The 57,671-nt window shown below is 34.5% G+C and carries 47 protein-coding genes; 22 read left to right on the forward strand and 25 right to left on the reverse strand.

The genetic code is table 11. The annotated features are described in order from the left end of the window. Window positions 1-359: 359 nt before the first annotated feature. Together K5R64_RS17160 and K5R64_RS06405 are read left to right on the forward strand one after the other, a co-directional pair. On the forward strand, window positions 360-662 hold the full coding sequence (locus K5R64_RS17160; protein ID WP_255580314.1) for a hypothetical protein: 303 nt from the start codon (window positions 360-362) through the stop codon (window positions 660-662). A gap of 2 nt (window positions 663-664) precedes the next feature. Then, complete coding sequence (locus K5R64_RS06405; RefSeq protein ID WP_255580315.1) at window positions 665-2,047, forward strand: glycoside hydrolase family 28 protein; 1,383 nt, start codon at window positions 665-667, stop codon at window positions 2,045-2,047. Between the two features lie 73 nt (window positions 2,048-2,120). On the opposite strand, the gene murF is transcribed toward K5R64_RS06405, so the two are convergent. Beyond that, complete coding sequence (murF, locus tag K5R64_RS06410; RefSeq protein WP_220761988.1) at window positions 2,121-3,404, reverse strand: UDP-N-acetylmuramoyl-tripeptide--D-alanyl-D-alanine ligase; 1,284 nt, start codon at window positions 3,402-3,404, stop codon at window positions 2,121-2,123. 73 nt (window positions 3,405-3,477) lie between these two features. Further along, entirely contained in the window at window positions 3,478-5,142 is a 1,665-nt protein-coding gene (gldJ, locus tag K5R64_RS06415) for a gliding motility lipoprotein GldJ (protein ID WP_220761990.1), read from the reverse strand. Between the two features lie 210 nt (window positions 5,143-5,352). On the opposite strand from gldJ, the gene porU reads away from it, so the two are divergent. The 5 genes from porU (at window position 5,353) to K5R64_RS06440 (ending at window position 13,759) form a co-directional block, all read left to right on the forward strand. Further along, window positions 5,353-9,195 (forward strand): type IX secretion system sortase PorU, encoded by a 3,843-nt coding sequence (porU, locus tag K5R64_RS06420; protein ID WP_220761992.1) that lies wholly within the window; start codon window positions 5,353-5,355, stop codon window positions 9,193-9,195. A gap of 40 nt (window positions 9,196-9,235) precedes the next feature. Further along, window positions 9,236-10,411 (forward strand): type IX secretion system outer membrane channel protein PorV, encoded by a 1,176-nt coding sequence (porV, locus tag K5R64_RS06425; protein WP_220761994.1) that lies wholly within the window; start codon window positions 9,236-9,238, stop codon window positions 10,409-10,411. Between the two features lie 74 nt (window positions 10,412-10,485). After that, on the forward strand, window positions 10,486-10,968 hold the full coding sequence (gene cdd / locus K5R64_RS06430) for a cytidine deaminase (protein ID WP_220761996.1): 483 nt from the start codon (window positions 10,486-10,488) through the stop codon (window positions 10,966-10,968). A 143-nt stretch (window positions 10,969-11,111) separates the two neighbouring features. Continuing rightward, window positions 11,112-12,110, forward strand: coding sequence for a pyruvate dehydrogenase (acetyl-transferring) E1 component subunit alpha (gene pdhA / locus K5R64_RS06435; RefSeq protein ID WP_220761998.1), 999 nt, complete (start codon window positions 11,112-11,114; stop codon window positions 12,108-12,110). A gap of 8 nt (window positions 12,111-12,118) precedes the next feature. After that, window positions 12,119-13,759 (forward strand): pyruvate dehydrogenase complex dihydrolipoamide acetyltransferase, encoded by a 1,641-nt coding sequence (locus K5R64_RS06440; protein WP_220762000.1) that lies wholly within the window; start codon window positions 12,119-12,121, stop codon window positions 13,757-13,759. A 123-nt stretch (window positions 13,760-13,882) separates the two neighbouring features. On the opposite strand, the gene K5R64_RS06445 is transcribed toward K5R64_RS06440, so the two are convergent. The 13 genes from K5R64_RS06445 to htpG form a co-directional block, all read right to left on the reverse strand. Beyond that, window positions 13,883-14,647 carry an META domain-containing protein gene (locus K5R64_RS06445; RefSeq protein WP_220762002.1) on the reverse strand — a complete coding sequence of 255 codons (765 nt, stop codon included), beginning with the start codon at window positions 14,645-14,647 and terminating at the stop codon, window positions 13,883-13,885. Next, window positions 14,647-15,075 carry an META domain-containing protein gene (locus tag K5R64_RS06450; RefSeq protein ID WP_220762003.1) on the reverse strand — a complete coding sequence of 143 codons (429 nt, stop codon included), beginning with the start codon at window positions 15,073-15,075 and terminating at the stop codon, window positions 14,647-14,649. The genes K5R64_RS06445 and K5R64_RS06450 overlap by 1 nt, the downstream gene beginning before the upstream one ends. Before the next feature lie 104 nt (window positions 15,076-15,179). After that, the gene (locus tag K5R64_RS06455) at window positions 15,180-15,896 is read right to left on the reverse strand and encodes a DUF4369 domain-containing protein (protein ID WP_220762004.1); all 717 of its coding nucleotides are present in this window, start codon (window positions 15,894-15,896) and stop codon (window positions 15,180-15,182) included. Between the two features lie 32 nt (window positions 15,897-15,928). Further along, window positions 15,929-17,785 (reverse strand): peptidase M61, encoded by a 1,857-nt coding sequence (locus K5R64_RS06460; RefSeq protein ID WP_220762005.1) that lies wholly within the window; start codon window positions 17,783-17,785, stop codon window positions 15,929-15,931. Window positions 17,786-17,880: 95 nt separating this feature from the next. Then, window positions 17,881-18,159, reverse strand: a complete 279-nt coding sequence (locus K5R64_RS06465; RefSeq protein ID WP_220762068.1) for a DUF2805 domain-containing protein — start codon at window positions 18,157-18,159, stop codon at window positions 17,881-17,883. A 179-nt stretch (window positions 18,160-18,338) separates the two neighbouring features. Continuing rightward, the gene (locus K5R64_RS06470) at window positions 18,339-19,226 is read right to left on the reverse strand and encodes a DMT family transporter (protein ID WP_220762006.1); all 888 of its coding nucleotides are present in this window, start codon (window positions 19,224-19,226) and stop codon (window positions 18,339-18,341) included. 61 nt (window positions 19,227-19,287) lie between these two features. Beyond that, entirely contained in the window at window positions 19,288-20,454 is a 1,167-nt protein-coding gene (locus K5R64_RS06475; protein WP_220762007.1) for a DUF1501 domain-containing protein, read from the reverse strand. Window positions 20,455-20,466: 12 nt separating this feature from the next. Continuing rightward, a complete protein-coding gene (locus K5R64_RS06480; RefSeq protein ID WP_220762008.1) occupies window positions 20,467-21,852 on the reverse strand; it encodes a DUF1800 domain-containing protein in 1,386 nt (461 codons plus the stop codon). A gap of 121 nt (window positions 21,853-21,973) precedes the next feature. After that, window positions 21,974-22,372: a DUF2721 domain-containing protein gene (locus K5R64_RS06485; protein WP_220762009.1), complete on the reverse strand. Its 399-nt coding sequence runs from the start codon at window positions 22,370-22,372 to the stop codon at window positions 21,974-21,976. 177 nt (window positions 22,373-22,549) lie between these two features. Further along, window positions 22,550-23,080, reverse strand: coding sequence for a MepB family protein (locus K5R64_RS06490; protein WP_220762010.1), 531 nt, complete (start codon window positions 23,078-23,080; stop codon window positions 22,550-22,552). 248 nt (window positions 23,081-23,328) lie between these two features. Next, complete coding sequence (locus K5R64_RS06495; RefSeq protein ID WP_220762011.1) at window positions 23,329-23,619, reverse strand: helix-turn-helix domain-containing protein; 291 nt, start codon at window positions 23,617-23,619, stop codon at window positions 23,329-23,331. Between the two features lie 2 nt (window positions 23,620-23,621). Then, window positions 23,622-23,963, reverse strand: coding sequence for a type II toxin-antitoxin system RelE/ParE family toxin (locus K5R64_RS06500; RefSeq protein ID WP_220762012.1), 342 nt, complete (start codon window positions 23,961-23,963; stop codon window positions 23,622-23,624). Window positions 23,964-24,471: 508 nt separating this feature from the next. Continuing rightward, window positions 24,472-26,358: a molecular chaperone HtpG gene (gene htpG, locus K5R64_RS06505; RefSeq protein WP_220762013.1), complete on the reverse strand. Its 1,887-nt coding sequence runs from the start codon at window positions 26,356-26,358 to the stop codon at window positions 24,472-24,474. A gap of 182 nt (window positions 26,359-26,540) precedes the next feature. On the opposite strand from htpG, the gene K5R64_RS06510 reads away from it, so the two are divergent. From K5R64_RS06510 to K5R64_RS06525, 4 genes are all read left to right on the forward strand, one after another. Continuing rightward, complete coding sequence (locus K5R64_RS06510; RefSeq protein WP_220762014.1) at window positions 26,541-27,017, forward strand: lipocalin family protein; 477 nt, start codon at window positions 26,541-26,543, stop codon at window positions 27,015-27,017. Window positions 27,018-27,033: 16 nt separating this feature from the next. Beyond that, complete coding sequence (locus tag K5R64_RS06515; protein WP_220762015.1) at window positions 27,034-27,732, forward strand: OmpA family protein; 699 nt, start codon at window positions 27,034-27,036, stop codon at window positions 27,730-27,732. 172 nt (window positions 27,733-27,904) lie between these two features. Then, entirely contained in the window at window positions 27,905-28,849 is a 945-nt protein-coding gene (locus K5R64_RS06520) for an ABC transporter ATP-binding protein (RefSeq protein ID WP_220762017.1), read from the forward strand. 291 nt (window positions 28,850-29,140) lie between these two features. Further along, window positions 29,141-30,148: a 3-oxoacyl-ACP synthase III family protein gene (locus tag K5R64_RS06525; RefSeq protein WP_220762019.1), complete on the forward strand. Its 1,008-nt coding sequence runs from the start codon at window positions 29,141-29,143 to the stop codon at window positions 30,146-30,148. 390 nt (window positions 30,149-30,538) lie between these two features. On the opposite strand, the gene K5R64_RS06530 is transcribed toward K5R64_RS06525, so the two are convergent. Next, window positions 30,539-31,093 carry a hypothetical protein gene (locus K5R64_RS06530; RefSeq protein WP_220762021.1) on the reverse strand — a complete coding sequence of 185 codons (555 nt, stop codon included), beginning with the start codon at window positions 31,091-31,093 and terminating at the stop codon, window positions 30,539-30,541. A 286-nt stretch (window positions 31,094-31,379) separates the two neighbouring features. Next, on the reverse strand, window positions 31,380-32,432 hold the full coding sequence (locus K5R64_RS06535; RefSeq protein ID WP_220762023.1) for a restriction endonuclease: 1,053 nt from the start codon (window positions 32,430-32,432) through the stop codon (window positions 31,380-31,382). A 439-nt stretch (window positions 32,433-32,871) separates the two neighbouring features. Here K5R64_RS06535 and argS point away from each other — a divergent pair, with 439 nt between their 5' ends. The 8 genes from argS (at window position 32,872) to K5R64_RS06575 (ending at window position 43,549) form a co-directional block, all read left to right on the forward strand. After that, a complete protein-coding gene (gene argS, locus K5R64_RS06540; RefSeq protein WP_220762025.1) occupies window positions 32,872-34,650 on the forward strand; it encodes an arginine--tRNA ligase in 1,779 nt (592 codons plus the stop codon). Window positions 34,651-34,892: 242 nt separating this feature from the next. After that, window positions 34,893-36,779: a mechanosensitive ion channel family protein gene (locus tag K5R64_RS06545; RefSeq protein WP_220762027.1), complete on the forward strand. Its 1,887-nt coding sequence runs from the start codon at window positions 34,893-34,895 to the stop codon at window positions 36,777-36,779. Window positions 36,780-36,781: 2 nt separating this feature from the next. Beyond that, the gene (locus K5R64_RS06550) at window positions 36,782-37,681 is read left to right on the forward strand and encodes a mechanosensitive ion channel family protein (protein WP_220762030.1); all 900 of its coding nucleotides are present in this window, start codon (window positions 36,782-36,784) and stop codon (window positions 37,679-37,681) included. A 137-nt stretch (window positions 37,682-37,818) separates the two neighbouring features. Continuing rightward, window positions 37,819-39,180, forward strand: coding sequence for a signal recognition particle protein (gene ffh, locus K5R64_RS06555; protein ID WP_220762031.1), 1,362 nt, complete (start codon window positions 37,819-37,821; stop codon window positions 39,178-39,180). Window positions 39,181-39,325: 145 nt separating this feature from the next. Next, a complete protein-coding gene (locus tag K5R64_RS06560; RefSeq protein WP_220762032.1) occupies window positions 39,326-40,213 on the forward strand; it encodes a bifunctional 5,10-methylenetetrahydrofolate dehydrogenase/5,10-methenyltetrahydrofolate cyclohydrolase in 888 nt (295 codons plus the stop codon). 271 nt (window positions 40,214-40,484) lie between these two features. After that, window positions 40,485-40,871: a hypothetical protein gene (locus K5R64_RS06565; protein ID WP_220762033.1), complete on the forward strand. Its 387-nt coding sequence runs from the start codon at window positions 40,485-40,487 to the stop codon at window positions 40,869-40,871. A 184-nt stretch (window positions 40,872-41,055) separates the two neighbouring features. Beyond that, window positions 41,056-42,690: a tetratricopeptide repeat-containing sensor histidine kinase gene (locus tag K5R64_RS06570; RefSeq protein WP_255580317.1), complete on the forward strand. Its 1,635-nt coding sequence runs from the start codon at window positions 41,056-41,058 to the stop codon at window positions 42,688-42,690. 112 nt (window positions 42,691-42,802) lie between these two features. Then, a complete protein-coding gene (locus K5R64_RS06575) occupies window positions 42,803-43,549 on the forward strand; it encodes a LytTR family DNA-binding domain-containing protein (RefSeq protein ID WP_220762035.1) in 747 nt (248 codons plus the stop codon). A 432-nt stretch (window positions 43,550-43,981) separates the two neighbouring features. On the opposite strand, the gene K5R64_RS06580 is transcribed toward K5R64_RS06575, so the two are convergent. The 5 genes from K5R64_RS06580 to K5R64_RS06600 form a co-directional block, all read right to left on the reverse strand. Further along, window positions 43,982-46,216, reverse strand: a complete 2,235-nt coding sequence (locus K5R64_RS06580) for a response regulator (protein ID WP_220762036.1) — start codon at window positions 46,214-46,216, stop codon at window positions 43,982-43,984. Window positions 46,217-46,386: 170 nt separating this feature from the next. Next, window positions 46,387-47,199 carry a 23S rRNA pseudouridine(2604) synthase RluF gene (gene rluF / locus K5R64_RS06585; RefSeq protein ID WP_220762038.1) on the reverse strand — a complete coding sequence of 271 codons (813 nt, stop codon included), beginning with the start codon at window positions 47,197-47,199 and terminating at the stop codon, window positions 46,387-46,389. Window positions 47,200-47,281: 82 nt separating this feature from the next. Then, window positions 47,282-48,130 (reverse strand): alpha/beta hydrolase, encoded by an 849-nt coding sequence (locus tag K5R64_RS06590; protein WP_220762040.1) that lies wholly within the window; start codon window positions 48,128-48,130, stop codon window positions 47,282-47,284. Between the two features lie 39 nt (window positions 48,131-48,169). Further along, window positions 48,170-48,949 (reverse strand): zinc ribbon domain-containing protein, encoded by a 780-nt coding sequence (locus K5R64_RS06595; RefSeq protein ID WP_220762041.1) that lies wholly within the window; start codon window positions 48,947-48,949, stop codon window positions 48,170-48,172. Window positions 48,950-48,952: 3 nt separating this feature from the next. Next, a complete protein-coding gene (locus tag K5R64_RS06600) occupies window positions 48,953-50,047 on the reverse strand; it encodes a Nif3-like dinuclear metal center hexameric protein (protein ID WP_220762043.1) in 1,095 nt (364 codons plus the stop codon). Between the two features lie 83 nt (window positions 50,048-50,130). On the opposite strand from K5R64_RS06600, the gene lpxK reads away from it, so the two are divergent. Further along, window positions 50,131-51,156, forward strand: coding sequence for a tetraacyldisaccharide 4'-kinase (gene lpxK / locus K5R64_RS06605; protein WP_220762046.1), 1,026 nt, complete (start codon window positions 50,131-50,133; stop codon window positions 51,154-51,156). 160 nt (window positions 51,157-51,316) lie between these two features. Here the strand turns inward: lpxK and K5R64_RS06610 are convergent, their stop codons facing one another. Further along, entirely contained in the window at window positions 51,317-51,832 is a 516-nt protein-coding gene (locus tag K5R64_RS06610) for a hypothetical protein (RefSeq protein ID WP_374758129.1), read from the reverse strand. A gap of 230 nt (window positions 51,833-52,062) precedes the next feature. Here K5R64_RS06610 and K5R64_RS06615 point away from each other — a divergent pair, with 230 nt between their 5' ends. Together K5R64_RS06615 and K5R64_RS06620 are read left to right on the forward strand one after the other, a co-directional pair. Further along, window positions 52,063-53,457 carry an MATE family efflux transporter gene (locus K5R64_RS06615; protein WP_220762048.1) on the forward strand — a complete coding sequence of 465 codons (1,395 nt, stop codon included), beginning with the start codon at window positions 52,063-52,065 and terminating at the stop codon, window positions 53,455-53,457. Window positions 53,458-53,509: 52 nt separating this feature from the next. Beyond that, a complete protein-coding gene (locus K5R64_RS06620) occupies window positions 53,510-53,740 on the forward strand; it encodes a hypothetical protein (RefSeq protein ID WP_220762050.1) in 231 nt (76 codons plus the stop codon). Between the two features lie 517 nt (window positions 53,741-54,257). Here the strand turns inward: K5R64_RS06620 and lpdA are convergent. Then, window positions 54,258-55,646, reverse strand: a complete 1,389-nt coding sequence (gene lpdA, locus K5R64_RS06625; RefSeq protein WP_220762052.1) for a dihydrolipoyl dehydrogenase — start codon at window positions 55,644-55,646, stop codon at window positions 54,258-54,260. Window positions 55,647-55,889: 243 nt separating this feature from the next. Then, entirely contained in the window at window positions 55,890-57,644 is a 1,755-nt protein-coding gene (locus tag K5R64_RS06630; RefSeq protein WP_220762054.1) for an ABC transporter ATP-binding protein, read from the reverse strand. Between the last annotated feature and the right edge of the window lie 27 nt (window positions 57,645-57,671).

Genomic DNA, 57,671 nt, shown 5'->3' on the forward strand with positions numbered 1-57,671 from the left:
TTTTAATAATTCCAGATAGGATTCCACGCTAATTTGTTTTTAGCAAATATCTATATTTTTATTAAATCCTCCCCAAGTTTTGTTCCTGATCCAAAAAGATTGGATAATCTAAATAGGAAAAAATCAATTTTTCTAACTCCTTTAAATCGCGCTCTAAAAGTTTTGATTATTATATTAAAAACTCCGCTGAAACATTCGTACTTCTATTATTAAAGTAGTTTAGTATTGATTGGTAATAACAGTAGTTTTTTACATATTTTTATTTTGTATTAATTTATTATTGCTATATTTATGTAATCGATTGCATTATTTTGTTGTGTTTAGAATATTCGTTGTTTTTAATTGAATTTAATAGTAAAATGAAAAGAAATAGAAAATACCAATTAATAATTCTTGTATTTATTTTTATGAGTTGCTCAAAACTGATAGTAGATAAATCCAATATTTCATTTATTCAAAATAATAGTAATATTGAATTCAATATGCCTTTGATTAAAGAACCAAGTATTCCAAATAATGTTGTTAAAATAACTGATTTTGGTGCTAAAAATGGTGGGTTTGAGTTAAATACTAAAGCATTTGAAAACGCTATAGCTGCCCTTGAAAAAAAGGTGGAGGTAAAGTTATTATCCCGCCAGGAATATGGCTTACGGGGCCTATAGTATTGAAAAGCAATATTGAATTGCATGCACAAACAGGAGCTTTGATTAAATTTTCAACTGATAAATCATTATACCCCATTATTGAAACAAGTTTTGAAGGTTTGAATACTTGGAGATGTATTTCGCCAATTTATGGTAAAGATTTAGAAAATGTAGCATTTACAGGCAATGGAATATGGGATGGTTCTGGTGAAGCATGGCGATTAGTAAAAAAAGAAAAATTGACAAACACGCAATGGAAAAAGTTTATTGAATCTGGAGGGGTATTGAATGAAAAAAAAGATACATGGTATCCTTCTGAGCAGTATAGACAAGGTAATTTAAATGCTGATCAAAATGTTCGTCACGATTTAAAGACTAAAGAAGAATTTGAAGCTATTCGTGATTTTCTTAGACCTGTTCTGGTAAGCATTCAAAATAGTAAACGAGTTATGTTTGATGGGCCTGTATTTCAAAATTCGCCCGCTTGGTGTTTACATCCTTTCTTGGTTGAAGATTTAATAATTAGAAATATAACAGTTAGAAATCCGTGGTTTTCACAAAATGGAGATGGTTTGGATGTTGAGTCTTGTAAAAATGTATTGGTCGAAAATTCAAGTTTTGATGTGGGAGACGATGCTATTTGTGTAAAATCGGGTAAAGATAAAGATGGTCGAGAACGGGGTGTTCCTGCTGAAAATATTATTATTAGGAATAATGTTGTTTATCATGGGCATGGTGGTGTAACTGTCGGTAGTGAAATGTCAGGAGGTATTAAAAATATGCATGTCTCAAATTGTACTTTTATAGGGACTGATGTTGGATTGCGTTTTAAAAGTACTCGTGGCAGGGGAGGAATTGTTGAGAATATCTTTATTTCGGATATTTGGATGATTGATATTCCTTCACAAGCAATTTCATTTGATTTGTACTATGGAGGGAAATCAATTGCTGAGAAACTGGCAGCAGGAGGAAACACAATTAGCACGGAGCTAGTACCTGTAAATGTTGAAACTCCTCAATTCAAAAATATCTTTTTAAAGAATATTACGATTAATGGTGCACAACAAGCTGTATTTCTACAAGGTTTACCTGAAATGAATCTTCAAAATATAAAAATGTCAAATTTGAAAGCTCGAGCCGACAAGGGATTTTCGATTATTGATGCAGATGGTCTTGAATTAAATAATATTAATTTGGACGTTAAAAGCGCAACTGTTTTTGAAATTTATAATAGCAGGAACTTATTTTTTAAGAATGTGTTTTTTAACTCGAACGCATCAAATGCTGTTGATATAAATGGTAAATTTTGTCAAAATATTAAATTAGGTTCTTCGGAATCATTTGATTATTTTAAGAGAACAATTATAGATAAATCCGTACCAGATGGCGCAGTGAAGCTATAATTAGTATGAGATTTAAAATAAAACAAGCCAATTCAAAATAAGAATTGGCTTGTTTTTTACAATATTTGTTTGGTTATAGTAAGGGTAAAGTTCGCTCTAATGCCATTCCTCTTGAACCTTTAATTAAAATCAAATGATTTTCTATTTGTGAATTTTTTAAAACATTCGAAAAGTCCTCGAATGTTGCAAAAAACTTGAAATTTTCTTGTGCTTTCCTATTTTGGTAAAAGGCGTTACCAATAAAATAACAAGAGATATTTTTATCAATTAATGATGATTCAATAATATTTTTGTGTTCCTGTGAGCTTTCTTCGCCAAGTTCAAACATATCACCAAGAATCATTATTTTGTTTTTCCCTTCAAGTTGTGTAAAATTCTGAATTGCAACTAACATACTACTAGGGTTTGCATTATAAGCGTCTAAAATAATCTGATTGCTTCCTTGGTTGAGTAATTGAGAGCGGTTGTTTTCAGGAATATAGCTTTCTAAAGCTTTTTTTATTGTAGAAGTTGGTACTTCAAAATAGTTACCTATAGTTAATGCGGCATTGAGATTGCTGCCATTGTATAATCCAATTAAATGCGATTTAATAGTGCTACCATTAAATTGTATTTCCACAAATGGATTGGCATTGACTGATTGGATATTGATGTCGGCTAATGGATTATCTATGCCAAAAGTATAATTTCGTAAAGCTTTTGATTTTTCAAGTTGTATAGGGTCGTCTATATTGATAAAAGCGAGTCCGTCTGATTGTTGTAAATAATCATACATTTCGCTTTTTCCCTTAATAACACCTGCTACACCTCCAAAACCTTCAAGATGTGCTTTGCCAAAATTAGTGATATATCCAAAATTTGGCGTTGCAAGATCGCACAAGAAAGCAATTTCTTTTTGATGATTGGCACCCATTTCTACAATTCCAATTTCGGTTTCAGTATTAAAACTCAAGATTGTCAATGGAACCCCAATATGATTATTTAAATTTCCAACTGTAGCTTTGGTCTTGTATTTTTGAGCGAGGACAACTTGAATTAATTCTTTAGTTGTTGTTTTTCCGTTGCTGCCAGTTAGGGCGATAATGGGTAATTTTAAATAATTTCGATGAAATTGTGCTAATTTTTGTAATGTACTTAAGCTGTCTTTTACAACTATTGTTCTGTTGTCAATAAAATAAGAGTCATTGTCAATAATAACATAAGAAGCGCCCTTGTCTAAAGCTTCTTTTGCAAAAGTATTAGCATCAAAACGTTCTCCTTTTATGGCGACAAATAATGAGCCTTTTTCAATTTTTCGAGTATCGATTGAAATCGTACTGCATTTTAAAAATAAACTATGAATTTCACTAATATTCATTTTAAACAGATTTTAAAAGATAAAAGAAAAGCCCTAATCAAAGGGCTTTTTAGTATAAGAGAATTATTTGTAATTAATTTCTAGCTGATTTCCTTTTTTCAGACTTAGGTCCTACTTTAGACATAGCGCATCTAAATCCGATGTAATCTGTGGCCATATCTTGAGGGAAATACCTTCTTTGAGCAGGATCTAACCAGTATGCTCTATCTCTCCAAGATCCACCTTTGTAAACTCTAACATCATCATTGATTAAGGTAGTTCGTTTACTTGATTTATCATACTTTCTTACCATTCTTCCAAGACTATCAGTTGTGACATTGTGTTTAGGAGAATTGTACATGTTTTTTTCGTCTTTTTTATCTGTGTTTGCTTCTGATGAGCCAAAATTATAATAGATAGATGATTGTTTGTCTCCATCTCTATAATTGATGTTGTTGCTCTTGTCAAAATTTTGTCTTAGATACGTTTCTTGTTCATCAACTGGCACTTGTACGATTTGACCTGGAAAATTTCTTGATATAATTTTTCCATTACTCAAGGTGTCATATTTAATATTGTCAGTAGTAACAATGTCAATTTTTCCATCTTTACCAATTTTGTTTTTGGTGTACATGTTACCTCTGAAATAATTAAAATCATTGGCTTCGTTGTCAATAATTGGTCTATAGACGTCGGCTACCCATTCGGCTACATTACCTGCCATATCGTACAAGCCAAAATCATTTGCAGGATATTTTTTTACTTCATTAGTAATGTCAGCACCATCATCAGACCAACCTGCGATTCCGCCATAATCTCCGTTACCTTGTTTAAAGTTTGCTAATTGATCTCCTTTTGTTTGTCTTTTTCCAGAACGGGTATAACTTCCCGACCAAGGATATTTTTTTTGTCCTTTGTAGATGTTGTATTCTCTTTGGCCTACATCTGCGGCTGCTGCATATTCCCACTCAGCTTCAGTCGGTAAACGGTATTCAGGGAGTACAATGCCCGAGGTACGTTGTGCATATACATTTTTTTGCTCGGTTCCTTTAGTTTGTCTTCCTTGAGGTCTTTTAAGTACGATTGCTTCGTTTTTACCTCCATAAGCTGATGTTGGACTGTTGATATAGGTTTCTGTATCAAAAATACTTTCCGCATCTACTTCATCAGTTTTGGCATTCTTTTTAAGATAGCCATTTTTTTCTAAGATAGCTTCGTTTACACGATTCGTTCTCCATTTGCTAAACTCAACTGCTTGAATCCAATTTACCCCTACGACAGGATAATTAGCATAAGCAGGGTGTCTTAAGTAGTTGTTAGTCATGGTTTCATTATAGCCTAATCTATTTCTCCATACCAAAGTATCAGGAGATGCTCCAGCATAAATATATTTGTATTTTTCTTCAGTAGGAGGAAAAACTTTTTTCATCCAATCTAAATACTCAAGATACATAAAGTTAGTTACTTCCGTTTCGTCCATATAAAAGGATTGCACGTGTTGTTGAGTAGGGGTGTTGTTCCAATCATGCATAACATCATCTTGAACTTTACCCATTGTAAAAGTTCCTCCTTCAACAAAGACCAATCCTGGTCCTGCCGTTTGCACTTTATTACTAGCGACTTTTTTACCACTTACATCCCAGCCAGTAGCTCTTGAAGCACTACTTGAGCTTGATTTTTTACTACAACTAGAAAAACTTACAATTGCAATCGTCATCGACAACATAAATTGCAATATTGTATTTTTATTTACTTTCATACTCTTTTAAAGGTAATAATTTAAAGTGATGCAATATAATAATTAACGCTTAACCTACAACATCCTTAAAAAAAATAATTGCGGGACATAATCCACAAGGAACCATGCTTTTCAAACGCAAAAATATACTATTTATTATTTATTTTCATATTAAATGATTTATTTTTACCCATTATTATTGCTTTATAATTAATCTCAATTTAGTGAAATATGAGAAAATTGCTTTTTTTTAGTATCGTTTTAATTTCTTTTTTGACAAGTGCACAAACAAAAGGCGATGTGATTGTGAATTGGCTTGATAAAACGGAAATGAATTATGGACAATCTAAAGTGAATATTCCTCAATTTACGGGTGCGATTTTTCAGTTTGATAATGTAAATAGAACGATTCAATTGAGTGTTAAGCTTCCTGAGAACAGTGCATTTGATGAAAATGATTTTCAAATTTCAAATATTAGGTACGAAAGCCTTAGTTTGGCACAACTTGGTGATTTAGATTCAAATAAAATTCCAAATAGTATCGTACAAACCATAACAACTACAATAGCTAGAGATATTCCTCAATCTTTCTTGACGTTATCTCCTATAATAAAAGATGATTTTGGATTCAAAAAAATCATTTCATTTACCTATTCGGTGAAAGTGAAAAATAATTATTCTCGGGTTAATAATTTAACTAACAAAAGTTTGAATGTTAAAGGAATAACTAATTCTGTTTTAGCAACGGGAGATTGGTATCGCTTTTATATTGAAAAATCAGGTGTTTATAAGATAACTAAAAATTTTTTGGAGCAACTGGGAGTTAATGTGAACAATCTTGATCCTAGGAAAATTAAAATTTACGGAAACGGAGGTAGAATGCTTCCGCTGTCAAATGCTGCGTTTTATCCTAATGATTTGGCTGAAAATGCCATTCAAGTTATAGGGGAAAATGATGGTAAATTTGACAGCAATGATTATATCTTGTTTTATGGAGAAGGAACTGATATTTGGAATAATGAAAGCCAAACGTCTGTTAATATTTTTGAGAATAAATCCTATTATTATCTAAATGTTCAAAATGAAGATGGTAAAAGAATTCCTGAGCAAGTGCAACCTACAGGTTCAAGTACTATAACGTTCACTGATTTTGATGATGTTCAATTTCATGAGTTGGATTTGTTTAATATAGCTAATCTGGGGAGGCAATGGTTTGGGGAGTCATTTGAAATCAAAAACACACAAGAATTTGGTTTTTCAATTCCTAATATTGATAGTTCCAAGCCAGTGGGTATTAAAATTATAGCAGCAGCGGTGGCATTTACTAATACCTCATTTAAAATAGCCGCTAATGATGTTGAAATAGGAACGTTGAATTTATCACCATTATCAGCCAGCAATACTAGTGTTAAGTACACTTATAATACATTTGTTTCTTCTTTTACGGGAAGTGAGAACACAAAAATAAAACTTACATATAATAATAATGCAGTTGCGGGTTCAAAAGGGTATTTGGATTATATCCAACTTAGTTCTAAAAGATTTTTGAAAGGATACGGAAAGCAATTTCATTTTCAATCAAATGCTGCCGCTTCTAGTGTTGGTGTAGCAACCTATTCCATTTCCAATGCGAAGTCAATTGCTGAAGTATGGGATGTTACTACTATTTATGATGTAACAAAATATACTAATCCTAATCAGGATGCTTTTACTTTTAAAGCAAATTTAGGGGAGTTACGTAAATATATTGCGCTGGATGCGTCGGACTATCTAACACCATTAAAAGAGAGTAATTCAAAAGTTGTAAATCAAAACATTAAAGGAACAATTTTTAATAACAATCAAGGTCAATTTCAAGATATTGATTATGTTATTATTACGCCAAAATTTTTAGTTAGTCAGGCTGAACGATTGGCTAATTTTCATCGGTCCAATTCGAATTTAAATACCAAGGTAATACCATTAGAGTCTATCTATCAAGAGTTTTCTTCAGGAAAACAAGATATTGCAGCCATAAGAAACTGTATAAAATATATTTATAAAAATGGTTCGTCTCCTGCTAAAAGAATAAAATACATTAACCTCTTTGGGACTGCTTCTTTTGATTACAAAAATAGAATTCCTAATAATACTAATATTGTCCCTATTTATCATGCTTTAATAGGCAATACAAATGGGGAATCTTCATTTGCCTCAGATGACTTTTATGGTTATATGGATGATAATGAAGGGAATGTTGTCAATTCATTTGGTGGGATTGATATTGCAGTAGGGCGAATGATTTTATCGGATATTAAAACAGCTGATGAAATGGTTTCAAAGGTTCTTGAGTACCATGATGAAAAATCATTTGGTAATTGGAGAAATAATTATGTCTTGATAAGTGATGATTCTGATAAAGTGTCAGATATTAGTTTGCAATCTCGACAAAATAAATTAGCCGATGAAATTTCTACTAAGAAGCCGTTTATAAATGTCGAAAAAATATTTTTAGATGCCTATCAACAGGAAACATCGGCTGGAGGATTCAGGTATCCCAAAGCAAGAGCAGATATTTTTAATGCTTTTGAGAAAGGTGCTCTTGTCTTTAATTACTTAGGGCATGGGGGAGAAGACGGTCTTTCTGGAGAAAGAATATGGGAGAGGTCAGATGGTGAAAACTTAGGGAATCAGTTTAAATATTCGTTGTTTATTACCATAACATGTGATTTTTCTAGATTTGATAATCCGTACAAACAAACAGCAGGGATGTTGACTTTTATGAATGCTAAAGGGGGGGCTATTTCTATGCTTACCACCATTAGGTCAATCTCGCAAACAGCTGCTGAAAACTTTAATGATACTCTTACCAAATATCTTTTGAGTTATGATTCAAATGAATATACAACCATTGCTGAAGCCTTACGATTGGCTAAAAATAGTACGCCGAGTTCTTCTTCAAATGTTATTTTTTATTTAGGTGACCCAGCATTAATGTTGGCGATTCCAAAACCTAAAATTAAGCTAACTAAAGTTAACGATATTCCAGTTAGTCAATCCATAGATGATTTTAAGTCATTGGCAAAAATAAAACTGTCAGGTGAAATTACTGACGAAAATGATGTTCTTTTAACAAACTATAATGGAGAGGTTTTTACACGTATTTTTGATAAGACGGTTGTTAAAAAAACATTGAACAATGATGGCTACAGCCCTTCGATTGATTTTAATACTTTAGGGGAGACTATTTTTAGAGGGAATGCAACGGTGGTCAATGGGCAATTTGAATTTAGTTTTGTGGTGCCAAGAGACATTCGAATTCCTATTGGGAATGGTAAAATAAGTTTTTATGCTAAAAAAAATCAAGCTTTTGAAGATCAGTCAGGACTTGATGCTACTATAAAAATTGGTGGGGTAAATGAAAATGCTCCTGAGGACAATATAAATCCCGTTGTTAAGTTATATATGAATGATGAGACATTTGTGTCAGGGGGGATTACGAATGCGTCACCATTTATTTTGGCTTTATTAGAAGATGAAAATGGTATCAATACTGCAGGCGGAATCGGGCATGATATCACAGCAGTATTGGATGGGGATGTGAGCAATCCGTTTGTATTGAACGATTATTATCAGACCAATTTAGATGATTATACCAAAGGAACTGTACGTTTTCCATTGCGAAATATTGCGCCTGGATTGCATACCATTACCTTTAAAGCTTGGGATGTATATAATAATCCAACGACAACTGAAATACAGTTTCTTGTGGTGGGTGATGAGTCAATAACATTGACTAATGTGTTGAATTATCCGAATCCATTTGTGAATTATACTGAATTTTGGTTTACTCATAACAGGCCATTTGAACCCTTACAAGTGCAAGTGCAGGTATTTACTGTAACCGGAAAAGTAGTTTGGACAAAAAATCAAATTATTACTACTGATGGTTTTTTATCCAAAGAAATAACTTGGGATGGTAAAGATGATTTTGGAAATAAAATTGGAAAAGGTGTTTATGTGTATAAACTAACAGTGAAGTCGAGTTTGACGAATAAAAAAGCCGAAAAAATAGAAAAACTTGTGATACTTTAATAAAATATTATATTTGTCAAATAAATTTTTAATTTCAAAAATGAAAAAATTAATTCTTCTAACTACCTGCTTACTTGCTATTTCGGTGACATATGCTCAGGGTGACAGGGTGATTACTACAGGTGTTCCTTTTTTAATGGTGTCGGCTGATGCAAGAGCAGCGGGTATGGCAGATATTGGTGTGGCGACTTCTACAGATGCTTTTTCACAACAATGGAATCCTGCTAAATATGCCTTTGCAGTTGATAAACAAGGAGTGTCATTGAGCTACACACCTTATTTGACAGATTTAGCAAATGATATTGCTTTAGGTCAACTAACGTATTATAATAGAATCAATGAACGTTCAGCTTTTGCAACAAGTCTTCGTTATTTTAGTTTTGGAGAAATTCAATTGCGTCAGACAGGAGAGCCAAATGAAGATTTTCGTACGGTATCGCCTAACGAACTTGCTTTTGATGGTTCTTATTCTTTGAAGTTAAGTGAAACCTTCTCTATGGCTGTAGCAGGAAGGTATATTCGTTCCAATCTTAAAGTAGCAGATAGTAATAATGATGCTTCAGCTGCAAATTCGTTTGCTATTGATGTGGCGGGATTTTATGAGTCAGACGAAGTAGCTTATGCTGATTTTAACGGACGTTGGAGAGCTGGATTTAATTTTCAAAATTTAGGTCCAAAAATTAGTTATGATAATGACGAAATAAGTTCAAATTTTTTACCAGCCAATTTAAAATTAGGTGCTGGTTTTGATTTTATTTTAGACGATTACAATAAGATTGCTGTAAATGCGGAGATCAATAAATTATTAGTGCCAACACCGCAATATAATATTGATTTAAATGGGGATGGTATTGTTGATAGCGATGATACGGCAATTGCAAAAGAAGATTACCGTTCTATTGGATGGGCTTCGGGTATTTTTAAATCGTTTGGCGATGCACCTGATGGTTTTAGTGAGGAATTAAAAGAAGTTACTTACGCACTTGGTGCCGAATATGAGTATCAAGATTCATTTGCTATGCGATTAGGATATTTTAATGAAAGTGCAATGAAAGGGGCTCGAAAATATTTTTCATTGGGAGCTGGTTTTAAATATACTGCTGTAAAAATTGATGTTTCTTATTTGTTCTCAGCTTCAAAAGTAAGGAATCCACTAGAAAATACGTTGCGTTTTTCTCTAACACTAAATTTTGGCGATAAGTACGAACGTTACTAAGTAAAGTAAATAACAATAGTTAAAATCCAAATTTCAACTCGTTGAAATTTGGATTTTTTTTACCCACATATACCATGAAAACCATAACAATTTCGACTCAATTTACCATTTATAATGATATAAATGAATTGCCTGTAGCAATACAAAATATAAGTAAACATGCTGTTCAAATTCGTGAAAAAGCGTATGCTCCATATTCAAAGTTTAAAGTTGGTGCAGCGGTATTGTTAGAAAATGGCGAAATAATCGTAGGAGCTAATCAAGAAAATGCAGCATATCCTTCGGGGTTGTGTGCTGAAAGAGTAGCAATTTTTCAAGCAGGTTCACTTTGTGCTGATGTGAAAATAAAGGCGCTTTTTTTATCCGCAGCTTCTGAGTTGACAACCACTTCAACTCCTATACCGCCTTGTGGTGCTTGCAGGCAATCTATAGCAGAATATGAATTGAAACAAAACGAGCCTATTGAAATTTATTTTATGGGTGAAACAGGGGAGATCTATAAATCATCCTCTATAAAAGACTTGTTGCCACTATTATTTAACAAAAACCTTTTGTAATAATACTAAAAATCAACATTAAAATTTTAGTTCTTAATTGTAATGTCCTATTTTTGCAATTCGCAAATTTGTTCCATTACACTATTATGCGATAAGATTACAATTGACAATACAATAAAAACTTTAGCAAAAGAATAATCTAGATGAAAGAAGTTACAAAAGAGGTTTATTTGAAGTGGTACGAAGATATGCTGCTTTGGAGAAAGTTTGAGGACAAACTTGCGGCATTATACATTCAACAAAAAGTTAGAGGTTTTCTACACTTGTACAATGGTCAAGAAGCAGTTTTAGCTGGTGCATTACACGCAATGGACTTGACTAAAGACAAAATGATTACGGCTTATAGAAATCACGTTCAACCAATAGGAATGGGAACGGATCCAAGAAGAGTAATGGCTGAGCTTTTAGGAAAAGCAACAGGAACTTCTAAAGGAATGGGAGGATCAATGCATATATTCTCTAAAGAACACCGTTTTTATGGAGGACACGGAATTGTAGGAGGTCAAATTCCTGTTGGAGCAGGTTTGGCTTTTGCTGATAAGTATTTCAATACTGGAGGGGTAACCATGACTTATTTTGGTGATGGAGCAGCTCGTCAAGGTTCTTTGCATGAAGCTTTCAATATGGCTATGTTGTGGAAATTACCTGTAGTATTTATTGTAGAGAACAATGGTTATGCCATGGGGACCTCAGTGGAAAGAACAGCGAATCATACAGATATTTGGAAACTAGGATTAGGTTATGAAATGCCTTGTGGTCCTGTTGACGGGATGAATCCTGTAAAAGTAGCTGAAGCAATGACTGAAGCTATTGAAAGAGCTCGTCGTGGGGATGGACCCACATTTTTAGAAATGAAAACATATCGTTATAGAGGTCACTCTATGTCTGATGCGCAATTATATCGTTCAAAAGAAGAAGTGGAAGAGTACAAGAAAATTGACCCAATCACTCAAGTTTTGGATATTATCAAGGATAAAAAATATGCTACAGATGAAGAAATCGAAGCAATTGACCAAAGAGTTAAAGATTTGGTACAAGAGTGTGTAGATTTTGCTGAGAATTCTCCGTATCCAGATAAACAACAATTGTACGATGTAGTGTACGCACAAGAAGATTATCCATTTTTACCTCATAAATTATAAAATCAATTATGGCTACAATTATAACAATGCCTCGTTTGAGCGATACTATGACGGAAGGAACGGTAGCGACTTGGCTTAAAAAAGTAGGTGACAAAGTAAGCGAAGGTGATATCCTTGCAGAAATTGAAACTGACAAAGCAACAATGGAATTTGAGTCTTTTAACGAAGGCACTCTTTTGCACATTGGAATCCCAGAAGGAGAAACAGCCCCTATCGATTCTTTATTAGCAATAATCGGAAACGAAGGAGAAGATATTTCAGCGCTTCTAGCAGGTGGTGCTTCTACAGAAGCAGCTCCAGCGGCAGCGCCACAAGAAGAAGCAAAACCTGCAGAAAATAAACCTGCAGCAGCACCAGCTTCATTACCTGCTGGTGTAGTGGTGGTAACAATGCCTCGTTTGAGTGATACGATGACTGAAGGTACTGTTGCAACTTGGTTGAAAAAAGTAGGAGATAAAGTAAGTGAAGGGGATATCCTTGCTGAAATTGAAACTGATAAAGCGACTATGGAATTCGAATCTTTCAATGAAGGTACGCTATTACATATCGGAATTGAAGAAGGAAATACAGCTCCTATCGATAGTTTATTAGCTATTATTGGACCTGAAGGAACTGATATCTCTGGAATTGCTGAAGGATTTACAGCTGGTGGTGCAACTACTGCTGCTGCTCCAGCATCTCCTGCGACTGAAGCAAAACCTGCTGCAGCTGCAGCTCCAGCAGAAAAAGTTCAAGAGCCAGCAGCTACTGTAGCTACAGATGGTGGAAGAATTTTTGCTTCGCCATTGGCTAAAAAAATTGCAAGTGACAAAGGGGTGAATTTAGCACAAGTTAAAGGTTCTGGTGAAAACGGACGTATTGTAAAAAGTGATGTTGAAAACTTCACTCCAGCGGCCTCTGCACCAAAAGCCTCGGCTAAATCAGAATCTACAGCAGCTCCAGCACAAGTTTACGTTCCTGCTGGTGAGGTTTCTACTGAAGAAATCAAGAACTCACAAATGCGTAAAATTATTGCTAAGCGTCTTTCAGAATCTTTATTTACTGCGCCACATTATAATTTAGTAATTGAAGTGGCTATGGATGAAGCAATGAAATCTAGAGCGACTATTAATACGGTACCAGATACGAAAGTTTCTTTTAATGATATGGTCATTAAAGCGTGTGCTTTAGCATTGAAAAAACACCCAAAAATTAACTCTCAGTGGAAAGAGGATGCTATCATCATCAACCACCACGTGAATATTGGTGTTGCTGTAGCAGTTGAAGATGGTTTAGTGGTGCCGGTATTGAAATTCACTGACGGAATGAGTTTGTCTCAAATTGGTGCTAGTGTGAGAGATCTTGCAGGAAGAGCAAAAAACAAAAAGTTAGGTCCAGCAGAAATGGAAGGAAGTACTTTTACGGTTTCTAACCTTGGAATGTTTGGAATAACTGAATTTAATTCAATCATCAATCAACCCAATTCTGCTATCCTTTCTGTGGGGGCGATAGTTGAAAAACCAGTGGTTAAAGACGGTCAAATTGTTGTAGGAAATACAATGATGTTGTCCTTGGCTTGTGATCACCGTACAATTGATGGTGCTACAGGTGCTCAATTTTTACAAACACTGAAACAATATATTGAAAATCCAGTAACAATGCTGGCATAAGCAATATTAAATTATACTAAGAATCCCATTCAATATACTTTGAATGGGATTTTTTATTTCAGGGAATCTTAGGAATCGGGAGTTACTATACAAAATGAATATCACGGTAGTATTGAAGTGGATTTAATCAACTTTTTTAAATTGAAGTAAAATAGCATCAGGATTAGAGAACGTAAGAAGGTTGTTTTCTAATGTATATCGCGTGGTTTTTCTTAATGCGATAAGGAAATCACTTTCAATCGTTTTGGTTACGCATGCTTTTTCTTGAGCGATTATATTAGTTATTCGGAGAACTTCTTTTTCATAAAAAAGTTGCGCCTTTATCTGGTTACAACCAGAATAACCCAAAATTTGATTTGAATGACTATTTATTTCTAAATAAGGACGTTGGTTGTTATAGTCCGCTATTTGAACTATTTTTTCATTAATAGCAACCAGACTCCAAATATCATGTAGTCTATAATCTGTGAGGTAATTTCCTTGCCCTTCTAAATGGACTACTTTGTGATTGGTTTTATGTTCATAGTCGATTAGTGTTTTGTAAACCGCACCTTCATTGATAGCATTTGCTTGGGCTAGGTGTTTGATTTGTATGGTGATAAAATGTGTAGGTGTTGCTACGCGGTACCTTTTAACATTACTATCCATAGCGAGGACAGGATTGATACTAGTTGTTGTAATAGTATCCTTATCCAAAATTAATTGAATTTTTTTATCGGATATTGTTAGATTCCAATTTGGAGCTTTCCCTTTAGCGGAATAATAGGCATGGTTAATTTTTTGAATTGGTGAAAAAAGATTTTCATTTGCTGCTATTTTGTTCTTAGCAGGGGAGCAAGAAAATCCAATGGCTATGAGGAGTGTTAAGATAAAATAAGCGTACTTCATTAGGGCGTCATTTTTTTGAATCGCATCATCACTACATCATTGTATAGTAAATTTAATTTTCCATCTGCATCAATTTTGTACTGATTGATTTTTGTGGCAGTATTTTTAAAAATAGTTTCACCTTGACCACAATACCTAAGAGTGGTTACACCAGTTTCTTTGATAGTGATGTTGTTTTTGTGTAAAGTGTAGTCTGCTAAAAAGCCATTACAACTATTGTTTCCTTCGATTTGTTGTGTGCTTTTGTTGAATTGAATAAATGGTTTGTTGTCAGGAAATAAAGCTTCAAAAGCAATTCTAGGTCCTGTAATGTATTCTAATTCCCATTTAGTATTGTAAAGTTGAGTGTTGTTGTCTTTCTGGTGGGAGGCACAAGAAGTGAGCAATAAAATAAAGATTGTTGTTATAATTGAAATTTGTTTTTTCATGATTGATTTTTTTAATATTTAAAGTTTATTTGAAAATAAGCAATACTTTTTTGTTTTCAAAAGTTTATAAAAAAAATCTACCCATTTGAGTAGATTTATGAAAGTTATTTGGTAGGTTGTTTTTTAAGTTCAGTCACATATTGAGTTAATTTTTTACCATAGAGCGATTGAGCTACTTTTTTGGACATCGTTCTTTGAATGGTATCTAAGTACTTAAGGTTTATGTCGTTTATTTCAGATAGCACAATATAAGGAGTTGCTTCGGCATCAGGATTATTTAGCGCAAAATTAGCCGTATAAAGGTATTTTCTTTTAATGTTTTGGTCAATTTTTTTATTAATACTATCCAATTTCGGGAGGTTTTGGAATTTCATCGCATAAAATTTGGCTTCTATTAAATCCAGATTTTCGTCCTTAAATTTGGTAGCCAGTTTTTTGTATTCTTCATAGACTTCTTGATTTTTAGAACCCGTAATTTTTGCAGAGGTGATATAAGAATCCAATTGTGTGTCAATATTTATCTTTCCTGGTTCAGCAAAAAACAGGATGTTGTTGTCCAGTGAATTTGTGACTCCACGATCCAAATACAAGTAAAGCATTTCAGGAGAATCTATAGTGATAGCCGTCTCAAAATTGGATTTACCATCAATTTTAATGCTATCAATGATTACTAGCGCACTGTCATTGAATCGTTGTATGTATAAGGTACCGTTTTTTAACCCTTTGATATTTCCTGTGATTTGTAGGTTACCCTGGCTTTCGTTTTTTGAACAAGCAGTAAATAAAAATATTGTAGTTATTATTGAAATAATCTTTTTCATGAATTGTATATAGTGTTAGATTTTATTTTTTATTATCCTTTGAGCCAAGAATTTCTTAACTTTTCTTTGTCTTGGCCTGCGGCTTTGAATGTTTCCGCGTCTTCATAAGGGAGTTTAACTTTTCCAGTGATGATTTGTTCTTTACCGTTGCGTTTAATTTTTACGCTTATCGGGTCATTTTCTTTCCAGTTCAAACTTTCATTCAATAAATCATATATGTTATCAAGATGGTAAGCTTTATTGTTAATGCTTACAATGATATCGCCTCCTTTAAGGTTTAATTCGTTGAAAAAAACATTTAATTCAATGTCGGGTAAAACGATAATTTCTTTGGTTTCAGGGATGATATTGATATAGGGGTTTTGCCCTTTGATAAATAATGGCGCTACTACTTTTTCGGTAGTCGTAACAACACCTACTCTCGCTAAATAATCTTTATAAGGAATAGGCGTAGGACCAGCAACATACGTTCTTAAGAAGTTGCCTACTTCTGGATAGGTGAGTTCAGTAATTTTATCAAAAAGTTCTTGATCGTCAAAAGGCTTATTGATACCGTATTCATGCGATAGTTGACGCATTAAATTCAGAATGCCTTTTTCGCCATTACTTTTTTCACGTATAATAATATCCAAACACATTCCTATAAGTGTTCCTTTTTCATAAACATTTAAATACTGTTCTTTGTAAGGGCTTTCCAAAACATTAGCACTCATGGTTGTAAAGGGCATAGAGTCATTTAAAGTGCTGGCACGTTCTATTTTTTCGGAAATACGGGAGTAAAATTCATCTTCGGTAATGAGTCCTTGATTGATTTGAAATAGATTAGCAAAATATTCTGTTACTCCTTCGTACATCCACAGATGCTGGGACATTTTTGGGGCATTGTAATCAAAGAATTGTATTTCCTTCGAATGAATGGTTAATGGGGTAACAATATGGAAAAATTCATGTGAAACGACATCTTTCATTTGATTGATTAATTGGTCCACAGGCATCACTTCAGGAAAAACAACAGTAGTAGAAGTAGGATGTTCTAAGGCACCAAAACCATGTGCATCTTTTCCTTCGATATCAGATAAATACAATAATACCGCATATTTTTTTGTAGTGTTGATGGAGCCTAAAAACTTTTTTTGAGCCGTCATCACGGTTTTCATGGCAGGTGTAATGCTTTCGGCTGTAATTTTGCCTGTGGGCGAATAAACACTAATGAGGATTTCCATATCATCTACGGTAAATGTAGTGAAGTTAGGTTTGGCGTACATAATAGGATGCTCTACTAACTCGGAATATTTGGAAGTGACATATACATCATTAGTAGTACTAGGATCCATGTCGGTCATAGACGTTGCCCCCCATAATTGCGAAGGATGTGAAATCTGTAATTTATATGGAACAGTTGTTAGGTTTGAGAAATAACCAACAAAACAATGGGTATTCAAAAAAATGTTTTTATTGGCTAAAATATTTGAACCTGCTGGTGAAAAAATGTCTCCTTCGCCAAATTCCGTTCCTTTTTCAGTATCAAAAGTGTCATTTACCCAATAACTGATTTTAGTCAATGCTTTGGCATTTTTAATAGACCAATTGTTGTCATCTGTTTTGGTAACCGCTAATGGATGTCCATTTTTGTCAAACGCTTTAAAGTCATCGATGTATTTTCCATAGTTGTCTATAGAATATGTTCCCGGGATGATTTTAGGTAACGAAAAAATGATTTCTTCTGAAGTAATTTTTGGAGGGGTGAGCGTTACCAAAACTTTATCATTTTTGATGTCAGACAAATTGATGTTAACTTGGATTTCTTGTTTTGAAGACGAATTGTTAATTGTAGTTTTACAACTCCATAAAAAAGTTGTGACAGTAATCAGTAAGAATATTTTTTTCATTTGTAAAGGGTGTTTTTTTAACCAATTCATGAGTGGTTGATTTTGTTCTGGTTAAAAAAAAGCACTCCTTCAATGGAGTGCTTTGGCTAGAATTATTAGTCTAATTTATTTTTTATATAATACTTTCCATCCAAATCATCGTCAAAATCATCAATTTTAAGAGGTTTGGGTTTTGGTTTACTTGCCGTTGCTTTTTTCTTCCACATTTCATATTTTTCAACGGGCATCTTTTTTTTCATAATTTCTAGAACCTCTTTTTCAACTAGTCCAAATTCTTTTTTGATTATTTCAAAAGGATTCCTTTCTTCCAGGGCTAAAGTAACAAGTTTTTCTGTTTGTTCCCAGTTCAGTTCTTTGCGGCTACTCTTTTTCATCACGCGAAAATTAATTCAAATTGGTTTTAATGATTATATAGATGAATCTATTTATATACCAATATTAATAAAAATTATAATTGGTTGTAATGAAACCATAATTTTTTTTGTAAAAATTATTAGTATTTATTGATGGGTAGGGTTTAGAAATCTATTTTTTATCAAAAATAAATAGTTCATCACTTTTTATTGCTATTCATTAAAAATATGGCAAAAAGAATGAGGATAATTCCTGACCATTGGAGCCAGGTAACGGATTCATTTAGTAGGAGGTACGCCATAAATACAGATACAGGGAGTTCAATAGAAGAGACAATACTCCCTAATCCAATTCCGGTGAGCGGAAATCCAGCATTGAGTAATAATGGTGGTATGATAGTCCCAAAAAGGGATAATACCAAACCCCATTTGTAAAAAATACTAAAATCATAAGCGGTATCTTGATAAAAAAGGCCAAACAACAAGACTATAATAGCGCCTCCAATGAGCATATATAAACTGCGTTGTACCGTGGGGAGTGTGGTAACGATGCGATTGGCAGTAAACATGGTGGTCGTAAATGATGTCGCAGCCAATAAGCCAAAAAGAACCCCTCTCCAGTCCATTTGAAATTGGTTTTCTATTATGTTTGTGGCCAATAATGTTCCTAATAGTACAATACCTACTGCTGTAATTTTTTGTAGAGAAGGCCATTTTTTTAGCAAAATCATTTCAAGTACCACAGCCATCCATACGGTTTGCATTAACAGTACGATCCCAATTGAAACAGGAATGTAGATAACTGATAAATAATAGAATACACTAGTAAACCCCATAGAGGTACCCGCAAGCATTAATTTCAAAATATTGCTACTAGAAGGTTTTGGTACGGACTTTTTGAAAATGTATTTTTGAAAAAAGGAAATGAGTAAGAGCCCAATAATTCCTAAAAGGAATTGAGATGAGGAAACTTCGGCGGTGGTATATCCCTCATTGTAGGCGATTTTGACAAAAGTAGCCAATACGCCATAACTACTTGCTCCAATGCTTACTAATAAAACCCCTTTGAATACACTGTTTTTAAACATTTCTTATTTAAATATGCAGGTAAAGATAGGGGTTTCGTTAGTGAATTAGCAAGCTTTGTTTTTAAAATAAGCCACTCAAAGGTTTGTTTTTGATGCCAATTTTAGTGTAATCGAAATCTAATTTTTGTTGTAAGATAGAAGCATATACACTTCTAAAGTCGATTTCGTATTTCAAATCACCATTATCTAAATCAACTAAATTAGGATTGTTTCCAATAATTTTTCCTTTGTTATTTCCGCCGATGATGAACATGGGCGCTGCTTTACCGTGGTCGGTTCCGTTCTTATTGTCTTTCACACGACGTCCAAATTCTGAGAAAACTACAACGGTAACATTCTGTAATAAGTTGGCTTTCTTTAATTCTTCATAAAAACTATACAAAGAATCGTTTAACTCGGTTAATTTGTTGTTATGAGTAGGCAATTGATTGTCGTGAGTGTCAAAACCATTTAATGAGGTGTAATACACTTTTGAGTTTAAGTTTCCTTTTATCAAACGTGCAATCCATTCCAGGTTTTTACCTAATCCTGTTTTAGGATAAGTCGTTTCGGTGGTAGATTTGGCTAAGGCTTTTTGAATTTCATCTGAACCTTCAACAACCGAATCAGCAATTTTTCGAACAAAATCCAAGGAAGGATTTTTAGACAACTGGGCACTATCTTCAGCCTCTTTTTTTATCTTAAAACGCATGGGGTCTTTAACCGTAATTGCATTAGGTTCTTTCCCTTTTAGAGATAAATTATCGGTGTTGTCTATATTGATTCCAGCAATTGGATTGTGTTCTTTACACTGCAAGTCCAAATAACGGCCTAACCAACCTTCGTTGATGTATTGAGTAGCATCCGAAGCGGTAAGCCAGATTTCTTGTGAGCGAAAATGGGAACGATTAGGCTGTGGATATCCTACGTTTTGAATTACAGATAAATCACCGTTTTGTAACATTTTAGCAAAACCTTTCAGCGCAGGATGAAAAGCCATTCCTTTATCAGCAGCCAGTACGTCTTGTTTTGAAAGGGCAATTTTTGGTCTTAAAAAATAATAATTAGGGTCTTCAAAGGGAATAAACGTATTCAATCCATCATTTCCACCATTGAGTTGTACAAAAACCACACATTGGTCGCCCATAATTAAATTTTGTTGCGTACCAAAGGCATGTAAAAAATCAGGTAGAAGTAAGGATCCACCAGTGAAAGTTCCAGTTAGGGCTAAAAAATTTCTTCTATTCATGATGATGGATTTTTAGATTAATTGAAATTCGGGTAATTTGATAATGGTGTTGAATAATCGTAAAACTGCTTGATCTGCATTTTTTGCTTGGACATCAAAATCATATTTGAGTACCGTTTCGAGATCTTTTTGAGTATTACTTTCCACTTGAAATAACAATCTATCTGTTAATTCCCCAATGATTTGTTTGTTGTCAGCGCCTTTCCATTCTAGCTTGATAGTCGTTTCTTTTACCTTGGCGTTCTCTGCTTTTGAGTAGTCTTTTAAGATACGCTGGTTTAATACTTTGCCATTGGTAAGCAAGTAAGCAAGGTTGTTTCGTTGCAAATAGATTTGCGAGGTTAACCATGATTTTCCGCCATCCCAACCTTTAACATTGGGCTGATTGAATAAATCCATGTTTTGCTGTTTTAAGAAAAAAGCGAGGTAATTGTTGTTTTTTAAATCAATATTTAATTCAGAAACTAATTGAACACTATACTCTAATGGATTTTTTATTTTGGAACCTGCTGTGTTTTTTTCAAATTCCTCTGTGAAAATTTTAGTCAATAACGGTTTTATTTCATAATCTACAGACCTGAAATAATCTCCATAATAGGTTACTAATTTTTCGCTTGGGTCATCATAAATAAACCATTTTAAGATTTTGCGCGTCACAAAGTAAGGTGCATTTTTTTGTTGAAAAATGATATCTACCATTTCGTCCACTTTGAAAATACCTTTTTGTCCAAAATAAGTAATCGTGTCGTTGTCCATAAAGGGCTTGTAGTAAGTCGCTTTTTTGTCGCCAATGCTCAAGCCAGCGAGACCTTTAGCACCATTTTGGATGTCGTCTTCGGTATAATTTCCAATACCAATAGTAAAAAGTTCCAGCAATTCACGACTTAAATTCTCGTTTATTTTTCCTTTTTTATTGTCGTTGTTGTCTAGATAACGCACAACAGCATTGGATTGAACCATTTGTTTGGTAAGTTCTCTAAAGTTACCAAAAGCGTTTTCTCTTAAAATTTGATTGTGCTGATAAATCCAATAATTGTTTTTTACTTTTTGAAAAGTAGCCACATAATGGTTATGCCAGAAACAAACCATTTTCTCTCGTAAGGGAAATTCGTCAGACATCATTTTGTCTAACCACCACGATTTCAGTTCAACGTTGGTTTCAATTCCTTCTTTTAGAATTTGTCTTTTGGCTTCTTGATCCCCGTCTTTTATTTTTTGTCTCACCTCTTTTAACTCAGCCATGGTTTTGGGGCTGTTATCAAGTAAGCTTGGGATTTTTTTGTCAATTGGTGCTTGGAAAGATTGTTCCAAAAATTTTTGTATCCCTAATTTTTCGATTACAGGAGCTTGTTTATTTGAAAAACCTAATCGTAGCGACCACAGCGAATTGCGATTCATAACTTTTTTATTTTTTAGGTTAATAGCACTGTTTTCAAAAAGGCATAAGAGGTCTTTTATAGAACAGTTTTTTTTAATAGGTTGTTCTATAGGATGCTAATTTGCGAAAAAGGTTTAAAGCTTAAGAATTTTTTTTGATAATGCCACTCAAATGTACTTTTAACGCTTGAACGGATATGCTAATTTCCCAAAATGAAAGCCCCAATGAAATCAACAAGCTGAACAAACTAAAACCAAATAAATACAACGCAATTTCTTGTTGGTTGATGTACAAAAGCAACATTGAAAATACCGATAAAAACAAACTACAAACACCAAATAATTGCATGTAACGAATTAGTGTTAGTCTTAAATTAAGGTTTTTAATTTCTAATAAAATGATGCGGCTTTCTTCTTTTTCGTAGGTGTCTTTTAAACTTCTTACAATAGTGGCCACAGTCAAAAAACGATTTGTATAAGCCAATAATATTAAGGAAGTGGCAGAGAATAATAAGGCCGGTGTTTCTATTTGTAAGGTCATGAGCGTCTTTAAATAATTGCGTGTTGCTCAAAGTTCGTGATTCTAATTTAAAAAAAAGCATGTCCATAAAACAAAATGACCTATAGCCTAAAGTTTTCTGATTTTGACTTGCTTAGAATTTTAGGGTAGTTGCTCGATGCTAGTGATACAGATGGGTTCTTTTGAAGTGTGGGGTATTTAAGCTAGTAATTTTTTTATCAAATCCAGGTTGGTGGAGTTGTCATTCTTGATTGTCAAAAAATATTTAGTTTGCCAATGTTGTGTTTTTTGAGCTTGTTTATTTGTGGTAATGTCCCAAGGTGGATAAACTCTAATGCCACGTTTGCCTTCTGTGCTGTTTTGAGTTATTATACCTTTATCCGCTAGAACCGATTTTGGAAAAATAAACTGTCCAAAGTTTTCGTTATACCTAGTTGTAATAATTACAAAATCAAAAGGATCCGTATTGTCAAATGGTTTTGTTATTCCTTTTTTGTTTCGTTTCCAAATCGTTACAAACTGCCCTGTTTTTGTTGGAGTCATTTTAGAAATTCGTTGTTCAATTCTCTTGCCGTTGAGGACAAAAGTACAAGCTCCATATTCTTTGCTTTCTGAGTTTTGTATCAAGTTTTTGAATTCAAAATCACATTTGTCATATACTAATTCTTTTGCGATTTTTAGGTCGCTGTAAATTGAGTTTAAAAGCGTCAAAGTGTTTTCTGTTGTCATTTATGCTGTCACTATTATGTTATTCCGCTTTGCATTGTCAGGAGACTTTGGGGATAATTTCGTTAGTAAGGAACTTTTAAAATTGCGCAAAATCAGAGACGTTTGCGAAGCACTTATAATAATGTTTAGGCACAGTCGAAAAGGGGGGGCTTTTTACAACCTGGAAACTGCACTTTTAAGGCTCTTTATTTTTGAATCCTAAATTCTTGTGGGGGGTGCAACGGCTACGTGTGTTGGCAGATGTAGCTTTATAGTTCGATTTGGATTTTTACTTTTCCTCCAAGTCCTTTTTCAACTATGTCATATAAAGTTTTAAGAGTTAAATTACTTCCGTTATTTTCAATTCTAGATATATATTCTCTTTTTTTTGCAACTAATTCGCCCAATTCAGTTTGCGTCAAATGCTTTTCTTCACGAGCTTTTTTCAAAAGTAAACCAATTTTAAAACCTTGGAATTCTCTTTCAAGTTCGTCACGTCTTTCGGTTCCTTTTTCACCGTAAACATTATTTTTAATTTCTTTCCAACTTTTAGTTTCCATAATTATTTAGATTTTTCATTGTAATATTTTGTCATTAAGCCCAAAGCTTTTTCAATTTCATTTTTTGGTGTTTTCTGCGTTTTCTTTTGAAATCCATTTAACAGAATCACAAGTTTTCCATTGTCAAAGAAACAAAACACTCTCCAGATATTAGAACCAAGTTGGATTCGTGCTTCATATAAGCCGTTTGTTCCTTCCATTGATTTTAAATAGTTTGAAGGAACTCTTTCTAAAGTTTCGATAGCTTCAATTATTTTGAATATTTTATCTTGAACCTTTTTTGGTTGTTCTAAGAGAAAACTTTCAAAGTGATTTTCAAATGCTATAACTTCACGTACTTTCATTTTTTCAAAGGTAACTTAAAAGTTACTTTATTTCCAAATTTTTAGTTGTTTATTTTAGTCCGGCGGTGCTATATCTGCCAACTCATAAATATCTTCAACTCAATTGCGGTAATCGAACTATTTTTAGTCTAGATTTAAGAAATTGAGTTGCATTTCATTTGTTTTCAAATATAATTAAAATTAAGAATTAACTTAAGTTTGCTTTTGATACTTTTCAAAAACATATTCTTTTTTAGACACATTAGAACAGCAAACCGTAATTGAGTAAAATAACCATGATTTTTAGCCCCGATAGCAGTGAAAATCCTCTTGTATGGCGATAGCAAATACAAGAGATTGTAACGAATAGCGGGAGAGTTAATCAATAGAAACCAAATCGTTCTGCTTCAATACAAAAAAAAACCTGCCAGTTTGCACTAGCAGGTTGGTTTTGTTATTCTTGAAGATTCCGAAACAAGTTCGGAATAAGCGATTCACGCCATTTTATGCCATAAAATGGGTTCTCTATTTATTTAATCAATTCAAAACTACGTTTTACGAAGGCAGTCAAGGCTTCACCTTTTAATAAGTTTTGAGATAGTTTAGCCAAATCAAGGGCTTGTTTTACCAAACTTTCTTGAGCGGTTTTATCAGTGTTGTTCAAAATACTGCTGGCCAATTCAGAGTTGGTGTTCACCACTAAATTGTACATTTCTGGCATGTTGCCCATTCCGAACATTCCGCCACCACCGGATTGACTCATTTCTTTCATACGACGCATAAACTCAGGTTGCGTGATGATAAATGGCGCGGCTTGACTGTCCAAAGCTTGTAATTGAACTGTATAGTTTTGTTTTGGAACGATGGCTTCAACAACTGATTTTAAGTTGTTTTGTTCGTCTTCTGATAATTTTGAAATGGCAGCTTCTTCTTTTTTGATTAAGTTGTCAATATGATCAGCATCCACACGAGCAAAAGTCAAATCTTTATTGTCGCTCTCAATTTTTTGAATCAAGTGCGCAATGATAGGTGAGTCTAATAATAGTACTTCGTATCCTTTTTCTTGTGCAATTTCGATGTACGAATGTTGTGCTTCTTTGTTTCCTGCATACAGTACTACGGTTTTACCGTCTTTGTCTGTTTGTTTTTCTTTGATTGCTTCTTTAAGTTCCTCTAACGTGAAGAATTTGTCATCAACGGTTGGGTACAATACAAAAGCACCTGCTTTTTCGTAGAATTTGTCTTCGGATAGCATTCCGTATTCCAACACGATTTTGATATCGTTCCATTTCTTTTCAAATTCAGCACGGTTTTCATTGAAAAGTGATTTTAATTTATCAGCGACTTTACGGGTGATGTAGTTGGAAATCTTTTTCACTGCACCATCCGCTTGTAAGCTAGAACGAGACACGTTCAATGGAATGTCTGGAGAGTCAATAACTCCTTTCAACATCGTCAAGAATTCAGGTACAATTCCTTCTACGTTATCGGTAACATACACTTGGTTTTGGTACAACTGAATTTTGTCTTTTTGGATTTGCATGTCAGCCCCTAATTTTGGGAAATACAAAATACCAGTAAGGTTGAATGGGTAGTCAACATTCAAATGAATGTGAAATAAAGGCTCTTCAAACTGCATTGGGTACATTTCGTGGTAGAAACCTTTGTAATCCTCATCGGTTAATTCTGTTGGCGCTTTAGTCCATGCAGGATTGGTGTTGTTGATGATGTTGTCCACTTCGATAGTCTCAGGAGTATAATCTTCAGGAGCATCTTCTGGTTTAGGAAGTGTTTCTTTTTTGGTTCCAAATTTAATTGGAATAGGCATGAACTTATTGTATTTGTTTAAAAGTTCACGAATTTTAAATTCTTCTAAAAATTCTAATGAATCTTCGGCGATGTGTAAGATGATTTCAGTACCTCTTGAAGTTTTGTCAGCAGGTTCTAATGAAAATTCAGGACTTCCGTCGCAAATCCAGTGTGCTGCTGGCTCGTCTTTGTATGATTTGGTGATAATTTCCACTTTGGAAGCGACCATAAAGGCAGAGTAGAATCCAAGACCAAAATGACCAATGATGCCAGAGTCTTTAGCGGTGTCTTTGTATTTTTCTAAAAATTCTTCAGCACCAGAAAAAGCCAGTTGATTAATGTATTTTTCTACTTCATCAGCTGTCATACCAATACCTTGGTCAATAATGTGCAGTTTTTTGCCTTCTTTGTCAATTTTTACTTCAATAATGGGATTGCCATATTCAACTTGGGCTTCGCCAATACTGATGAGGTGTTTTAACTTAGTGGTTGCATCTGTCCCATTCGAAATTAATTCACGTAAGAAAATCTCGTGATCACTATAAAGGAACTTCTTGATTAATGGGAAGATGTTTTCTACTGAAACATTAATTTTTCCTGTTGTCATATTTAAAATTTTTATAATGGGTTTTACAATCTAAATCGGTTATAGTCAAATAAAATACCAATTGTAATCAAGGTGACAAAATGGCGTACTGAAAATATTGGAATAAAAAAAGGGAATTTTGAAACTTAATTAATAGGGATGGTTGTATCTTTGTGTGAGTTTAACTATAAAATGATATCCTAATGAAAAAAATTATTTTAATCGGCGCTATGTCTTTAATGCTGTTTGCTTGTAAAACAAGTTCGATTACCAATACCAAATTGGATAAAAAATCAGAAGTTGCAATGAAAGGGAACTGGGTCATTACTTCGGTAACCTATCCAGGTTCTGATTATATCAAAGTGAATTCATTTCAACTAGCAGATTCAAAATGTTTTGAAGGAAGTGCTTGGAAGTTGGTTTCCAATAATAATAAAGGAACAATGGATTTAACTAGTGCCAATTGTGCGGCTTTCAGTTCGCCTATTACTTGGTTTGTAAATCAAGAAGGGCAATTTGTCTTGAAAGTTTTAAATGCGGGTGAAAAAGCTAAAAAAGTAAGAGACGGCTATGTCTTGACGGTAGCTAATCAAACAGAAACTTCTTTCCAATTGATTGATAAAATCAATGTAGGAGGAAAAATGACTGATGTTGTGTATCAATTTCAAAAAACAAATTAATTAAAATAAAAAGAGTATGAAAAAGTTTTCAATTATAGCTTTGGCATTGGTAATGTCAGTTGGATCCGTATTTACAAGTTGTGAATCCATTAAAAATACAAATAAAACGCAAAGAGGTGCTGGTATCGGTGCTGTAGCCGGTGCGGTTATTGGTGGCGTTTTAGGAAATAACCTGGGTAAAGGTGGTAATGGTGCCATGGGTGCTGTACTTGGTGGTGTTGTAGGTGGAGTTGCTGGTGGTGTTATTGGTAACAAAATGGACAAACAAGCACGCCAAATTGACCAAGCGCTACCTGGTGCAGAAGTAGAAAGAGTAGGGGAAGGAATCAAATTAGTGTTGAATGAAAATGCAGTACGTTTTGATACCAATAAATCTACTTTGACAGCTACTGCAAAAGCGAATTTGGATAAATTAGTTCCTGTTTTTCAAGAGTATGCTGATACTAATATTACTATCTTTGGTTACACTGATAGTACAGGTTCTGCTGATTATAACTTGAAATTATCAGGAGAAAGAGCGGCTTCGGTAAAAAGTTATTTGGCTTCAAAAGGATTAAAATCTTCAAGATTTACAGTTACAGGTTTAGGAATTGCTGATCCAATTGGTGATAACGGAACTGCTGAAGGTAGAAGTAAAAACCGTCGTGTAGAGTTTGCTATTACTGCAAATGAGAAAATGTTAGAAGACGCGCAAAAAGAAGCGAACAAACAATAAAAACAGCTTTAGCTATAAAGATTAAAAGGATTTTCAAACTACTGAAAATCCTTTTTTTATGAGAACATTTCAAAGATAAGTTGTGCTTTGATATTTGGAAATCTTATAGGGTTATGCACCGTATTTGATGAAAGAAATCTATCTTTGCACACTCAAAAAATAATACATTACAATGCTTCAAGTCCAAAATATATCCTTTGCTTATACGGATAAACCAATCTTAAAAAATATTGATTTCACTATAGAAAAAGGAGAAAACATAGCCGTAATAGGCGAAAGTGGTTGTGGAAAAAGCACGTTGCTAAAATTGATCTACGGTTTGTATGATTTAGATGAAGGAACGATTTTTTGGAAAGAACAGGAAGTGTTGGGGCCTAAATTTCATTTGGTTCCCGGAATGCCCTTTATCAAATACCTCTCTCAGGACTTTGATTTAATGCCTTATGTTACGGTTGCGGAAAATGTAGGCAAGTTTTTGTCTAACATTCACATGGAACAGAAAGAAGCCCGAATTCAGGAATTGTTAGCGATTGTTGAAATGACGGATTACGCTGATGTCAAGGCAAAATATTTGAGTGGAGGACAGCAACAGCGTGTGGCGTTAGCGAGAGCATTGGCCTTAGAACCTGAAATATTATTGCTAGACGAACCGTTTAGTCATATTGATAATTTTAGAAAAAACGCGCTACGTCGCAATTTGTTTTCTTATTTAAAGGCAAAAGAAATTACGTGCTTGGTAGCTACTCATGACAGTACTGATGCGCTTTCCTTTGCTGATAGAACCCTCGTGTTGCATCGAGGTGAAATCATCGATATGGCCGATTCTCAAAGTTTATACGAAAACCCTATTAATAAGTATGTGGCTTCTCTCTTTGGTGAAATCAACGAATTGCAATTGTCAGATCTTGTAGTGGTTGATGGTATCGATGAACAAGTCTTATTGTATCCGCATCAACTCAAAGTTGTTGAGAATGGCTTGATGCAAGTGGTGGTGAAACAATCTTATTTCAAAGGAAGTTATTATCTCATTAAAGCTGTTTTTAACAGAAAGGTTATTTTCTTTGAACACGACACCGCTCTAACACCCAATCAAGAAGTGCGGTTGATGATTGCGTAGTTTTTATTGGATGGAGGCTCATTTTTTCACACCGCAAAGACGCTAAGGCACAAAGATTTATTAGATTTCTTAGATTTATTCAATTTCTCTAATCTGTGTTCCATGATTTACCACAAAGATTTTCACCGAGGGGAAGCCAAGATTGTAAAGAAAAAAATCAGTTTTCATCAGTGTTTTAGCTTTAGCTAATCCGTTTCATCCGCGTCCCATTAAAATCAATTTTAAAATTAAAGTTCATAATTGCATAAAAAGTAGTAATTTGTGTGGTACTAATTTTTTATTCTTACAACTATGTTTCATTCCAAAATATCAGGTTTAGGTTTTTATGTTCCTTCTAATGTGGTGACCAATGATGATTTGTCAAAAGTTATGGATACGAATGATGCGTGGATTCAGGAGCGCACTGGGATTCAAGAACGACGTCATATAGTAAGGGGAGAAGATACCACCACCTCAATGGGAGTCAAAGCAGCTGAAATCGCTATTGAGCGTTCTGGTGTGGCTAAGGAAGCTATCGATTTTGTGGTTTTTGCCACCTTGAGTCCCGATTATTATTTCCCAGGTCCGGGGGTGTTGGTGCAACGTGATTTGGGTTTGCGCACAGTTGGAGCCTTAGATGTTCGTAATCAATGTTCGGGTTTTATCTATGCGTTGTCAGTAGCCGACCAGTATATCAAAACAGGAATGTATAAAAATATTCTAGTTATTGGTTCCGAAGTGCATTCAACAGGTTTGGACATGACTACTCGAGGACGCGGGGTTTCGGTGATTTTTGGTGATGGAGCAGGAGCTGCAGTTTTGAGTCAAGAAACGGATTTGACCAAAGGAATCCTTTCGACACATTTACACTCTGAAGGCGTTCATGCCGAAGAACTGGTTTTGAAAGCCCCAGGAATGGGCGGACGTTGGGTGACGGACATACTCGACGATAACAATCCCGAAGACGAAAGTTACTACCCGTATATGAACGGACAATTTGTGTTTAAGAATGCGGTAGTTCGTTTTAGTGAAGTTATTAACGAAGGCTTGAATGCCAATAATTTAACCGTTTCGGATATTGATATGCTGATTCCGCATCAAGCTAATCTTAGAATCTCTCAGTACATCCAACAAAAATTTGGACTCTCAGACGACCAAGTACACAACAATGTTCAAAAATACGGAAACACCACTGCAGCCTCTGTGCCTATCGCTTTGACTGAAGCTTGGGAACTAGGTAAAATAAAAAAAGGGGATACCGTTGTTTTAGCGGCTTTTGGTAGTGGCTTTACCTGGGCGAGTGCGATTATTAAGTGGTAGATTTTGAGGGTTTAATTGTTTAAGGGTTTAAAAGTTTAAGAGTTTAAGAGTTTAAAGGTTTAATTGTTTAAGGGTTTAAAAGGTAAACGGACGTTTTTGTTTTTAAAGGGTATTTACTGCAATTTTTTTTATTTTGGGCAAGGAGACTTGAGCAATAGTCGACAAGCGGAGCTAATCTCATCCGGTTATGTGTCTGTAGGACTGGAATCAACTACACTAAAATGACTTTTTACGACTTCAAAACCGCATTTTTAAGCCTCGTTATTTTCGCAAACTACAATATAGTACAAAAACAAAGCTCGCTTATCCCGAAGTTTCGGGAGTGGGTGAGAGGCGCAGTCTGTTAGTTCCGGGCGGACCCGCCTTCTCGATTACCAGTAGTGCTAGTTCTTACCATTTGTCATTTTTTATAGCTTCAACAGTATAATCCATTAATGTAATGAAAGTTGTGTCAATAATTTTGCCATTGACTTTATAAGCATTTTTACGAAATTCTTCTCTGTTATTTTTCAAAAGCAGCTGTTCTAGTGAAGTGGTAATTTCTGAGCCTAAACCTAAACCGCCACCGTAAAAAGTAGTACTCATGCCTTTTGAACTCAAATTCCAAATTGTAGCTCGATAACGATTTTCTTTAAATTCAATTTTGAATGAACCGCTGAACTTATTCGTTTCATTCAAAATAATAGGAGTTCCCATATAGGAAAATCCAGCTTTTTTATAATCCATAATTAAATTTGAAAATTCTCCGATGATTGAATTATCAGTTATGCTGGTTATCTTCAGATTGTTCCTATTCTCTATTTCAGTTTTTATTATTTCTTTCGTTTTTGGAGTTTCAAATACTTTATTCCAAGTTACTTGACGATTGCTAAGCGTAAAGTTTTCCATTTGTGCGGATGTAATATTGGAGCAAATTAGTAAGATGACAAAAAAAAATTTATTCATTTTAAAAAAAAATTAATTGGTTTAATGTTTAGTTAAGGGCATTACTGCTAATGTCAGTCTGTGAAAAACTAACATTTATTTCAGTCAAATATAAGTAAATACTTTTATTGTTAGTAAGAAAAGTTGTGTATTTAAGGGTGCGGTATATCACAGGAATTCCTCGTAGTCAAATGATTTTTTCTTTAGAAGTTTTGGGAGCTTAAACGAGCTTGTTTATATGATTATTTTTTAGATCCTAATTTTTTATAGGGGTAGTAAAACGGCTACTTGTGTTAGGGGCAGTTTGTTATTTCTCAAATTCTTTTAGGTATTCAATGATATCATTAGTAACGTTTACAGAATTTGTCATTTTAATAAATGTATCAGGTTGTCTTATACTCAAGAATTCAATCATAAACCAGTATTCATTCAAATGAATTGGTTTTAATTCATTCATTAAGTCACAAGGGCAAGAATGATTTGTTTTAAAAACTTTATCATATACCTGTTCATAATATTTAGAATTTACAGAATCTTCATTTTCCATTTCTGGTACGGTAATTTCAGTTTTGATACTCTCATCAATAAATATTGCTATTTGTTTATTCATTGAATAAGCTATCATAATTTCTGTTATTGTACCAAATTGTTGCTTGTCTTCTAAATATGCAACTAAAAGATTTGATTGCGATATCATTCTAAAATCTGACTGGACTGTTTCTGATAAATAAATTCCTGTGTGATCGCAACCAGCAAACTCGGGATGATAAAAACCAATTTTATTCTTTAGTTTAGAAGAATTTAATTCTAAATCATGTCTCCATTTTGTAATTTCTCCTCTTAAAGCTACAGATGGCATTTTACCAGCAGTGTAGATTTGTAAATCGGTGGAGTTTTTTATTGAATAAATTTGTTCGCTACGTTCTTCATTTTTGAAATAAAATTTGTACAGACTTGGTTCTCTTTTTAATTGGCTTTCGAGCCAATCAATATCGTTTACTAAAATTTTAAATGGAAAGTCTTTTCTTATTCCATCTATCCAATCTACAACGTTTGGCTTCAAAGTATTTGACAGAATAACTAAATAATAATCTATTTTGTGCATTCTAATTTTATTCAGTTCTGAACTTAAATCATCAATCGAAAGATTTGTTTTTACCAATCTTTTACACTGAATTATCCAATTTTGAGTTTCTTTTGAACCAAAGAATAGTTGCGTTTGCTTTTGAGCCGTAATATCACGACCTCGATCGCCTGATCCCCCCATTCTTCTTATGTTATAAAAGCCTTCACTTCTCATTATATCAGAACATAATTGTTCAAATCTTTCAGGAGAAATTTTTTCCCAGTTAACTGTCATTTTTTGATTTTTTTTAAATTGCGCCTAACTTATTTATATCCTCAGTTTTCATTCTCTAATCTGAGCCTATAAAACCAATTTTGGTAAGACAGACTCAATTCTAGTTGCGTTTTATTGCTACGGCTAATATATTCATTTTTTCTTACAAATTTATTTAAGCTAATTTAAAAATAATAACGCCATTTGTAGCCCTGATCGAAGCGGCATCCTCTTGTGCAGCGATAGCAGGCACAAGAGATAGAGCGGAGAGCAGGAACAATCGCAAATAAGGTGCACGAATCGGTCTGCTCCAAAAAAGAAGTAAAGCGTTTGAAATGACAATCGGCTAGGTCAGTTTTCTTTAATTTTCCTTCCCTTAGAACCCTGAACAAATAACGCAGCACTCTTTTCCCATTTGGTCCATAATGCCTATATTTGCAGCCATTAAAAAAGCAACAAAATGACATTATCCGAAATTCTAACGCCTTCTATCCAGAAAGCGGTTCAAGATTTATTTGAGGTTACTATTGAAAAAGTGGAGTTTCAAGCCACTCGTAAAGAGTTTGAAGGCGATATTACGATGGTGATTTTTCCGTTATTGAAATTGGTAAAAAGCAACCCTGTAGAATTAGGAAATAAAATTGGGAACTACTTAGTCGAAAATGTGACGGAGGTAGCCAAATTTAATGTGGTTTCAGGGTTCTTGAATATCGTGATTTCGGATGCGTATTATTTGAATTTCTTCAACGAAATCAAAGCTGTAGAAAATTATGGTTTTGTAACCCCAAGTCCAGATGACAAAGCAGTAATGGTTGAATATTCGTCACCTAATACCAATAAACCACTGCATTTAGGACACGTACGTAACAACTTATTAGGATACTCTGTAGCGGAGATTATCAAGGCTTCGGGTAAAAAAGTATATAAAACCCAAATCATCAACGACAGAGGAATTCACATCTGTAAGTCGATGTTGGCTTGGCAAAAATTTGGCGGAGGCCAAACCCCAGAAACTTCAGGTTTAAAAGGAGATAAATTAGTTGGTAACTTTTATGTGGCTTTTGATAAAGCGTACAAAGAGCAAATCAATCAATTGATGGCGGAAGGAAAAACCGAAGAAGAAGCTAAAAAACAAGCACCTATTATTCTAGAAGCTCAAGAAATGCTTTTGAAATGGGAAGCTGGTGATGAAGAAGTGATTGCACTTTGGAAAACTATGAACCAATGGGTGTATGATGGTTTTGCAGCTACTTATATGGCTATGGGTGTTGATTTTGATAGCTATTACTACGAAAGCAATACTTATTTATTAGGGAAAGATGTTGTCCAAATGGGACTGGAAAAAGGGATTTTTGAAAAAGACCCTGATGGTTCGGTTTGGATTGATTTGACTGCCGAAGGACTGGATCGTAAAATCGTGTTGCGTTCTGACGGGACAGCGGTTTATATGACACAGGACATTGGGACTGCGATTCAACGTGTGAAGGATATGCCGGATGTAGGCGGAATCGTTTACACGGTGGGGAATGAGCAAGATTACCACTTTAAGGTGTTGTTTTTGATTTTGAAAAAACTAGGTTTTGACTGGGCGGCTAACTTATTCCACCTTTCGTACGGAATGGTAGATTTGCCATCGGGTAAAATGAAATCACGAGAAGGAACTGTAGTCGATGCCGATGATTTGATGCAGGAAATGACCGATACCGCTCAAAAAATTTCGGAAGAATTAGGAAAACTCGAAGGCTATTCAGACGACGAAAAAATGAAGTTGTACAAAACCATCGGTTTAGGGGCTTTGAAATATTATATCTTAAAAGTAGATCCTAAAAAACGAATTCTGTTCAACCCAGAAGAATCGGTTGATTTTGCTGGAAATACAGGGCCTTTTATTCAATATACTTACGCCCGCATTCAATCTATCATTCGCAAAGCTGATTTTGATTTTAGTGTCGCTTCAACTGTAGTGGATTTGCATGAAAAAGAAAAGGAATTAATCAAGCAATTGGAGTTGTTTCCTGAAGTGATTCAAAACGCAGCTCAGAATCACAGCCCTGCTTTGATTGCCAATTATACCTATGATTTGGTGCGTGAGTACAACTCGTTTTACCAAGCGGTGCCTATCCTTGGTGAAGCCGAATCAAACAAAAAAATATTCAGAGTGCAACTTTCTAAGCGAGTAGCCGACACGATAGCGGATGCTTTTAGTTTATTAGGGATTAATGTTCCTGAGAGAATGTAATTTTTGATAAAATAAAAGTCTCTAAAAAATCATTTTTCTAGTAAAAGTGGTAAATATTGAGAAGTTAATAAAAAGATTAATTCGGAAGATTTCGGGTTAATCTTTTTTTATGGTTGAAACTAACTGTCGGTGAAATAAGTTACTTTTGATACTACGCAAAGAACGATTCGTGTCTAGTTTGTGCAGAAATGTTTTGAAGTAGTTGTTTTTAAAAAAGAATCCAAAAATTTAATTGTTGTTTTATGAAATTAATGTTTCATCTTCTTCTTTTGTTGTTAGTGCCTATTGGTTATGCCCAAAATAAAGAGGAGTCAAAAGAAAATCAAAAGGTGGTTTTGTCCAAACAAGTGGATTCGGCCAATTCGGCTGTGTTAACGGCCTACAATCAAAAGCTGAAAGTGCTAGAACAACAGCGCGTTGACGATTCCATAAAGCAGGCTAAATTGCAAAGTCAATTAGAGAAACTCAGTACAACAGACAATATTCAGAAATCTAAATTGCTGAATCAGTTAAATGAGATTTCAGAAAAAGAAACCCAACGTTTTGAGGCCAAAAAAAGAGCTATTGATTCTTTGCGAAAAACGGCAAAATCGTTTCCTGTTAAAGGTTTTTTTAGCGACACTTTATTTGTAATCTACAGCAAATTAGGGAGTTTTTCCATCCAAGATAGAGCAGTGGCCATTTCGAATAGAATCGAAAAACTAGCCGAAAATTATCAGTTTAAAAAAGAGTCGCTACAGGTGGTGGAATCGGAGAGTACTGTTGATTTGATTTTTGGCGAAAGCATCATCATCAGTATTTCTGAAAACGATGCTATTTGGAACAATACCACTAAAAAAGCCTTGGCACAAAAATACAAGGGAATTATCGAAGATGCGGTAATTAAGTACCAGTCGGAAACCAGTTTTGAGACTTTGGCCAAAGAAATAGCTTTGGCACTTTTAGTTATTGTGGTGGTTTTTGGAATTATTCGTTTCATTAGAAAAGGATTTGACCTATTGAATGCAAAAATTAGCAGTCAAGAGGGAAAATTGCTAAAAGGAATTACCATAAAAAATTATACGTTGTATGACGCAAGCAAACAAGTTAAGGTGTTTGTCAGACTAAGTAACTTTGTAAAATGGGTATTGATATTATTGGCAATTTATTTGGCTTTGCCTGTATTGTTTGGGATTTTTCCATGGACCAAACATTTTACCTATTCGCTTATCGAATACATCAAAAGTCCTGCTAAAAAAATAGTTCTTGGGGTATGGAATTATTTGCCTAATTTAATTACGATTATTGTAATCGTGTTATTTTTTAAATACGTGCTTCGTTTTATCCATTTTTTGAAATCAGAAGTGGAAAATGAAAAATTACAACTTTCGGGATTTTATCCTGATTGGGCCAATCCTACCTATCAAATCATTAGAGTGATACTGTATGCTTTCATGGGAATTGTCATTTTTCCGTATCTGCCAGGAAGTGATTCGCCCGTCTTTCAAGGGGTTTCGGTATTTTTAGGGGTGTTGTTTACCTTTGGTTCGTCGGGTTCTTTATCGAATGTTGTAGCAGGATTGGTGTTGACGTATATGCGATTGTTCAAAATTGGGGATAGAGTTAAAATTGGAGAAGTTTTTGGCGATGTAATCGAAAAATCGATGTTGGTTACCCGAGTGAGAACGACCAAAAATGAAATTATTTCTATACCCAATTCGACGGTAATGAATAGTCATACGATTAATTATAGCAGTGACGCTCCTACAAATGGTTTGATTTTGCATACCACGGTAACCATAGGCTATGATGTGCCTTGGAAAAAGATGCATCAAACCTTAATAGAAGCCGCTGAACGTACTGAATGGATTCAGAAAACACCTGCTCCATTTGTTTTGCAAACCAGTTTGGAGGATTTTTATGTGTCGTATCAAATCAATGCCTATACCAAAGAGGTGAGTAAACAAGCACTGATTTATTCGCTATTGCATGCCAATATTCAGGATTGTTGTAATGAAAATGGTATCGAAATATTGTCACCGCACTATAGAGCAGCAAGGGATGGAAGTCATACCACAATTCCTGAGGATTATTTGGATAAGAACTATCAAGCGCCTAAATTTAATGTGACGGTATCTAAAGAGGAATAATTATGAATGAATCGATTGAAAAATATTTATTTGACCCCACAGTAGGCAAAATTTCTACCATAGTTATTGGGATTGTTGTTATTTGGCTCGTTGTGCGCTTGATACAACGCAATTTGTTGTCAAGGATTCAGGGGAATGACAATAGTTATAGGGCTAAAAAGATTAGCAATTATGCGGGTTATCTATTAACTATTGTGTTGGTTACTGTAGTTTTCAGTGATAGACTTGGTGGTTTAACAGTAGCTTTAGGAGTTGCAGGTGCGGGAATTGCTTTTGCCTTGCAAGAGGTGATTGCTTCCTTTGCGGGTTGGCTAGCCATTATGTTTGGCGATTTTTATAAAACAGGTGATCGTGTGCAGCTGGGAGGTATCAAAGGCGATGTGATGGATATTGGAGTTTTGCGCACTACCATCATGGAAACAGGACAATGGGTAGATGGCGATTTGTACAACGGAAGAATCGTTTTGATAGCCAATAGTTATGTGTTCAAAGAACCGGTTTTTAATTATTCTGGGAATTTTCCGTTTTTATGGGACGAAATAAAAGTACCTGTTCAGTACGGTAGCGATTATGAAAAGGCTAAGACTATTTTGTTGGAAATAGGAAAAAATGTAGCTGGAGATTTGACCCAGCAATCGCGAGAAAAATGGAGCGAAATGCAAAATAAATTTCGATTAGAGGATGCGCAAACAGAACCTATGGTTTCGCTTATTGCAAATGATAATTGGGTGGAATTTACCTTGCGTTATGTGGTGGGGTATAAAAAAAGACGGGCCACTAAAACCGAATTGTTTACCCAAATTTTGAGTGCTTTTGAAGCGACAAATGGAGCGGTTAAATTTGCTTCGGCCACTTTTCATCTGGTGGAAGCGCCTGATTTGAATGTGAATATCAAAAAATAGATTTCTTATCAGCAAGATGAAATAAGGCGACTTCAAACTCGTTTTGAGGCAGTTTTTTTGTTTGTCTTTGAAACTTAGAACCTTTGTACCTAAGGAACTTTGTATTATCTTTGCACTTCCTAAAAAACAACAATAACATGTTTGATAATTTAAGCGATAAACTAGACAAAGCCTTTCATATACTTAAAGGACACGGAAAAATCACCGAAGTAAACGTTGCAGATACCTTGAAAGAAGTGCGTCGTGCCTTACTTGATGCCGATGTGAACTTTAAAATTGCCAAAGATTTTACGGCTCGAGTAAAAGAAAAAGCCATTGGTCAGGATGTATTAACGACATTACAACCAGGTCAGTTGTTGGTGAAATTAGTCAAAGACGAGTTGACTGAGTTAATGGGTGGAGATGTTGCAGGAGTCAATCTTTCTGGAACTCCTTCCGTAATTTTGATGTCAGGTTTACAAGGTTCTGGTAAAACGACTTTCTCTGGAAAGTTGGCGAATTATTTGCAAACAAAAAAGAGTAAAAAACCACTTTTGGTGGCTTGTGATATTTATCGTCCTGCTGCAATCCAACAATTGTATGTAGTAGGAGATTCGATTGGTGTTGAGGTGTACTCAGAACCAGAAAATAAAAATCCAGTTGAAATAGCTCAAAACGCTATCAAGCATGCTAAAGCCAATGGTTTTAACGTGGTGATTGTCGATACCGCTGGTCGTTTGGCAGTAGATCAAGAAATGATGGACGAGATTGCTCGTGTTCACGATGCGATTAAACCACAAGAAACCTTATTTGTTGTGGACTCGATGACCGGTCAAGATGCGGTGAATACGGCTAAGGCTTTCAATGATATCTTAAATTTTGACGGGGTTATCCTAACGAAGTTAGACGGAGATACTCGTGGTGGTGCGGCGTTGTCTATTAAAACAGTCGTTAACAAACCGATTAAGTTTGTAGGTACAGGTGAAAAAATGGATGCTATTGATGTATTCTATCCTGTGCGTATGGCTGAACGTATCCTTGGAATGGGAGACGTTGTTTCGTTAGTGGAAAGAGCACAAGAGCAATTCAACGAAGAAGAAGCCAGAAAATTACAAAAGAAAATTGCTAAAAATGAATTTGGTTTTGACGATTTCCTAACTCAAATTCAGCAAGTGAAAAAAATGGGTAATATGAAAGACTTGGTCGGAATGATACCAGGTGCTTCAAAAGCCATGAAAGATGTAGAAATTGAAGACGATGCGTTCAAACATATCGAAGCCATTATCTACTCGATGACACCAATTGAAAGAAAAAAACCTGCAATAATTGATGTGAAACGCAAAGCCCGAATCGCGAAAGGTTCAGGAACCAAAGTGGAACAAGTAAATCAATTGATGAAACAGTTTGACCAAATGAGCAAAATGATGAAGATGATGCAAGGGCCAGGAGGTAAAAACCTAATGAAAATGATGGGGGGTATGAAAGGCGGAATGCCGGGTGGAATGCCAGGAATGAGATAATAATTAGTTCAAGGTTTAAAAGTTTAAATTAGTTTAAAGTTTTGAACTCCAATTTTTAATATTACCTTAATTGTTCTATGAAGTTTATTTTAAAATCATTCAAGATTTTAAACTTCTAAGCTTCTAAACTTTAAACAAAAAAACAATGCAAATACTAGACGGAAAAAAAACATCAGACGATATAAAAAACGAAATTGCTGCTGAAGTGCTGCAAATGAAGGCTAATGGAGAAAAAGTACCTCATTTAGCTGCCGTAATTGTTGGGAATGATGGTGCCAGTTTGACTTATGTAGGAAGCAAAGTGCGTTCTTGCCAACAAATTGGTTTTGAATCTACCTTAGTGAGTATGCCAGATACCATTACAGAGCAAGAGTTATTGGATAAAATCCACGAATTGAACACAGATGATAACCTAGACGGATTTATCGTTCAGTTGCCATTGCCTAAACATATCGATGAAGAAAAAATTCTTTTAGCTATCAACCCTGAAAAAGATGTAGATGGTTTTCATCCAACTAATTTTGGACGTATGGCGCTTGAAATGGAAACGTTCTTGCCTGCTACTCCGTTTGGAATAATGGAATTGTTAGAGCGTTACAAAGTAGAAACTTCAGGAAAACATACCGTTGTTATTGGTCGTAGTCATATTGTGGGACGTCCTATGAGTATTTTGTTAAGCCGCAAAGGATATCCTGGGGATTCCACAGTTACATTGACACACAGTAGAACTAAAAACTTGGCAGAATATACCAAAAATGCCGATATTATCGTTACGGCATTGGGAGTGCCAGAATTTTTAAAAGGAGATATGGTCAAAGACGGTGTTGTGATTATCGACGTGGGAATTACCAGAGTAGAAGACGCTTCAAACCCTAAAGGCTATGTGATTAAAGGGGATGTTGATTTTGCTGAGGTAAGTCCAAAATCATCGTTTATAACGCCAGTTCCCGGAGGTGTTGGTCCAATGACCATAGCCATGTTGCTTAAAAACACACTTTTGGCTCGAAAAATTAGAGCCAGAAAGAATCAATAAATTTAAAACCTGCTCCTCAAGCAGGTTTTTTTTATGTATGTTGTTTTTTTAATTTCCTATCCTTTTTTACAATAAAAAAAATATCTTTACGGGGCTTGTTTGGAGCAAAAGCATCGGGCTTTTTTAAAATATTGTCCCGCTTTCCGCTTCAATCTTATGGTGGCATAAGGCCGCCACCATAAGGATTTCCGCTTCAATCGGGGCTAGAAACAAGCATTTAGAGTTTTTAAAACATAAATAATAATTAATTATAAACCCTAATTTTATCGTAATGGATTATCCAACGTTACAAAACACCCAAATCAATTCGGTTCCCTTTGTCTTTATTGATAACAAAACCGTATCTTATCCTGTAGCGCCACTTGTATCGGCTAAATTTTATGAAGTTAATGGTGTTAAAACATTAAAAATAAGAGTGACCTTATACATCGATTCGAATGTGACTACCAATCCTAGAGTCGAAACGCCTACCGAAAACGGAAACCAATTAGAATTGTATTTTGATTATGATTATACAGAGGAAATACCAACAAGTTGCAACGTTTGGTATGTAGAGCTAGATTATACTTCAGCAACCGTTGCTAATATTGAAACCGTAGTGTCTTACCTCAAAGATCTTGATCCAGAAACTTCTCGAGCAACAAAAACTACTCCTTAAATAAAGAACAAACTAAGTAATAAAAACGTTCCATTAATTTTTTAATTGAACGTTTTTTTGATTGTCAACAATTAATATTCTGATTTTGAAAAGTAAACTGCTTATACTAATGCTTTTAATGTTTTCATTTATTCTTTTCGCTCAAGAAGAGAAATCGGAGGCTGTATTTTTCGCTGCCATTAAAATGAAATCAAAAGAATATAAAGAGAATACCAATTTTGTAAAAGCACAATACTACTACCGCCAAAAAAAATGGAATTCGGTTTTGTTCTATGCCATGAAGCAACTGAATGGGAATACAAATCAGGAAATTGCTGATTATTGCCATTTTTTTAGAGGTTTTGCCTTTATGCATTTACATCTTTACAAACAAGCTAAGGAGGAATTTAATTTAGTTTCAAATAAATTTCAATTTTATGAATTGTCTCAATATAAATTAGGACAGGCAATGACTGAATTAAGAGAATTTAAAGAATCATTAGCCATTTTAAAAGAGATTGAAAATTTAGGAGATAAAATACCAGCGTCTATTGATGTTATAAATTTAACGGTTGATATAGGACTTTGTTATTTGTTTTTAAAAGAGTTTGAAAAATCAGAAGACTATTTTTTAAGAAGTATTGCATTAGCCGAAAGAGGTACTAATTTAAAAATGCTTTTCAGTTGCTATAATGATATTGCCAATCTTTACTACGAACAGTATTTGGATGCTAAAGCCATTCCTTATTTTGAAAAAGCCTACCAAATAGCAAAGAGAATTGATGGCGGAATCGGAATTAGCAGTAGAGAAACAGCTGCTCAAAATATGGCTGTGGTCGAAGAAAATAGATTCAATTATAAAGCTGCTTTGAAGTATCTCAAAGAACGATATAAATTGAAGGATTCGATGAATAATCAAAATAAAATTTGGGAAACTGCTCAAATAGAAAAGAAATTTGCCATCAAACAAAAACAAAAACAGCTAGATTTACTTGCTGCCGAAAAACAACTAAGAGAAACGGAACGAAACAGCTTGCTCTTTTCTTCGGGTTTATTGGTGATGTTGTTAGGAACAGGAGTTTATTTTTATCGTCAAAAAGTTAAAACCAACAAAATCATTTTAGAACAGAAAGCCGTTTTAGACGATTTGAATGCGACCAAAGATAAATTGTTTTCGATTGTGAGCCATGATTTGCGTTCTTCTGTAAATGCTTTAAAATCCAGTAACTCCAAGCTTCAAAATAGTTTGGCTACCAAAAATTACGAGGCGCTGGATACCCAATTAATTACCAACAATGCCATTGCTACTGGAGCCTACAATTTGTTAGATAATCTCTTGAATTGGGCTTTGTTGCAAACCCAACAGTCTTTTTTCTATCAAGAATCAGGACATTTACAAACATTAGTTAAACATGTTACGTTCAATTACGAACCCATAATGCTCAACAAATCAATCACTTTCAAACAGCTTATTCCAGCATCTGTTTTTGTATTTGTAGATGGGGATTCCTTCAAAATTATCCTTCGCAACTTGCTTGACAATGCCATAAAGTTTTGTCCCGAAAACGGGAATGTTTCTATTTATACAAGAGCAACTGAGGATGGATTTTCTCATTTGGTTATCGAAGACACGGGAACTGGAATGACCGAAAGTAAGCGTCAGGAATTATTAGCACCTACAGTGCTATTGTCCAAAAAAGGTAAAGAAGAAGGAGTAGGTACAGGTTTAGGGATGCAATTGTGTAAAAGTTTGATTCAGAAAAATGGCGGTCAATTTGATATCGAAACGAAGTTAAATCAAGGTACTAAAATGATTGTGATGTTGCCCATTGCCAAATAATTTTGAATGTTTACCTCTAAAAGCATTTTTAAATAGTGTTGTAGTTTGTCGATGAATACCTATATTTGTTGGACTTGTAAACGAATACCTCCAAATCACAAGGGACAAAAATATGGAAAACATCAATGTTTTAATTATTGAAGATACTATAGCTGAAAGCGAAACTTTGGTTGAGGTTTTAGAGCAACATCATTATACTATAGTAGGAGTCGCTCAAACCTATAGCGAAGCCTTACAATTATTTTATGCTAATCCTGTTGATATTGTAATCATAGACGTATTCCTGAATGGACAGCCAGAAGGGATTAATTTTGCCGAGACCATTAACGTAGTTCCTGATAAATTAAAGCCCTTTGTTTTTTTGACTAGTTCTAAGGATAGGCAAATTTTTGAAAGAGCCAAACTGACAAAACCGTTTAGCTTTCTGATGAAACCATTTAACGAATTGGAAATCCTCTATGCATTGGAGATGGCTGTCGAAAAATTTTATGAGCAACCCAATGTTTTTTTGAGTGAAGACCAAAATACAGTGGTTACTAATGAATTTCTTTTTATCAAAAAGAATAAATCTTTGAAAAAAGTCCAATTCGTAGATATTTTGTATGTAGAGGTGGAAGATAGGTATTGTAATATTGTCACGGAGTCTGAAAAATTTGTGGTGATGATGTCTTTGACCAAAATAATGGAACTTTTAGACCCAAAAGTATTTAGTCGTACCCATCGAAATTTCTTAGTCAATGTGGAAAAAATTATTGAGATTGTCCCTCAAGATAACTTGATTCTTTTACAAAATAATCACCAGGTGTTGTTAAGTGATAAATACAAAGAATTTGCCAGTCAGTTTCGTATTTTGCGCTAACAGTTGAGTAATGCAATTTAAGAATGTCGTCCCAAAAGTAAGGACGACTTTTTTTTTGGATTGAAGTGTGTCATCACCTAAATAATACCTCTCATAGCAGTTTTTAGACGTCTTATGCCATTTGTTTTATACCTGCAGTTTTTCTAAAGTATTTTTAAAGAAGATTTCAGTAGCTACTAGCAATTTGACTGATTTATAAGTGCAATACGTATTGAGAAAAGTTTTTTAACGCAAGTTTTTTAGCTTTTTTCAGTCTAAATAATTAGAATGTGTATAAAATGAAAAAAAACGTGTTACATAGAGTAGGGCTCTATCGGTTTATTCTCAATATTGGAGTTTTGAACAGTATTAGTATTATGAGTACTATTATTTTGGTTCTTGCCTTTTTTATACTTTGCTTGGAATTTTTATTGCTATCGTAAACTATACTGATTAAACATTTTTGAGTTGCATTTGCTTAGCAATGGTTTCTTCTAAATTCTTTAGGACAATTGGCTTGGTGATAAAATCATCCATACCACTTGCAATAGCTTTGGTTTTGTCTTCATCAAAGGCACTGGCGGTAACCGCAATTATCGGGATGTTGTTTATTTTGTATTTTGTTAAATTATGTATTTTATTAGTTGCTTCAAATCCATCCATTTCGGGCATGTGTAAGTCCATAAATACAATGTCATAATCGTTTTCTTTGAACAATGTTACCGCTTCTTTTCCATTATTAGCAATTTCAGAAGGGATGCCCAATTTGTCTAAGAGTTTTCGTAGTACTTTTTGGTTGATGATGTTGTCTTCTACAATCAAAGCTTTATGAACAATTAAATCCTGTGGTGGAGATGTTGTTTGGTGTTTTGTTTCTTCTAAGAGAGCGTTGATATCTAATTGGAAAGGAATATCAAAGCTAAAACTGGAGCCACCCCCCTCAAGAGCGATGATGCTGAGTTTATTACCTCCCATCAATATGATGAGTTGATTTGAAATGGTTAATCCAAGCCCTGTGCCACCGTATTTTCGAGTAGTACTTAAATCAGCTTGTTCAAAAGCTAAAAGCAGCTTTTCTGTTTTTTTGACATCAATACCAATTCCTGAGTCCATAACTTTAAAATTCAGGTACTGTATGTTGTCTTTTTTACGTAACAATTGCACTTCAAGTCTCACCTCACCTTCGGAAGTAAATTTAATGGCATTGTCCAATAAGTTGATCAATACTTGTTGTAACCTTAAATTATCACAAAGTATCGCATTTGTGATTTGGTCATCAAAATGAAAATGCAGGGTGATGTTTTTATCTTTGATTCGGTATTCGAATAATCGGATTAATTTAGAAAGTTCTTTTTTTAGATGGATAGGGTGTTCTTCTAACTTCATTTTGCCCGCTTCCATTTTGGAATGATCCAAAATCATATTAACAATTCCTAACAAGTGATCGGCACTATGCTCTGCAATTTCAATATATTCCGTTTGTTCGCTATTTAATGGGCTCGTTTTTAAAATGTTCAACATCCCGATTACTCCATTGAGAGGAGACCTAATTTCATGACTCATATTAGCAAGAAACTGCGTTTTAAATTTAGCGGTGTTGTGTGCTGCCTCAGTATTTTTTTCTAAGAAGTCGAGGTTTTCCGTCAGTCTTTCCTTCAACACATTATAACTTTTTAGCAAAAAATCGACTTCCTTGATGGTAGATTGGTGTTGAATAGGGGTTGTGTTTTTTTTGAAATTAGAAACAATAAAATTGGAAATATCCAATGAAAGTAGTTTGATGTCCTTTGTGAAATATTTTGAAAGATAAAAGCACAATACGAGTGCAATTACAATCATCAGTAAAGTTTGCGCCAGTTGGAAATAAAACAAAGTGTTTTTTAAATGGATGATTCTGTTTTCATTGTGATTGATAATCCGTTCAAACAAAGTTTCGATTTCGTCATTCAACTGATTGATTTTTCCATTTAAACCTTGGTTGTAGTTGTCTCCCAAAATACTGCCTAGCGTGACCAACTCATTGAAATAAGTTTTGTACGCTTTTATGGTTTCTTTGGTGGTGATGTCAATTTCATTAGAGTTGATGGTGTTGTTGTAAAGTGTCTCAAATTTTTTGATGTAAGTTTTTTCAGAACGTAAAAGATAGTCTTTTTCATGGCGACGAAATTGTAAAATTATGGCACTTTTTAATTTTTTTTCATTTTCTAAAAGATGGGCTTTTTCACGCATTTTACCTTCTATGCCATAGTCTTTAAAACCGCGTATTAAGGCAATTTCTTTGTATTTAGCCACGGTTGAGGTAAGACTGTCAATTTTGTTGAACAAACTTAACAAGTCCTTTTTGTTGGTTTCGATATGAAGTTCCTCTGATTCTTTAAAAATCAAGTCCACTTCGACGCGTTGCTTCTTTAAATTGCCAATGTATTGATGAAGGTCTTTCTGATTATTTTGAACATAGAAATTTTTCTCCTTGTAGCCGTAGAGTAAAAAAGTTTGGAAACGTTTGATATTAGCACTGAAATCTTGTGAAACGCGATACGATTTATAGCTAAATTCATTAAGATGGTCAATTTTTCGGTCAATTGTAAGGTAAACTAAAAACCAAATAATGATTAATAGAATCATCACCGTGAATGATAGAAAAATTTGAATTCTAAAATCACGAATATTAGGTAGTGAAAATTTCAATGGAGGTATTTTAAATTATGCTAACAAATTTAAAGTCCTCGTGACGAAATCAGATTAATATAATTCGAATAAAAGGTTAACGAATTGTTTTTATTTATAATCGAAATAGGTTGAAATTATGTTCTAAATAAAGGGAAGCTTAAACTTCCCTTTATCAATTCAATTGGTTTTTAATAATCCCCTCTTCTCTTAAACCTCGGATCATTTTTTTTGATGAAATCAGCTTTTCTTTTAGTGGGTTCAATTTTAGGCAAACTGGCTTCTTCTGTTTTGCTTGAAGGTTCTATTAATTGATTAAGTTCTTTGATTTCAGCATCAGTCAAATCACGGTATCGCCCTACAGGAACATCCAATGAAATATTAATAATTCGGATTCGTTTCAAAGCGGTAACTTCGTAACCTAAATATTCACACATACGACGAATTTGACGATTCAATCCTTGAGTCAAAATGATTTTAAAGGTGTATTTAGAGATTTGTTCCACCTTGCATTTTCGCGTAACTGTATCCAGAATGGGGACACCATTACCCATGCGTTCGATAAATCTATCGGTAATGGGTTTGTTAACAGTAACGGTATATTCTTTTTCGTGGTTGTTTCGAGCGCGGAGAATTTTATTGACAATATCTCCATCATTAGTCATAAAAATCAACCCCTCGCTGGCTTTGTCTAATCGTCCAATTGGAAAAATACGTTTGGGATAATTGATGTAATCTACAATGTTGTTTTGTACTTCTAAATTGGTCGTACATTCAATACCCACAGGTTTATTGAAAGCAAGGTAAACTGGTTTTTCCCGACTTTCCCGAATCAATTTGCCGTCAATACGTACTTCGTCATCAGGAGCTACTTTGGTTCCTAATTCTGGAACAGTGCCATTAATAGTAACCCTTCCTTGTTCTATGTATTTATCGGCTTCACGTCGAGAACAGAATCCTGTTTCGCCAATGAATTTATTGAGTCTTTTTAGATTATCTTCCATGGTGCAAAAATAACAAAATTAGTTCGTTCCTTGTTTAGGATAGATAAAAATGAAAGGTTTAAATTAAGGGATAACTTCTTTGTTATTTTGTTTCAAATAAAAAAGAGATTACTTGGTGGTAGAGCGCTTCGTCATGTAAGGCATGACCCAGGCCTGTTGTTTCAATAAAAACAGCATTTTCCCAAGCCGTAGCAATTTTTTTCCCCTCGTCAAAAAGCACAATCGTATCGTGGATGTCGTGGGCTATAAGTCCCTTGGTTTTGATTTTAGAAGCAAAATGTTTTCCTGTAAATTCATCTAGTTCTTTTTGGAATACGTTAGCGTATTTTACTTCAAGTCCTTTGATAATTGAGGATTTTAAACTAAGTAAATCGGTGTAATTGTAAAGAATGGTTTTGAATTCATCAGGTGCGCCTAAGATAACCGTCTTTTCAATCGAATGGTTTTCATAATGAGATTGGTAATACAAACTGGTTTTACCACCAAAGGAGTGACCAATAAGGTATTTAGGTTGGTATTCTTGTACAAGAACGTTTATCCATTCCGCATATTTAGGAATAGAAAATTCTGTTCCGCTTGATAGTCCATGCGCAGGAGCATCTAATGCTACGATGGTGCTGCCTGTAGCTTGTAAATAAGGCAAAGTTTTTTTCCATCTCGAGGAGTTGCTTTCCCAGCCATGAACCAAAAGGATAACAGTGTCGTTTCCTTCCCAAAGGTAAGTAGCAATGTTTTCGCCTTTATGAGTAATGGATTTAAAAGTGGCTTTTGCAAGCGTTTTGGGTAATTGTTGGGGGTGTAGTTTTCCTTTACGAGGTTGGCTAAAAAGGGCAAATGCCAACTGATTCGCTTTTTCGGGAAAAGCAAAACTTAATAAGTTAAGGTATAGTCCAATGGACTTAGTAAAGATAAAATAAAATACTTTTTTCATATAAAAAAGCCACGCTTTGAGGCGTGGCTTGTATGATTTTTAGAAAGTGGCAAATAAATTTTCCATCTTTTCTTTTTCTTCTTCAGCAAGTGAGCTATCTACTAAGATTCTTCCTGAATGTTCATCAGTGATGATTTTCTTTCTTGAAGCAATTTCAACTTGAGTTTGCGGTGGGATAGTAAAGAAAGAACCTGCAGAAGCACCTCTTTCGATAGAAACAACAGCTAATCCGTTGCGAACACTAGAACGAATACGGTCATAAGCAGCTAATAAACGAGGCTCAATTTGCGCTCTGAACTCTTCTGATTTTTCCATCAAAAAGGATTCTTCTTTAGCCGTTTCTGATAAAATAGAATCCAATTCCGCTTTTTTATGTTTTAAGTGGTTTGATTTCAATTCAAGTTTTTCCTTAGATTGAGCAATAACCTCTTTTTTATGTTCGATAGACGCTTTCATTTCTTTGATTTGCTTTTCAGCTAATTGAATTTCAAGCTCTTGGAATTCAATTTCTTTTGTCAAAGAGTTGAATTCACGGTTGTTACGAACTGTTTCTTGTTGTTTGGTGTATTTTTTTATAGACTCTTTGTGTTCTTCAATTGCAATCTTTTTTGCTTTGATTTGCTCTTCAATAACTTCAAGATCGCCTTTTAATTTTTCAGAACGTGTAGTTAAGCCTGCCACTTCATCTTCTAAATCCTCTACCTCAAGAGGAAGTTCTCCTCTCACGTTTCTAATTTCGTCAATTCTAGAGTCGATTAATTGTAAATCATAAATCGCTCTTAATTTTTCCTCAACGCTTAATTCTTTCGTATTCGTCATATTCTATAAGTACTTAACTGGATTTGTATTTTCTTCGGATAAAATGATGGCAAAATTAAGTATTTTTTTTCTAAGATAATCAACAATATAGTTTTTTGTATAACGTTCTGATTCAAAATGTCCAATATCTGCTAAAATCAGTTGGTTTTCGGCCTCATAAAACTGATGGTATTTTAAATCAGCAGTTAAGAAGATATCGGCACCTGCTTTGATAGCGTTTTTAATAGCAAAACTACCCGAGCCACCCAATACGGCTACTTTTTTAATTTTTTTTCCTAAAAGTGCCGAATGTCTGATGCCTTCGGCTTGTGTTTTTTCTTTTACAAAATACAAGAACTCTCTGCCTTCCATAGGCGTTTCGAGTTCGCCAATCATCCCTAAGCCAATATTTTGATGTGTGTTTTGAATGTCATAAATTTCATAAGCCACTTCTTCATAAACATGATTTGTAAATAAAGCGTTCAAAATTTTAGATTCTAAATGCTTTTCGAAAGTCACTTCGATTTTGATTTCTTCATTTTCTACAAATTCAAATCGTACTCCTATTTCGGGATTACTATTTTCGTTCCCCATGTAGGTTCCAATTCCTTTGGAGTTAAAACTACAATCCTCATAATTACCGATATTTCCAGCTCCTGCTTCAAATAAGGCGTTTCTAACTTTTTCGGCGTTTTCAGGAATAGTATAGGTAACAAGTTTTCGAATGAAGTTAGGTTTTGGAATTAATATTTTACAATTCATAAGACCTAAAGTATTGCAGAATATTTTATTGACGCCTTCTTGATGATTGTCCAGCGCGGTATGAACAGCGTAGATAGCGATGTCGTTTTTGATGGCTTTAATAATGGCTTTTTCAACATAATTTTTACCAGTAATTTTCTTTAACCCGGAAAAAAGAATTGGATGAAAACAAACGACCAAATTACAGTTGTTTTTGACGGCTTCATCGATGACACTTTCCAATGCGTCATGACAAACCAAAATTCCTGTAGCTTCAGTGGCTGGATTACCTACTAATAAGCCTACATTGTCAAAATCTTCTGCATAGCTCAAAGGAGCCATTTCTTCAAGTACGGTAAGGATTTCGTTTATTTTCACAGTTTGGGATTTATAAGGTTAACATCTAAAATCAAATGAATGGCGCGTATCAGTTCAAAGATAAATTATTCTATTTTTGTAAAATGAAATTTATTAGAAAAATTCTTTTTCCTTTTGCTTTGTTGTACGGACTGATTACGGCTATTCGTAATTTTTTATTTGACAAAGGGATTTTAAAAGCGACTTCTTTTGATGTGCCTGTTATTGCAGTTGGAAATTTAAGTGTGGGTGGGACTGGGAAAACGCCTCAAATTGAAAACTTAGTTCGACTGCTAGGGGATAAATACAAAGTAGCCACTTTGAGTCGAGGATACAAACGGCAATCGAACGGTTTTGTTTTGGCTGATGCCAATGCCAATGCGTTGATTCTCGGAGATGAACCCTATCAGTATTATCAAAAATTCCCTCATATTCAAGTAGCAGTTGATGCGGATCGAACTAACGGCATTCAACAATTGCTCTCGCAAATTGATAAACCAGAAATTATTTTGCTAGATGATGCCTATCAACATCGAAAAGTGAAGGCAGGATTGTATGTTTTGCTTACCGCTTATGGCGATTTGTACGTTGATGATGCGGTTTTGCCAATGGGAAATTTAAGAGAGTGGCGGAGTGGTGCGAGCCGAGCAAAGATAGTTGTGGTAACTAAATGTCCCACCAATCTTTCTGTTGAAGAACAAAAGCAAATTGAAGAAAAACTGCAGTTGTTGTCTAGTCAAGAGTTGTATTTTTCTACGATAGCGTATGATACGATGGTGTATGGTAAGTCGGGACAATTGGAAGTAAAAGAACTTACAAACAATGATTTTGTTTTGCTGGCAGGTATTGCCAAACCAAAGCCTTTTTTTGAATATTTAAAAAATCAAAGTACTCTCTGTTTGACCTATCCTGATCATTATCATTTTTCAGATAGTGATTTGTTAGAAATTGAAACAAAGACCCAAGGAAAAAGGATTGTTACTACTGAAAAAGATTATGTGCGTTTGAAGGATAGTATTTTGCAAAATCAATTGTATTATTTACCTATAAAAAGTAAGTTGTTAGGGAAACAAACTCAATTTGAAACCACAATTAATCGTTTCGTCGAGCAATTTGATATCCGTGGGTAAGCTTCAATAAAAAAATCAACCCTATCAAATGAATGATAGAAGTTGATTTTTAAAGGATTATAAAAAATGTTCTTGTATTTTAATTTCATACTTGAAAAATATACAAGCTTGTCTCCGTATTTGTGGTATTTATGAGTAATTTGATTTTTACAATCAATTTTTATAATTTAAATCCGTAAGCCAAACGCAATGCAATTTGATTGGTGTCGTATTCAGTGTACCCTTCGTAACGCAAACTTACATCAATGTATTTAGTAGCGTATCCAATTCCGGGAGCAAATAAGTACGTGTGTTGGTTTACTTTATTTGTTACCGCAAAAGCACCACCTACTTCACCTAATACATAAAATTGGTCTTCCCAAACAAAGGCTTTGAAACCTGCTTTAACAGGAATGATACCAAGATCTTTTCGGTCGTTGCTGATGAATAAATTTGTAAAACCTGACGTCAGAATCAAAGATGTTTTTTTGGATAAATCATATTGTAATCTTGCATCGGCACCTAAGGCGTAATTGTAAAAGTCTTCGTTAGTGGGTACTCCAGCATTAAGACCAAATCCTAAACGGAAACCTTGGTCGTAATCAGAGGTCATTTTATCTTGAGCAAATGTAGTTGTGCAAAAAAATAGGGCGAGTCCTGCCAAAGCTGCGTTTTTGAATTTAAATGTCATTTTCATAATATTTGATTTAGATTAATAATAATAGGCGTTGATTGATGTATTACGCCAATTTGATTGTGTATTGGCAAATTTAGAACATTGACTCAACCTCTATTTATAAGATTTATTGATAATGTTGTATAATTTTTAGATTCATTTGATAATATGGACGGGATCACTTAAAAGTTCGATTTCCTATCGAATATAAAAGCATCTGCTTACCTTTGCCTTCGGAAAAAAAATAATACGTGACTATAGCAGCCTATACCAAAGAATTTTCATATAATTTTAAATTAGCGTATCCCATCATTATTGGTATGCTTGGGCATACTGTTGTGGGGATTGTAGATAATATAATGGTGGGGCATATAGGTCCTGCTGAATTAGCTGCAGCTTCATTGGCTAATAGTTTGGTCTTTGTAGCGATGTCATTAGGGATTGGGTTTTCTACAGCGATTACTCCCATGGCCGCTGCGGCAGATGGAAAAAAAGATATCCCCGAAGGACGCACCGCTTTTCATCATGGGTTGTATTTGTGTACTCTTTTAGGGGTGTTGCTTTTTGGTGGTATTTTAATAGTCAAACCTTGGATGGATAGCATGGGGCAACCTTCGCATGTGGTTGATTTAGCCAAACCATTTATGAATGTCATTGCTTTTTCGTTAGTGCCTTTAATTATTTTTCAAGGGTACAAGCAATTTGCTGATGGGATGAGCGAAACCAAATATGCTATGTGGGCCACATTATGGGGTAATATTGTCAATGTGGTTTTGAACTATGTTTTGATTTATGGGATTTGGCTGTTTCCTAAAATGGGTTTTATGGGGGCGGCTGTAGGGACTTTAGTTTCTCGATTTGTCATGTTGGGGTATTTGCATTATAAAATGAAGCGAAAGGCAAAGTTTCATCCCTTTTTTGAAGGTTTTTCTCTTCAGAAAATACAAAAAAAAGTGAATGTTGAGATGATAAAATTAGGGGCACCTTCGGCATTACAAATGTTTTTTGAGGTGGGGTTGTTTACTGCTGCTGTTTGGCTCTCGGGTCGGTTAGGAGTAGCCGAGCAAGCCGCAAACCAAATTGCATTGAGTTTGGCTTCGTTTACCTTTATGTTTGCTATGGGATTGAGTGTGGCTGCAACCATTAGAGTAGGAAATCAAAAAGGATTGAAAGACTATAAAAAATTACGTCTTGTAGCCTTGTCTATTTTTATCTTGGCCATTTTACTCGAAATGTTTTTTGCTGTTTTCTTTGTGTTGTTTCATGGATACTTGCCGCATTGGTTTATGGATTCTACTAATCTCATGGATTTAGCTCAAAATAAAGAAGTGGTAGAAATTGCCTCCAATTTATTGTTGGTAGCTGCTGTTTTCCAAATTTCAGATGGTATTCAGGTAGTAATGTTGGGGGCTTTAAGAGGGTTACAGGATGTAAAAATCCCCATGTACATTACTTTTTTGGCGTATTGGATTGTAGGTTTTCCTATTTGTATTTGGTTGGGATTGTTTACCGCTTTAAATGCTATTGGAATTTGGATTGGACTTTTGGCAGGCTTATCAACAGCGGCTTTATTTTTGTATCTTCGCTTTAATTATTTGACTAAAAAAATGATAGCAGAAGCGAGTAACAACACTTCGATTAATTAAAATCAACTTAAATAATTCAAAATTAATAACTCATAACTTCATATTTCACACAATGGAATTACCAAAATTTTTACTAGGCGACAATACGGATTGTCCAGAAGATATTTTTATCATTCATTTAGACTATCCCCGATTTATTATTAACTTGAAAGATGATGAAGTAGAGTTTTTAGAAGAACCTGAAGATCTTGACGAAGCTGAATTGAATGCTGAAATGGAAGGTTTGATTGAAGCAGCAAATGCTTTTTATGACCGTGAAATGGAGCGTTATGAGAATGACTAAATGATTTAGTTGCTTTTTTTTGTAACCGTCAGTCCGAGATAGTACCCCAATAGTAAATGGCTAATTGGGGTATTTTTTTGGTTTTTATATTCAAAAAAAGGGTAAAAAAACTCAGGAAATTACATCGTATTTTGAATGTATTTTGTCTGCGAATAGGTAGGTAATAGCGATAAAACGTACGACAAAGTTTTTTTATCTCAAATTCCGCAGTAAACTTCGTAGGGGAACCAATTTTTTCAATAAATTCAGGGCTCTCGGAGATTTTTTGAAGAAGGAATAGTAAACTATTTGCTTCGCCAGTTCGAACAAAGCTCTCGGGGCAATGATAAAAAATTGAGTAAGTGCCTGAATTTGAAGAAAAATAAAATTGAGTAGATTTCTACTGTGTAATTAGGATTTGTGTTGAAGATACATGAAATCTGCGTTAAAAATCGGCTAGTTTTTTAGCTACATTACCAAATAAAAAATCCGATTCGTTTTCACAAATCGGATTTTAATTTATTAAAGAGAGTGATTCTTACAAGTGAATAACTTCACCATAAGCATCAGCTACCGCTTCCATTACTGCTTCACTCATTGTTGGGTGAGGGTGGATGGCTTTTAAGATTTCATGACCTGTAGTTTCAAGTTTACGTGCTACTACCGCTTCAGCAATCATGTCTGTAACACCAGCTCCAATCATGTGACAGCCTAGCCATTCTCCATATTTAGCATCAAAAATTACTTTTACAAATCCATCGGCATTTCCTGCTGCCTTTGCTTTACCAGAAGCAGAGAATGGGAATTTACCAATTTTTAAATCATATCCTTTTTCTCTAGCGGCTTTTTCCGTTAATCCTACAGAAGCAATTTCAGGAGTTGCATAGGTACAACCTGGTACATTGCCGTAGTCAATTGGTTCTACGTGCATTCCTGCAATTTTTTCAACACAATTGATTCCTTCAGCTGAAGCCACGTGTGCTAAAGCCTGCCCAGGAGTCACATCTCCGATAGCATAGTAGCCTGGAATGTTCGTTTGGTTATATGCGTTTACTAAGATTTTATCTCTATCAGTAGCAATACCTACTTCTTCTAATCCGATATTTTCAATGTTAGTTTTGATACCTACCGCAGATAATAAGATATCTGCCTCTAATTCTACTTCTCCTTTGGCAGTTTTGACAAAAGCTTTTACTCCTTTTCCTGAAGTATCAATGCGCTCAACTGAAGCGTTTGTCATTACTTCAATTCCTGATTTTTTCAAAGAACGCTCAAATTGTTTTGAGATATCTTCGTCTTCAACAGGAACTACATTTGGCATGAACTCTACAATAGTAACTTTGGTTCCCATTGAATTGTAAAAATAAGCAAATTCAACTCCAATAGCTCCAGAACCTACCACAATCATCGATTCTGGTTGCTTAGGTAAGGACATTGCTTGACGGTATCCAATTACTTTTACTCCATCTTGTGGTAAATTAGGTAATTCACGAGAACGAGCACCAGTAGCAATAATAATATGGTCAGCGCTATATTCAGTAACTTTATTGTCTTTATCTGTAACATCTACTTTTTTTCCTGGTTTTACTTTTCCAAAACCATTGATGATGTCAATTTTATTTTTTTTCATCAAAAATTGAACACCTTTACTCATTCCGTCAGCTACTGAACGACTACGTTGAATTACTGCAGGGAAATCTTTATCAAAAGAGGAAACGGTCAATCCGTAGTCAGAGGCATGTTTTAAATAATCAAAAACTTGAGCCGATTTTAACAAGGCTTTCGTTGGGATACAACCCCAGTTCAAACAAATCCCTCCAAGGTTTTCTTTCTCAATTACAGCTACTTTAAAACCTAATTGTGATGCTCTAATGGCTGTAACATATCCGCCAGGACCACTTCCTAAAACTATGATATCGTATTTCATTTTGTTGTGTTTTATTTTTTAAGTTGTAAAAATGGAATTCGCAAAAGCGTTTTTCAATTTTATGTTTATTCGATGTTAAATGATGGGGCGAATTTAAGGATTTATTCTGTTTTGAAAAAGTTTCAATGAAATAAAGTATTAAACTAACAAAATTTCGAAAAAACAGAATAATTTTAAATCGTTTTGCATAATTGATAATTACCCAACTACTTATTCTAATTGCGATAAGGCCTTTTATTGGTGCTAATTGGCTAACGAAAACTGTGAGTCATACAGGTTTTTGTAATATCCCGTTTCTTTGTTGATTAATTCTTGGTGGGTGCCTTGTTCAACAATAAGACCTTGGTCCATTACCACAATTTTATCGGCATTAACTATGGTAGCTAAGCGGTGCGCAATGACAATGGAGGTTCGTCCTTGAGTAATGGTTTCGGTGGCTTGCTGTATTAATTCTTCTGAATAGGTATCAATTGAGGAAGTAGCTTCGTCCAAAATCAAAATACTAGGATTGCTTACATAAGCTCGTAAAAATGCAATCAACTGGCGCTGTCCGGATGATAACATAACACCACGCTCCTTTACATCAAAATCATAGTTGTCTGGCAGGCTCATAATGAAATCGTGTACTCCAATTTCTTGAGCGGCTTTGTGCACTTGCTCTCTACTGATTTCAGGATTGTTGAGTGTAATATTGTTGTAAATGGTATCTGCAAATAAAAAGACATCTTGTAAGACCACTGCAATTTGTTTGCGTAGTGAACTGAGAGTATAGTCATTAATATTGTGGTCATCTATGCAAATGGTGCCACTGTTTATTTCGTAAAAACGATTAAGTAAATTGATAATTGTTGATTTTCCTGCACCCGTAGAACCTACTATAGCGACAGTTTCTCCTGCATTAACGGTCAAATCGATTCCTTTGATTACTTCTTCGTTAGGGATGTAGCCAAAACGTACTTGTTTAAAGGAAATATTTCCATCAAATACAGGTGCTTCTTTTTGACCTGTGTCTTGAATTTGGTCTTGTGTGTCTATTATTTCAAATACACGATTGGCAGCAATCATACCCAATTGCATCTCGTTGAACTTATCTGCAATTTGACGTAAAGGATTAAATAACATTCCTATAAACATGGTGTATGAAAATAAATCTCCAAAAGTGGTAAAATTGTCTCCATTCAAAATTTTTATTCCTCCATAAAGAACCACAAATCCTAAAGTTAAGGATGAAATAATATCCGCTATAGGGAAAAAAATAGAGTTGTATAAGATGGTTTTGATCCAAGCGGTTTTGTGTTTGTGATTGATTTCTTTAAATTTGTTAGATTCAATCGTTTCACGGTTAAAGAGTTGTACAATTTTCATTCCCGTTACACGTTCTTGTACAAAAGTGTTCATGTTGGCGATTTCTGTACGTACTTCTTCAAAAGCGACCTGCATTTTTCGTTGAAAAATTCGAGTAAAATAGACTAGAATAGGCATGGCAATGATGACAATCCAAGTTAGTTTCCAGTTCATATACAGCATAAAACCAAGTACGACTACCATTTTCATCAAATCACTTATAATCATAAAAAGACCTTGGCTAAAAATTCGAGCAATGGCTTCAATGTCTGATACGGAACGGGTTACGAGTTGCCCCACAGGTACTAAGTCGAAGTATTTCATTCGGAAACTCAAAATATGTTTAAAGAGCTTGATGCGGATGTCTTTTACAATATCTTGTCCGAGCCAGTTTGCCCAATAGACAAAATAAAATTGTGAAAAAACCTCTAATAACAACACAATTCCCATCAGGGTGATGTAATATAAAAGTCCGTACGCATCTTCGGTTTGAATGTAATTATCAACTGTTTGTTTTAATAAATAAGGACGAAGAGCGGCAAATAAGGAAAGGGAAATAGCAAAAACTACCACGCCATTGAATCGCCATTTGTAAGGTTTTGTGTATTCTAAAATTCTTTTAAATAATCGTATATCAAATGCTTTTGCCTTCATCTTATAGGAGCCTAACGCTCTGTTTTT

The sequence above is a fragment of the Flavobacterium sp. UMI-01 genome (assembly GCF_019656315.1).
In the GTDB taxonomy this organism is placed as follows: Bacteria; Bacteroidota; Bacteroidia; order Flavobacteriales; family Flavobacteriaceae; genus Flavobacterium.

Bases quoted from the DNA above. Each gene is read 5' to 3' on its own strand.
- K5R64_RS17160 (WP_255580314.1), top strand. From the start codon at position 360: ATGAAAAGAAATAGAAAATACCAATTAATAATTCTTGTATTTATTTTT.
- murF (WP_220761988.1), bottom strand. From the start codon at position 3,404: ATGAATATTAGTGAAATTCATAGTTTATTTTTAAAATGCAGTACGATT.
- gldJ (WP_220761990.1), bottom strand. From the start codon at position 5,142: ATGAAAGTAAATAAAAATACAATATTGCAATTTATGTTGTCGATGACG.
- porU (WP_220761992.1), top strand. From the start codon at position 5,353: ATGAGAAAATTGCTTTTTTTTAGTATCGTTTTAATTTCTTTTTTGACA.
- porV (WP_220761994.1), top strand. From the start codon at position 9,236: ATGAAAAAATTAATTCTTCTAACTACCTGCTTACTTGCTATTTCGGTG.
- cdd (WP_220761996.1), top strand. From the start codon at position 10,486: ATGAAAACCATAACAATTTCGACTCAATTTACCATTTATAATGATATA.
- pdhA (WP_220761998.1), top strand. From the start codon at position 11,112: ATGAAAGAAGTTACAAAAGAGGTTTATTTGAAGTGGTACGAAGATATG.
- K5R64_RS06440 (WP_220762000.1), top strand. From the start codon at position 12,119: ATGGCTACAATTATAACAATGCCTCGTTTGAGCGATACTATGACGGAA.
- K5R64_RS06445 (WP_220762002.1), bottom strand. From the start codon at position 14,647: ATGAAGTACGCTTATTTTATCTTAACACTCCTCATAGCCATTGGATTT.
- K5R64_RS06450 (WP_220762003.1), bottom strand. From the start codon at position 15,075: ATGAAAAAACAAATTTCAATTATAACAACAATCTTTATTTTATTGCTC.
- K5R64_RS06455 (WP_220762004.1), bottom strand. From the start codon at position 15,896: ATGAAAAAGATTATTTCAATAATAACTACAATATTTTTATTTACTGCT.
- K5R64_RS06460 (WP_220762005.1), bottom strand. From the start codon at position 17,785: ATGAAAAAAATATTCTTACTGATTACTGTCACAACTTTTTTATGGAGT.
- K5R64_RS06465 (WP_220762068.1), bottom strand. From the start codon at position 18,159: ATGAAAAAGAGTAGCCGCAAAGAACTGAACTGGGAACAAACAGAAAAA.
- K5R64_RS06470 (WP_220762006.1), bottom strand. From the start codon at position 19,226: ATGTTTAAAAACAGTGTATTCAAAGGGGTTTTATTAGTAAGCATTGGA.
- K5R64_RS06475 (WP_220762007.1), bottom strand. From the start codon at position 20,454: ATGAATAGAAGAAATTTTTTAGCCCTAACTGGAACTTTCACTGGTGGA.
- K5R64_RS06480 (WP_220762008.1), bottom strand. From the start codon at position 21,852: ATGAATCGCAATTCGCTGTGGTCGCTACGATTAGGTTTTTCAAATAAA.
- K5R64_RS06485 (WP_220762009.1), bottom strand. From the start codon at position 22,372: ATGACCTTACAAATAGAAACACCGGCCTTATTATTCTCTGCCACTTCC.
- K5R64_RS06490 (WP_220762010.1), bottom strand. From the start codon at position 23,080: ATGACAACAGAAAACACTTTGACGCTTTTAAACTCAATTTACAGCGAC.
- K5R64_RS06495 (WP_220762011.1), bottom strand. From the start codon at position 23,619: ATGGAAACTAAAAGTTGGAAAGAAATTAAAAATAATGTTTACGGTGAA.
- K5R64_RS06500 (WP_220762012.1), bottom strand. From the start codon at position 23,963: ATGAAAGTACGTGAAGTTATAGCATTTGAAAATCACTTTGAAAGTTTT.
- htpG (WP_220762013.1), bottom strand. From the start codon at position 26,358: ATGACAACAGGAAAAATTAATGTTTCAGTAGAAAACATCTTCCCATTA.
- K5R64_RS06510 (WP_220762014.1), top strand. From the start codon at position 26,541: ATGAAAAAAATTATTTTAATCGGCGCTATGTCTTTAATGCTGTTTGCT.
- K5R64_RS06515 (WP_220762015.1), top strand. From the start codon at position 27,034: ATGAAAAAGTTTTCAATTATAGCTTTGGCATTGGTAATGTCAGTTGGA.
- K5R64_RS06520 (WP_220762017.1), top strand. From the start codon at position 27,905: ATGCTTCAAGTCCAAAATATATCCTTTGCTTATACGGATAAACCAATC.
- K5R64_RS06525 (WP_220762019.1), top strand. From the start codon at position 29,141: ATGTTTCATTCCAAAATATCAGGTTTAGGTTTTTATGTTCCTTCTAAT.
- K5R64_RS06530 (WP_220762021.1), bottom strand. From the start codon at position 31,093: ATGAATAAATTTTTTTTTGTCATCTTACTAATTTGCTCCAATATTACA.
- K5R64_RS06535 (WP_220762023.1), bottom strand. From the start codon at position 32,432: ATGACAGTTAACTGGGAAAAAATTTCTCCTGAAAGATTTGAACAATTA.
- argS (WP_220762025.1), top strand. From the start codon at position 32,872: ATGACATTATCCGAAATTCTAACGCCTTCTATCCAGAAAGCGGTTCAA.
- K5R64_RS06545 (WP_220762027.1), top strand. From the start codon at position 34,893: ATGAAATTAATGTTTCATCTTCTTCTTTTGTTGTTAGTGCCTATTGGT.
- K5R64_RS06550 (WP_220762030.1), top strand. From the start codon at position 36,782: ATGAATGAATCGATTGAAAAATATTTATTTGACCCCACAGTAGGCAAA.
- ffh (WP_220762031.1), top strand. From the start codon at position 37,819: ATGTTTGATAATTTAAGCGATAAACTAGACAAAGCCTTTCATATACTT.
- K5R64_RS06560 (WP_220762032.1), top strand. From the start codon at position 39,326: ATGCAAATACTAGACGGAAAAAAAACATCAGACGATATAAAAAACGAA.
- K5R64_RS06565 (WP_220762033.1), top strand. From the start codon at position 40,485: ATGGATTATCCAACGTTACAAAACACCCAAATCAATTCGGTTCCCTTT.
- K5R64_RS06570 (WP_255580317.1), top strand. From the start codon at position 41,056: ATGAAATCAAAAGAATATAAAGAGAATACCAATTTTGTAAAAGCACAA.
- K5R64_RS06575 (WP_220762035.1), top strand. From the start codon at position 42,803: ATGGAAAACATCAATGTTTTAATTATTGAAGATACTATAGCTGAAAGC.
- rluF (WP_220762038.1), bottom strand. From the start codon at position 47,199: ATGGAAGATAATCTAAAAAGACTCAATAAATTCATTGGCGAAACAGGA.
- K5R64_RS06590 (WP_220762040.1), bottom strand. From the start codon at position 48,130: ATGAAAAAAGTATTTTATTTTATCTTTACTAAGTCCATTGGACTATAC.
- K5R64_RS06595 (WP_220762041.1), bottom strand. From the start codon at position 48,949: ATGACGAATACGAAAGAATTAAGCGTTGAGGAAAAATTAAGAGCGATT.
- lpxK (WP_220762046.1), top strand. From the start codon at position 50,131: ATGAAATTTATTAGAAAAATTCTTTTTCCTTTTGCTTTGTTGTACGGA.
- K5R64_RS06610 (WP_374758129.1), bottom strand. From the start codon at position 51,832: ATGAAAATGACATTTAAATTCAAAAACGCAGCTTTGGCAGGACTCGCC.
- K5R64_RS06620 (WP_220762050.1), top strand. From the start codon at position 53,510: ATGGAATTACCAAAATTTTTACTAGGCGACAATACGGATTGTCCAGAA.
- lpdA (WP_220762052.1), bottom strand. From the start codon at position 55,646: ATGAAATACGATATCATAGTTTTAGGAAGTGGTCCTGGCGGATATGTT.
- K5R64_RS06630 (WP_220762054.1), bottom strand. From the start codon at position 57,644: ATGAAGGCAAAAGCATTTGATATACGATTATTTAAAAGAATTTTAGAA.